Source organism: Rhodococcus sp. ARC_M5 (assembly GCF_022810405.1).
Taxonomy (GTDB): domain Bacteria; phylum Actinomycetota; class Actinomycetes; order Mycobacteriales; family Mycobacteriaceae; genus Rhodococcoides; species Rhodococcoides navarretei.
In genome coordinates this window covers 338,172-394,704 of the sequence record NZ_JALGQE010000002.1, presented here as the reverse complement: position 1 = coordinate 394,704, position 56,533 = coordinate 338,172, and the positions used below count along the sequence as shown (strand labels likewise).

The 56,533-nt window shown below is 65.9% G+C and carries 58 protein-coding genes (2 of these 58 only partly in view); 39 read left to right on the top strand and 19 right to left on the bottom strand.

The features are described 5' to 3' along the window. A protein-coding gene (locus tag MTX34_RS05345; RefSeq protein ID WP_243608691.1) for a DUF6480 family protein crosses the window boundary here: on the top strand, positions 1-121 show its 3' portion. The gene continues 104 nt to the left of window position 1, outside the view; the window shows 121 of its 225 coding nt (coding positions 105-225); its start codon lies beyond the left edge, outside the window; its stop codon occupies positions 119-121. 21 nt (positions 122-142) lie between these two features. Here the strand turns inward: MTX34_RS05345 and MTX34_RS05340 are convergent, their stop codons facing one another. After that, positions 143-640 (bottom strand): 2-oxo-4-hydroxy-4-carboxy-5-ureidoimidazoline decarboxylase, encoded by a 498-nt coding sequence (locus MTX34_RS05340; RefSeq protein ID WP_243608690.1) that lies wholly within the window; start codon positions 638-640, stop codon positions 143-145. A gap of 119 nt (positions 641-759) precedes the next feature. On the opposite strand from MTX34_RS05340, the gene MTX34_RS05335 reads away from it, so the two are divergent. From MTX34_RS05335 to MTX34_RS05325, 3 genes are all read left to right on the top strand, one after another. Then, positions 760-1,587: a crotonase/enoyl-CoA hydratase family protein gene (locus MTX34_RS05335; RefSeq protein WP_243594675.1), complete on the top strand. Its 828-nt coding sequence runs from the start codon at positions 760-762 to the stop codon at positions 1,585-1,587. Between the two features lies 1 nt (position 1,588). Next, a complete protein-coding gene (locus tag MTX34_RS05330) occupies positions 1,589-2,053 on the top strand; it encodes a MarR family transcriptional regulator (protein WP_243608689.1) in 465 nt (154 codons plus the stop codon). Positions 2,054-2,149: 96 nt separating this feature from the next. Further along, positions 2,150-3,226, top strand: coding sequence for a diguanylate cyclase (locus MTX34_RS05325; protein WP_243608688.1), 1,077 nt, complete (start codon positions 2,150-2,152; stop codon positions 3,224-3,226). Positions 3,227-3,272: 46 nt separating this feature from the next. Here the strand turns inward: MTX34_RS05325 and MTX34_RS05320 are convergent, their stop codons facing one another. Further along, a complete protein-coding gene (locus tag MTX34_RS05320) occupies positions 3,273-3,722 on the bottom strand; it encodes a PAS domain-containing protein (protein WP_243594672.1) in 450 nt (149 codons plus the stop codon). A gap of 63 nt (positions 3,723-3,785) precedes the next feature. Then, on the bottom strand, positions 3,786-4,277 hold the full coding sequence (locus tag MTX34_RS05315) for an inorganic diphosphatase (RefSeq protein WP_068053642.1): 492 nt from the start codon (positions 4,275-4,277) through the stop codon (positions 3,786-3,788). A gap of 142 nt (positions 4,278-4,419) precedes the next feature. Here MTX34_RS05315 and dacB point away from each other — a divergent pair, with 142 nt between their 5' ends. The 19 genes from dacB (at position 4,420) to MTX34_RS05220 (ending at position 24,888) form a co-directional block, all read left to right on the top strand. Then, complete coding sequence (dacB, locus tag MTX34_RS05310; protein WP_243608687.1) at positions 4,420-5,823, top strand: D-alanyl-D-alanine carboxypeptidase/D-alanyl-D-alanine-endopeptidase; 1,404 nt, start codon at positions 4,420-4,422, stop codon at positions 5,821-5,823. Then, complete coding sequence (locus MTX34_RS05305) at positions 5,814-6,902, top strand: zinc-dependent metalloprotease (RefSeq protein ID WP_243608686.1); 1,089 nt, start codon at positions 5,814-5,816, stop codon at positions 6,900-6,902. The genes dacB and MTX34_RS05305 overlap by 10 nt, the downstream gene beginning before the upstream one ends. A 23-nt stretch (positions 6,903-6,925) precedes the next feature. After that, positions 6,926-7,900 carry a tRNA lysidine(34) synthetase TilS gene (gene tilS / locus MTX34_RS05300; RefSeq protein ID WP_243608685.1) on the top strand — a complete coding sequence of 325 codons (975 nt, stop codon included), beginning with the start codon at positions 6,926-6,928 and terminating at the stop codon, positions 7,898-7,900. Positions 7,901-7,911: 11 nt separating this feature from the next. Continuing rightward, entirely contained in the window at positions 7,912-8,463 is a 552-nt protein-coding gene (hpt, locus tag MTX34_RS05295; protein WP_094641392.1) for a hypoxanthine phosphoribosyltransferase, read from the top strand. Between the two features lie 299 nt (positions 8,464-8,762). Next, positions 8,763-11,630, top strand: a complete 2,868-nt coding sequence (gene ftsH, locus MTX34_RS05290) for an ATP-dependent zinc metalloprotease FtsH (protein ID WP_243608684.1) — start codon at positions 8,763-8,765, stop codon at positions 11,628-11,630. Positions 11,631-11,860: 230 nt separating this feature from the next. Continuing rightward, positions 11,861-12,448, top strand: coding sequence for a GTP cyclohydrolase I FolE (gene folE, locus MTX34_RS05285; RefSeq protein WP_243594704.1), 588 nt, complete (start codon positions 11,861-11,863; stop codon positions 12,446-12,448). Between the two features lie 58 nt (positions 12,449-12,506). Then, positions 12,507-13,316: a dihydropteroate synthase gene (folP, locus tag MTX34_RS05280; protein ID WP_243594668.1), complete on the top strand. Its 810-nt coding sequence runs from the start codon at positions 12,507-12,509 to the stop codon at positions 13,314-13,316. Next, the gene (gene folB / locus MTX34_RS05275) at positions 13,313-13,717 is read left to right on the top strand and encodes a dihydroneopterin aldolase (protein ID WP_243608683.1); all 405 of its coding nucleotides are present in this window, start codon (positions 13,313-13,315) and stop codon (positions 13,715-13,717) included. The genes folP and folB overlap by 4 nt, the downstream gene beginning before the upstream one ends. Next, positions 13,714-14,256 (top strand): 2-amino-4-hydroxy-6-hydroxymethyldihydropteridine diphosphokinase, encoded by a 543-nt coding sequence (folK, locus tag MTX34_RS05270; RefSeq protein WP_243608682.1) that lies wholly within the window; start codon positions 13,714-13,716, stop codon positions 14,254-14,256. The genes folB and folK overlap by 4 nt, the downstream gene beginning before the upstream one ends. Next, positions 14,253-14,723, top strand: a complete 471-nt coding sequence (locus MTX34_RS05265) for a DUF3180 domain-containing protein (protein ID WP_243608681.1) — start codon at positions 14,253-14,255, stop codon at positions 14,721-14,723. Before folK ends, MTX34_RS05265 begins: the two co-directional genes overlap by 4 nt. A gap of 90 nt (positions 14,724-14,813) precedes the next feature. After that, positions 14,814-16,178 carry a DUF6779 domain-containing protein gene (locus MTX34_RS05260; RefSeq protein WP_243608680.1) on the top strand — a complete coding sequence of 455 codons (1,365 nt, stop codon included), beginning with the start codon at positions 14,814-14,816 and terminating at the stop codon, positions 16,176-16,178. Between the two features lie 114 nt (positions 16,179-16,292). Next, a complete protein-coding gene (locus MTX34_RS05255) occupies positions 16,293-17,207 on the top strand; it encodes a Rossmann-like and DUF2520 domain-containing protein (RefSeq protein ID WP_243594663.1) in 915 nt (304 codons plus the stop codon). Further along, positions 17,204-18,166, top strand: a complete 963-nt coding sequence (gene panC, locus MTX34_RS05250; RefSeq protein WP_243608679.1) for a pantoate--beta-alanine ligase — start codon at positions 17,204-17,206, stop codon at positions 18,164-18,166. Before MTX34_RS05255 ends, panC begins: the two co-directional genes overlap by 4 nt. Further along, entirely contained in the window at positions 18,151-18,582 is a 432-nt protein-coding gene (panD, locus tag MTX34_RS05245; RefSeq protein WP_032380718.1) for an aspartate 1-decarboxylase, read from the top strand. Before panC ends, panD begins: the two co-directional genes overlap by 16 nt. Before the next feature lie 4 nt (positions 18,583-18,586). Next, positions 18,587-19,387 (top strand): type III pantothenate kinase, encoded by an 801-nt coding sequence (locus MTX34_RS05240; protein WP_094613722.1) that lies wholly within the window; start codon positions 18,587-18,589, stop codon positions 19,385-19,387. A gap of 137 nt (positions 19,388-19,524) precedes the next feature. Further along, positions 19,525-20,094: a cysteine dioxygenase family protein gene (locus tag MTX34_RS05235; RefSeq protein ID WP_243608678.1), complete on the top strand. Its 570-nt coding sequence runs from the start codon at positions 19,525-19,527 to the stop codon at positions 20,092-20,094. Next, positions 20,091-20,513, top strand: coding sequence for a rhodanese-like domain-containing protein (locus MTX34_RS05230; RefSeq protein WP_243608677.1), 423 nt, complete (start codon positions 20,091-20,093; stop codon positions 20,511-20,513). The genes MTX34_RS05235 and MTX34_RS05230 overlap by 4 nt, the downstream gene beginning before the upstream one ends. A 36-nt stretch (positions 20,514-20,549) precedes the next feature. After that, entirely contained in the window at positions 20,550-22,073 is a 1,524-nt protein-coding gene (gene lysS / locus MTX34_RS05225; protein WP_243608676.1) for a lysine--tRNA ligase, read from the top strand. 274 nt (positions 22,074-22,347) lie between these two features. Further along, a complete protein-coding gene (locus tag MTX34_RS05220) occupies positions 22,348-24,888 on the top strand; it encodes an ATP-dependent Clp protease ATP-binding subunit (protein WP_094640916.1) in 2,541 nt (846 codons plus the stop codon). Positions 24,889-25,079: 191 nt separating this feature from the next. Here MTX34_RS05220 and MTX34_RS05215 read toward each other — a convergent pair whose 3' ends face one another. Next, positions 25,080-26,405: a serine hydrolase gene (locus MTX34_RS05215; protein WP_243608675.1), complete on the bottom strand. Its 1,326-nt coding sequence runs from the start codon at positions 26,403-26,405 to the stop codon at positions 25,080-25,082. A 65-nt stretch (positions 26,406-26,470) separates the two neighbouring features. After that, positions 26,471-27,649 carry a lipase family protein gene (locus MTX34_RS05210; RefSeq protein WP_243608674.1) on the bottom strand — a complete coding sequence of 393 codons (1,179 nt, stop codon included), beginning with the start codon at positions 27,647-27,649 and terminating at the stop codon, positions 26,471-26,473. Positions 27,650-27,760: 111 nt separating this feature from the next. Between MTX34_RS05210 and MTX34_RS05205 the strand changes: the two genes are divergently transcribed. After that, a complete protein-coding gene (locus MTX34_RS05205; RefSeq protein ID WP_032401489.1) occupies positions 27,761-28,198 on the top strand; it encodes an OsmC family protein in 438 nt (145 codons plus the stop codon). A gap of 173 nt (positions 28,199-28,371) precedes the next feature. Beyond that, a complete protein-coding gene (locus MTX34_RS05200) occupies positions 28,372-30,684 on the top strand; it encodes a bifunctional diguanylate cyclase/phosphodiesterase (protein ID WP_243608673.1) in 2,313 nt (770 codons plus the stop codon). 16 nt (positions 30,685-30,700) lie between these two features. Here MTX34_RS05200 and MTX34_RS05195 read toward each other — a convergent pair whose 3' ends face one another. Continuing rightward, a complete protein-coding gene (locus MTX34_RS05195) occupies positions 30,701-31,012 on the bottom strand; it encodes an antibiotic biosynthesis monooxygenase (RefSeq protein WP_243594653.1) in 312 nt (103 codons plus the stop codon). A gap of 36 nt (positions 31,013-31,048) precedes the next feature. Here MTX34_RS05195 and MTX34_RS05190 point away from each other — a divergent pair, with 36 nt between their 5' ends. Together MTX34_RS05190 and MTX34_RS05185 are read left to right on the top strand one after the other, a co-directional pair. Then, entirely contained in the window at positions 31,049-31,786 is a 738-nt protein-coding gene (locus MTX34_RS05190; protein WP_243608726.1) for an alpha/beta fold hydrolase, read from the top strand. A gap of 5 nt (positions 31,787-31,791) precedes the next feature. Then, complete coding sequence (locus MTX34_RS05185; RefSeq protein ID WP_243608672.1) at positions 31,792-32,601, top strand: alpha/beta fold hydrolase; 810 nt, start codon at positions 31,792-31,794, stop codon at positions 32,599-32,601. On the opposite strand, the gene MTX34_RS05180 is transcribed toward MTX34_RS05185, so the two are convergent. Then, on the bottom strand, positions 32,595-33,956 hold the full coding sequence (locus tag MTX34_RS05180; RefSeq protein WP_243608671.1) for an MFS transporter: 1,362 nt from the start codon (positions 33,954-33,956) through the stop codon (positions 32,595-32,597). The two genes, MTX34_RS05185 and MTX34_RS05180, sit on opposite strands and share 7 nt — an antisense overlap. 79 nt (positions 33,957-34,035) lie before the next feature. On the opposite strand from MTX34_RS05180, the gene MTX34_RS05175 reads away from it, so the two are divergent. Continuing rightward, entirely contained in the window at positions 34,036-34,638 is a 603-nt protein-coding gene (locus MTX34_RS05175; protein ID WP_243608670.1) for a TetR/AcrR family transcriptional regulator, read from the top strand. On the opposite strand, the gene MTX34_RS05170 is transcribed toward MTX34_RS05175, so the two are convergent. After that, entirely contained in the window at positions 34,635-35,519 is an 885-nt protein-coding gene (locus MTX34_RS05170; protein WP_243608669.1) for an A/G-specific adenine glycosylase, read from the bottom strand. The two genes, MTX34_RS05175 and MTX34_RS05170, sit on opposite strands and share 4 nt — an antisense overlap. A gap of 90 nt (positions 35,520-35,609) precedes the next feature. Here MTX34_RS05170 and MTX34_RS05165 point away from each other — a divergent pair, with 90 nt between their 5' ends. The 3 genes from MTX34_RS05165 to MTX34_RS05155 all read left to right on the top strand — a co-directional run bounded on the left by MTX34_RS05165 (position 35,610) and on the right by MTX34_RS05155 (position 37,952). After that, entirely contained in the window at positions 35,610-36,236 is a 627-nt protein-coding gene (locus tag MTX34_RS05165; RefSeq protein WP_243594650.1) for a carbonic anhydrase, read from the top strand. Positions 36,237-36,326: 90 nt separating this feature from the next. Next, positions 36,327-37,061: a hypothetical protein gene (locus tag MTX34_RS05160; protein ID WP_243608668.1), complete on the top strand. Its 735-nt coding sequence runs from the start codon at positions 36,327-36,329 to the stop codon at positions 37,059-37,061. A gap of 15 nt (positions 37,062-37,076) precedes the next feature. Then, on the top strand, positions 37,077-37,952 hold the full coding sequence (locus MTX34_RS05155; protein WP_243608667.1) for a hypothetical protein: 876 nt from the start codon (positions 37,077-37,079) through the stop codon (positions 37,950-37,952). On the opposite strand, the gene disA is transcribed toward MTX34_RS05155, so the two are convergent. The 3 genes from disA to MTX34_RS05140 all read right to left on the bottom strand — a co-directional run bounded on the left by disA (position 37,949) and on the right by MTX34_RS05140 (position 41,201). Beyond that, a complete protein-coding gene (disA, locus tag MTX34_RS05150) occupies positions 37,949-39,034 on the bottom strand; it encodes a DNA integrity scanning diadenylate cyclase DisA (RefSeq protein WP_243594647.1) in 1,086 nt (361 codons plus the stop codon). The two genes, MTX34_RS05155 and disA, sit on opposite strands and share 4 nt — an antisense overlap. A gap of 117 nt (positions 39,035-39,151) precedes the next feature. After that, on the bottom strand, positions 39,152-40,549 hold the full coding sequence (radA, locus tag MTX34_RS05145; protein ID WP_243608666.1) for a DNA repair protein RadA: 1,398 nt from the start codon (positions 40,547-40,549) through the stop codon (positions 39,152-39,154). Between the two features lie 43 nt (positions 40,550-40,592). Continuing rightward, the gene (locus MTX34_RS05140; protein WP_243608665.1) at positions 40,593-41,201 is read right to left on the bottom strand and encodes a hypothetical protein; all 609 of its coding nucleotides are present in this window, start codon (positions 41,199-41,201) and stop codon (positions 40,593-40,595) included. Positions 41,202-41,489: 288 nt separating this feature from the next. Between MTX34_RS05140 and MTX34_RS05135 the strand changes: the two genes are divergently transcribed. The 5 genes from MTX34_RS05135 to rlmB are packed head-to-tail and all read left to right on the top strand — an operon-like array spanning position 41,490 to position 45,542. Continuing rightward, on the top strand, positions 41,490-41,978 hold the full coding sequence (locus tag MTX34_RS05135) for a CarD family transcriptional regulator (protein WP_027494344.1): 489 nt from the start codon (positions 41,490-41,492) through the stop codon (positions 41,976-41,978). 1 nt (position 41,979) lies between these two features. Next, complete coding sequence (gene ispD / locus MTX34_RS05130) at positions 41,980-42,645, top strand: 2-C-methyl-D-erythritol 4-phosphate cytidylyltransferase (RefSeq protein ID WP_243594644.1); 666 nt, start codon at positions 41,980-41,982, stop codon at positions 42,643-42,645. Positions 42,646-42,655: 10 nt separating this feature from the next. Then, positions 42,656-43,120 carry a 2-C-methyl-D-erythritol 2,4-cyclodiphosphate synthase gene (ispF, locus tag MTX34_RS05125; RefSeq protein WP_243594643.1) on the top strand — a complete coding sequence of 155 codons (465 nt, stop codon included), beginning with the start codon at positions 42,656-42,658 and terminating at the stop codon, positions 43,118-43,120. Positions 43,121-43,143: 23 nt separating this feature from the next. Next, complete coding sequence (cysS, locus tag MTX34_RS05120) at positions 43,144-44,559, top strand: cysteine--tRNA ligase (protein WP_243594642.1); 1,416 nt, start codon at positions 43,144-43,146, stop codon at positions 44,557-44,559. Then, positions 44,559-45,542: a 23S rRNA (guanosine(2251)-2'-O)-methyltransferase RlmB gene (rlmB, locus tag MTX34_RS05115; RefSeq protein ID WP_243594641.1), complete on the top strand. Its 984-nt coding sequence runs from the start codon at positions 44,559-44,561 to the stop codon at positions 45,540-45,542. The genes cysS and rlmB overlap by 1 nt, the downstream gene beginning before the upstream one ends. A gap of 102 nt (positions 45,543-45,644) precedes the next feature. Here the strand turns inward: rlmB and MTX34_RS05110 are convergent, their stop codons facing one another. Genes MTX34_RS05110 through MTX34_RS05085 form a run of 6 tightly spaced genes read right to left on the bottom strand, consistent with a single transcriptional unit; the run spans position 45,645 to position 50,623 of the window. After that, positions 45,645-46,499: a biotin-dependent carboxyltransferase family protein gene (locus tag MTX34_RS05110; RefSeq protein WP_243608664.1), complete on the bottom strand. Its 855-nt coding sequence runs from the start codon at positions 46,497-46,499 to the stop codon at positions 45,645-45,647. Continuing rightward, positions 46,496-47,098: a 5-oxoprolinase subunit PxpB gene (pxpB, locus tag MTX34_RS05105; protein ID WP_243608663.1), complete on the bottom strand. Its 603-nt coding sequence runs from the start codon at positions 47,096-47,098 to the stop codon at positions 46,496-46,498. The genes MTX34_RS05110 and pxpB overlap by 4 nt, the downstream gene beginning before the upstream one ends. Next, positions 47,098-47,862, bottom strand: coding sequence for a LamB/YcsF family protein (locus tag MTX34_RS05100; protein WP_243608662.1), 765 nt, complete (start codon positions 47,860-47,862; stop codon positions 47,098-47,100). Before MTX34_RS05100 ends, pxpB begins: the two co-directional genes overlap by 1 nt. A 1-nt stretch (position 47,863) precedes the next feature. Further along, positions 47,864-48,742: a metal ABC transporter permease gene (locus MTX34_RS05095; protein ID WP_037195063.1), complete on the bottom strand. Its 879-nt coding sequence runs from the start codon at positions 48,740-48,742 to the stop codon at positions 47,864-47,866. After that, entirely contained in the window at positions 48,739-49,572 is an 834-nt protein-coding gene (locus MTX34_RS05090; RefSeq protein WP_243594636.1) for a metal ABC transporter ATP-binding protein, read from the bottom strand. Before MTX34_RS05090 ends, MTX34_RS05095 begins: the two co-directional genes overlap by 4 nt. A 31-nt stretch (positions 49,573-49,603) precedes the next feature. Next, positions 49,604-50,623, bottom strand: a complete 1,020-nt coding sequence (locus tag MTX34_RS05085) for a metal ABC transporter solute-binding protein, Zn/Mn family (RefSeq protein ID WP_243594635.1) — start codon at positions 50,621-50,623, stop codon at positions 49,604-49,606. 142 nt (positions 50,624-50,765) lie between these two features. Here MTX34_RS05085 and MTX34_RS05080 point away from each other — a divergent pair, with 142 nt between their 5' ends. Beyond that, the gene (locus MTX34_RS05080) at positions 50,766-51,872 is read left to right on the top strand and encodes a LacI family DNA-binding transcriptional regulator (RefSeq protein WP_243594634.1); all 1,107 of its coding nucleotides are present in this window, start codon (positions 50,766-50,768) and stop codon (positions 51,870-51,872) included. A gap of 197 nt (positions 51,873-52,069) precedes the next feature. On the opposite strand, the gene otsB is transcribed toward MTX34_RS05080, so the two are convergent. Both otsB and MTX34_RS05070 read right to left on the bottom strand, forming a co-directional pair. Then, on the bottom strand, positions 52,070-54,622 hold the full coding sequence (gene otsB / locus MTX34_RS05075; RefSeq protein ID WP_243608661.1) for a trehalose-phosphatase: 2,553 nt from the start codon (positions 54,620-54,622) through the stop codon (positions 52,070-52,072). A gap of 59 nt (positions 54,623-54,681) precedes the next feature. Then, positions 54,682-55,425 (bottom strand): FadR/GntR family transcriptional regulator, encoded by a 744-nt coding sequence (locus MTX34_RS05070; protein WP_243594632.1) that lies wholly within the window; start codon positions 55,423-55,425, stop codon positions 54,682-54,684. Between the two features lie 80 nt (positions 55,426-55,505). Here MTX34_RS05070 and MTX34_RS05065 point away from each other — a divergent pair, with 80 nt between their 5' ends. Together MTX34_RS05065 and MTX34_RS05060 are read left to right on the top strand one after the other, a co-directional pair. Next, a complete protein-coding gene (locus MTX34_RS05065; RefSeq protein ID WP_243594631.1) occupies positions 55,506-56,066 on the top strand; it encodes a gluconokinase in 561 nt (186 codons plus the stop codon). Positions 56,067-56,309: 243 nt separating this feature from the next. Then, positions 56,310-56,533: the 5' portion of a WhiB family transcriptional regulator gene (locus MTX34_RS05060; protein ID WP_243594630.1), read on the top strand. It continues 79 nt past the right edge of the window; the window shows 224 of its 303 coding nt (coding positions 1-224); the start codon lies at positions 56,310-56,312; its stop codon lies beyond the right edge, outside the window.

The following is a 56,533-nucleotide window of genomic DNA, read 5'->3' as shown; positions in this document are numbered from 1 at the left end:
GAATCACGAACCGCCGCAGCGAGGCCGAGCGATGCCGATCATCGTCATCTCCATCGTGGCATTGCTGGCGATTCTGATCGCCGGTGGATTGATCGGTCGGGCAGTCGGCCTGTTCGGCTGACCTCGGACCGAGCGGAAACACTCAGTACGGCGGCCAACCACCCTCGGGGCCGAGTAGACGATCCAAACGACCGTGATTGATCTTCGCCAGCTCGGCACGCATGACCGTGCGCTCGGTCCGGTCGTCGTTGTCGAGTCGGTGGCCCAGATCGACCAGGATGTCGCGCGGCTCGAACCCCTCGGGGGCGAACAGTCGACTCGATACGTACGCGTAGCCGAATCGCCCTTCGTACGCCCTCGCGGCCGTCCCCAATGCGCCGCGAGTGTCCCTGTCCATCGCTGCACACACCTTGCTCGGCTCCGGCAGCGTCGCGGCCACCGAGTCCACGACGCTGTCCGAGAGTTCGGCCAATTGCGAGTCTGCAGCGGCGAAAAGGTCTGTGCGCGAGGAATAGCGTCGGCCGTCCGCCACCCGTGACGCCCACGCCACCGAGCAGCAACACTCGTACAGCGCGTGCACCGCTTTGCGACGCGGCAGATCGTTGAACGTCTCCAGGCCGAGTCCCTGATGCATCAGCATGAGTCGATGATGGGCACGATCGGGCACGAGCACCAGAGCTGAGCAGGTACTTAGCGCAGACGTTACGCGCCGTAACATGCGGTGCGGGATTGCGCGAAGCTCCCGCTAGGCTCGCAGGCATGACCGAACGAACCTGGAACGCGTTCTCCGTTGAGATCGCGGACCACATCGCACACGTGACACTTCTCGGGCCCAACAAGGGCAATGCCATGGGCCCGGACTTCTGGAGCGAGAGCCCCGAGCTGTTCGCTCGGCTCGACGCCGATCCCGAGGTTCGCGCGGTCGTGCTCGCGGGCTCGGGCCGAAACTTCACCTACGGACTCGACCTCGCCGCGATGGCGGGCACGTTCGGTCCGCTCATGGCGGACAAGGCACTCGCCGGTCCGCGAACGTCGTTCCACGACACCATCAAGACCATGCAGAAGGCGATCAACGCGGTTGCGGATTGCCGCAAACCCGTCGTAGCGGCGATTCAGGGCTGGTGCATCGGCGGTGGCGTCGACCTCATCACCGCCGCGGACGTGCGCTACGCGAGCGCCGACGCGAAGTTCAGCGTGCGCGAGGTGCGGGTCGCGATCGTGGCCGACATGGGATCTCTGGCCCGACTGCCTGCCATCATCGGGGACGGCCACATGCGTGAGCTCGCGCTGACGGGCAAGGACATCGACGCCGCCCGCGCCGAGAAGATCGGACTGGTCAACGACGTCTTCGAGGACCACGACGCCACCCTGGCCGCTGCTCGCGAATGCGCCGCCGCCATCGCCGCCAATCCGCCCCTGGTGGTGCAGGGAATCAAGACGGTGCTGGACCATTCCCGATCTTCGAGCGTCGACGATTCGCTGCGCTATGTCGCGGCCTGGAACGCCGCCTTCCTCGCCTCGCACGACCTCACAGAGGCGATCACCGCCGTATTCGAGAAGCGTCCGGCTCAGTTCTCCGGTAGCTGACGTGGTCGAGTTCGCCGAGGAACTGGGCACACAGCTGGTTCGACTGCAGCGCTTGCGCGAGCGAAACATCGCGGCCATCTCGTCGTCGGGCGGCGTGGACGGTGCCGCGTACGTGTGCTTGTTCCGGCTGCTGCGGGACGGACCGATGCGGTCGAGTGAACTTGCCGCCATGGTGAATTCCGATCCGTCGACGGTGAGCAGGCAGGTGGCTCAGCTGGTCGAACGAGGACACGTCGAGCGCAGACCCGACACACGAGACGGTCGCGCGTTCGTCCTTGCCGTGACTGCGTCGGGTCAGGAAGCGGCGGCCGCGATCCAGCAACGTCGAACCGACAATCTCGGACGAGTCATCGAGGCGTGGCCGCGAGAGGACCGGGCTTCGCTGATCGCGCTGCTCGATCGGTTCTTGACCGATTACGAAACGATCAGGCCGGACCTGCCCGAGCGGCGCGGCGGTAACGTCTGATGCGCGAGTGAGCGATCGCACAATCTGACAAGCTGGACGACCGGCCGCGCCATCCGGCCCGCATGCTCGCCCGAAAGCCAGGACGGAGGGAATGCCGTGCCAGTCGATCGCGATCGAACCTCGCACACGTGGGTGAACGGACCGCGAACCGGCTCGGTGCGGCTCGAACGCCGCGTCGCCCTCGGAATCGCCGCCTTCGTACCCTCGTTCGGTCTGATCGGGGCCGTCGCGATGTTCTCGGCAGACGGACCCGAAGGCGCGATCGCCAAGATCGCCTGTCTACTGGTGCTGATATCCACCGTCCCGGTGGGAGCGTGGTGGTTTCGTCGTGCGGCGGACTCGTCGCACATGCCCGGGTGGTTCGTCGTGTACGCCGATGTGGGCGTTGCAGCGATGCTGCTCACTTTCGCCGGACGCGACCTCGCTCTGAACGGGGCGATTCTGTTCACGGTGATCGGGATCTACATCGTCTACTTCTCCAGAAGGCGAGTGCTCGAATTCCACATACTGTTCGTCAACGCGGTGGTCGTCGTACTGGCAGCGCTGTTGTTCGCCGCGGACACGCACGATGTGGCGTCGACCGTCACCAGGACCCTGGCCACTCTCCTGGTGGTCAACTCGGTGCTCGCGTTCCGAGCGGTGATTCAGCGCCAACTCGATCTCGCCAACACCGATTCCCTGACCGGCCTGCTCAACAGGCGCGGCTTGGAGTTGCGGCTACAACGCATGATGAACTCGCTGGACGCGGAACACTCGGTCGCGCTCATGGTTCTCGATCTCGACCAGTTCAAACGAGTCAACGACACCTACGGCCATGCGGTCGGGGACCGCGTGCTGCGCCGCACCGCGCGCAGGCTGACATCGGTGACGGGTGCCCGCCCGTGCGTCGCGCGCACCGGCGGTGAGGAGTTCACGATCGCGCTACCGGTCGGCGATGCCGCCGTGCACCGGATTGCCGAAGAGATCCTCGACTCCATTCACGACCCGGACGACGACGTACCGGTGACGGTGAGCGTCGGTGTCGCGCTGTTGGACGGCAGTCGGTGGTTCACCGCCGCCGAATCCGGAAACGGCGGCAACCTGGTGCACAACGTGCTGCTCGAAGCCGACACAGCGATGTACGAGTCGAAGCACGCGGGCGGAAACAGAGCAACGGTGTACACCGGCATGTGATTGCCGGCGTACACCGTTGGTCGTTCGGGGAGGACGAGCTACTGCGTCAGCGCAGAGCGCTCTTGGGGTCGTTCCACAGCTGATCGGTGAAATCCTCCAACGCGACCAGGACGATGGTGTCCTCGGTGCGGCGCAGGATCGACTTGCTGGCACGCACCTGCACGATATCGCCGGTCTTGTCGGTCATCCGCCACAGAGAATCTGCGCGGGTGGCCACCGTCGTGAGGAACATGTCTGCGACGTTGACGCCCTCGGGTGCCCGGTCGGGAAAGATGTCGTGCAGATGGAAGTCCTCACGCTCGGTGCGGTCGAGACCGAACAGATCGTCGAAGGCCTCGTTCGCGAACACGATGGCACCGGACGGATCGACAGCGAGGATCGGCACCGGAATCCGGTCGAGGACGACCGTCACCGGCAGATCGGGAAACTGCGTCGGATCCGAGATCGGTCGCGAATCGAGATTGCGCCGATCACCGTTGGAAGTGCTGTCGGTCATACGTCTCCCCAAACTATGTTTCGTCGGCGCTCGGCCGAGACGAGGTGTGTGATGCCGAAACGATCAGTGACCCGGATTGTCCGCCAAGCGCTTGAATGATGCAGCGATTTCGGCCTCTGCCTCTGCGCGCCCCACCCAGTCTGCCCCGGTGACGTGCTTGTTGGGTTCGAGATCCTTGTAATGAACGAAGAAATGCTTGATCGCGTCGAGCTCGAAGGTCGAGACGTCGCTCAGATCCTGGATGTGATCCCAGCGCGTGTCGCCCGCCGGAACGCACAGCACCTTGTCGTCGCCGCCTGCCTCGTCGACCATCTTGAACATCGCCACGGGTCGAGCCTCGACGATGACGCCGGGGAACACCGACTCGGGCAGCAGAACCAGTGCGTCGAGCGGATCGCCGTCCTCACCGAGGGTGTTCTCGATGAAGCCGTAATCGGCGGGATACGCCATCGCTGTGTAGAGGTAGCGGTCGAGGCGAACACGTCCGGTGACGTGGTCGACCTCGTACTTGTTGCGCTGCCCCTTGGGGATCTCGATGGTGACGTCGAACGGCACGTGCAGTCCTCACTGTCCTCGTCGAGCCGGACCGGCTCGACTCATTGCGAATGTGTCGATGGTGGCGGCGCAAGGCTACCGGACCCGAGGATACTGTTGACTGAACGACGATGGGTACGACCACGGCAGATACGGAGTAACAGTGGCGGGGCTGACACGGCGGTTCCTCGGCCCCACAGCGAGCCGACGGCGCAGGAAGAAGCGGGTGATCCTGACACTGTGCGCTCTGTTCGTGGTGATCCTCGCAGTCACGACGGCCGCGCTCGTGCTGCCGTCGGTGTCCGACGGTGCCGAGACCGCGATCGAGCCCCCGCCCGAGACGGTGCTGCCCGACCCGTCGATCACCCCCTTTCCGGAATCGGCACCGATGCCGAGCTCGGCGGGTCTGGCAGCCGCATTGGCCCAGGTGGTCGACGATCCCGACCTCGGCTCGTTCACCGGAACCGTCGCCGACGCGCAGACCGGCCAGGTGATCTGGTCCAAGAATCCCGATGCGCCGATGACGCCCGCATCGACCACCAAGCTGCTCACCGCGGCCGCGGCAATGCTCGCGCTCCCGGCGGATCACCGCGTCACCACCCGGGTGGTCCAGGGCAACACCGAGGGCGACATCGTGCTGATCGCGGGCGGCGACCCCACACTCACTGCGCTGCCGGTCGGAACCGACGGGTTCTACCCAGGAGCGGCGCGCATCGACGACCTGGTCGAGCAGATTCGCCGCAGCGGAACGGTGGTGCGCAGCATCGGCGTCGACACCTCGCTCTATTCCGGTGACACGATGGCGCAGGGCTGGTTTCCCGCCGATATCGCTGCCGGTTCCATCACCCCGATCGAACCGATCATGCTCGACGGCGGGAGGTCCGACCCACTCGTCGACGAGTCTCCGCGCAGCACCACCCCGGCACTCGACGCAGGCCGTGCACTGGCCGCAGGACTGGGCGTCGACCCGGCAGCGGTGACGCCGGGCACGGCGGCCGAAGGGGCCGATCAGCTTGCCTCCGTCGAATCTGCACCCCTGCGAAATCGCTTGCAGCAGATGGTCTATCGCTCCGACAACGTCCTCGCCGAGGCCATCGGACGCGAACTCTCGCTCGAGATGAACACGGCCGCGAGCTTTTCCGGTGCCGTGGCGTCGATCGGGCAGACCCTGTACTCCGCTGGCTTCGACATGGCGGGCCTGACGCTGTACGACGCCAGCGGACTGTCGGTGGACGGCAGGATTCCGGCCAGACTGCTCGATCAGGTCCTGACGTCCGCGGCCGGAAACGAGCAGCCGACGCTGCGCGCGATGCTCGACTATCTACCCGTTGCCGGTGCCACCGGAACGCTGTCGGATCGGTACGCCTCCGGGAACCGGACCGGAGCGGGCTGGGTGCGGGCGAAAACCGGAACCCTCTCTGCAGCAAGTGCTCTGGCCGGATATGTCGTCGACATCGACGGCCGAGTCCTGACCTTCGCGCTGATGTCGAACGACCGACCGCCCGGCGTCAGTCGCCCCGCCCTCGATGCCGTGGCATCGACCCTGAGATTGTGTGGATGCCAGTGAAGTCAGCAGCGGCGAGTGCCGACGAGAACGAGGACACCTCCGGTTTCGCCGGTGCGGTCGACTGGTCCGTGGCCGCCAGAACCGGAGCCAAGCTGGTCCGCCCGGGTCCGGCCACCTCGCGCTACACCGCCGAGGCGGCCGTGGAAGAGCTTGCCGCCGCATCGATTCGGGCCGAGGGGCCGGTTCGCGAGACCACCGGTCTGGCCGACGGACTCCCCGTGCCCGACGCCCACGTGGTCGATCGGGCAGGCTGGATCGCCGCGGCCGCGTCGTCGATGAAGCACCTGACCGGAGACGACGACGGCACGCCGCCGTCGGGTCTGCTCGGCGGGAAACCGGCCGGACTGCAGGCAGGGGCGATGCTGGCATTTCTGTCCAGTGCCATTCTCGGACAGTACGACCCGTTCACCGGCGAGAACGGCACGCTGCTTCTGGTCGCGCCCAACGTGATTGCCGTCGAGCGGGCGCTTCGTGTCTCGCCGAGTGACTTTCGGCTGTGGGTGTGCCTGCACGAGGTGACGCACCGAGTGCAGTTCTCCTCCGCGCCGTGGCTCGGCGGCTACATGCGCGAGAACGTGGGCGTGCTCTCCGACGGCACGGACGAGCCACTCTCCGATGTTGCGAACCGCCTCAGCGGCGCGCTCAAGGCCCGCAAGAATCCGAGCGGGTCGTCCAAGTCCGAGGACGCGGGCATCGTCGGACTGCTGCGCGCCACCCAGCCGCAGCCGCAGCGCGACGCCATCGACCGGCTGCTGGTGCTGGGCACGTTGCTCGAGGGCCACGCCGACCACGTGATGGACGCCGTCGGACCGGCCGTCGTGCCGACCGTGGCGCAGATTCGCGGCGCGTTCGATCAGCGCCGTCAGCGCAAGGTCAACCCGCTCCAGCGTGTGATCCGAGCGCTGCTCGGGATGGACGCGAAGATGGCGCAGTACGTGCGCGGGAAGGCCTTCGTCGACCACGTCGTCGCCGCAGTGGGAATGGAACGCTTCAACACCGTGTGGACCGGCCCCGACACGCTGCCACTGCTGTCGGAAATCGAGGACCCGGACGCCTGGATCGCGCGAGTTCTGGGCTAGTGCCGAGACTGTTGCCCGAAGGAGTGGAGCCTGCGGAACGACCAAGACTGCCGGAAGGCCCGGCGCTGCTGGAGATCAGGCAGGCGGTGCGTGGGTGGCTCGCTGCCCATCCCGGGCCGGTGGCTGTTGCGCTGTCCGGTGGAGCGGATTCGTTGGCCTTGACGGCCGCGACCGTGGCCGAGGCTCGGGACGTGCAGGCGTTGATCGTCGATCACGGTCTGCAGGCCGGCTCGGCCGAGGTCGCCGCAACTGCCGCCGAGCGGGCCCGCGATCTCGGCGTGGGTGATGCGCAGGTGCTGAACGTGCACGTCACCGGTTCGGGTGGGATGGAAGCAGCCGCTCGCCGGGCGAGGTACGACGCGCTGAACCTGGCCCGCGGCGACGCGTCGGTGCTGGTGGCGCACACCCTCGACGATCAGGCCGAGACCGTCCTGCTCGGGTTGGGCCGCGGATCGGGACCGCGATCGATAGCGGGCATGGCGGCATTCGATGCACCGTGGGGTCGACCGCTGCTCGGAGTGAGGCGCAGTGTGACCAGGGCTGCCTGCGTCGAGCTGGGGATCGAGCCGTTCGAGGACCCGCACAACACCGACACCGATTTCACTCGCGTGCGGTTGCGTTACGAGGTGCTGCCCCTGTTGGAGGATGTGCTCGGCGGTGGCGTCGCCGCTGCACTGGCCAGGACGGCCGAACAGCTGCGCGAGGACGGCCGGGTGCTCGACGCGATGGCCGAATCCGTCGTCGGGGTAGGTGCACCGGAACTGGAGGTGTCCGCGATCGACTCGCTCGACTCCGCGATTCGACGGCGAGTGCTGCGCCGATGGTTGCTCGGCCGGGGTGTGACGTCGCTGACCGACCGGCAGCTCCGAGCCGTCGATGCCCTCGTCGGACGGTGGACGGGTCAGGGCGGAGTCGCGCTGCCAGGCGGAACGCCCGACGCCAGGTTGGTGTGCTCGCGTCGGCATGGCAGGCTGAGCGTCGGCCTGGAGAACGAATGAAGGGAAACCCCGTGTACGAGGGCGACATCGAATCGGTTCTCATTTCCGAGGAACAGATCAAAGCGCGCACTGCGGAACTCGCAGAAGAGATCGCCCAGCGCTACCCCGAAGGGGCACCGGAAGGTGACCTGCTCCTGGTCGGCGTCCTCAAGGGCGCGATCATGTTCATGACCGACTTCGCCCGGGCACTGCCCATCCCGGCGCAGCTCGAGTTCATGGCGGTCAGCTCGTACGGTTCGTCCACCTCGTCCTCGGGCGTGGTCCGGATCCTCAAGGACCTCGACCGCGACATCACCGGACGCCACGTGCTGATCGTCGAGGACATCATCGACTCCGGTCTGACGCTGAGCTGGCTCAAGCGCAACCTCGCGACTCGGTCACCTGCCTCGTTGTCGGTGGTGACGTTGCTGCGCAAGCCCGACGCCATCAAGGTCGACGTTGAGGTCGCCAACGTGGGCTTCGACATCCCCAACGAATTCGTCGTCGGCTACGGCCTCGACTACAACGAGCGCTACCGGGATCTTCCCTACATCGGTCTGCTGGACCCCAAGGTCTACAGCTGAGCTGGGAAGTTCGGTTCACCTGCTTCACCCGCTTCGCGTGAATGGACCATTGCCGCGCCGAGACGCGTGCAATGGTCCATCGATGGGGATAGTGTGCGGCGATATACGGGGAACTGCTGGGGGAGTGCGGTCGTTGGAGGGGAAGAAGCGTCGACGCCGACAGGTGCGTGGACGCACAGCGCCAGGTAAGAGCGAGTCCTATGTCCTGGTCTCGCGGTAGCCTGGAGCATCCGGCGGGCAGGGAGCAGCCAGCGCGCGGGAGCGGACTGAAAGGACACGGCCGACTCGGCTGAAGCTGTATGAATCGGAAGACAGTAATACGAAATCTGGCCATCGTTTTCGGCATTCTGTTGGTGATCTATGCCTTCAGTTACTTCGGTAACGACACGCGGGACTGGAAGACGGTCGACACTTCGGTGGCGATCGCCCAGCTCGACGACCGGAACGTGGCATCCGCGCAGATCGACGACCGCGAACAACAGATCCGGCTCACGCTCAAAGAGGCCAACGAGGCCTCGGGCAACGAAACTCAGATCATCTCGAAGTACCCGGACTCGGCGTCCGAGCAGATCTTCGACAAGGTCGACTCGCAGGGCCTCGACAGCTACAACACCACGGTCACCCAGGAGAGCTGGTTCAGCTCGTTCCTGCTGCTGATCCTGCCGATGGTGCTGATCCTCGGCGTGATCATCTTCGTGATGAGCCGCATGCAGGGCGGTGGACGCGGTGGGGTCATGGGCTTCGGCAAGTCCAAGGCCAAGCAGTTGACGAAGGACATGCCCAAGACCACCTTCGCCGACGTCGCGGGTGCCGACGAGGCCGTCGAAGAGCTGTACGAGATCAAGGACTTCCTGCAGAATCCGTCTCGCTACCAGGCGCTCGGTGCCAAGATTCCGCGCGGCGTGCTGCTCTACGGTCCTCCCGGAACCGGCAAGACGCTGCTCGCGCGCGCCGTCGCGGGCGAGGCCGGAGTGCCGTTCTTCACCATCTCGGGCTCGGACTTCGTCGAGATGTTCGTCGGCGTCGGTGCGTCCCGCGTGCGTGACCTCTTCGAGCAGGCCAAGCAGAACAGCCCGTGCATCATTTTCGTCGACGAGATCGACGCCGTCGGCCGTCAGCGCGGCGCAGGCATGGGCGGCGGTCACGACGAGCGTGAGCAGACTCTCAACCAGCTGCTCGTCGAGATGGACGGCTTCGGCGAACGCACCGGCGTCATCCTCATCGCCGCCACCAACCGACCCGACATCCTCGACCCCGCCCTACTGCGTCCGGGTCGCTTCGACCGGCAGATCCCCGTCGGTGCCCCCGACCTGGCCGGCCGTCGCGCCATCCTCAAGGTGCACTCGGCCGGCAAGCCGGTCGCCCAGGACGCCGACCTCGAAGGTCTCGCCAAGCGAACCGTCGGGATGTCCGGTGCAGACCTGGCCAACGTCATCAACGAGGCGGCTTTGCTCACGGCTCGCGAGAACGGCACCGTCATCACCGAGGCATCCCTGGAGGAGTCGGTGGACCGCGTGGTCGGTGGCCCGCGCCGCAAGAGCCGCATCATCAGCGAGCACGAGCGCAAGATCACCGCGTACCACGAGGGTGGTCACACTCTCGCGGCGTGGGCGATGCCGGACATCGAGCCCGTCTACAAGGTCACCATCCTTGCTCGCGGTCGCACCGGCGGACATGCCATGACCGTTCCGGAGGACGACAAGGGTCTGATGACGCGGTCCGAGATGATCGCTCGGCTCGTCATGGCCATGGGTGGTCGCGCGGCCGAGGAGCTCGTCTTCCACGAGCCGACCACCGGTGCGTCCTCGGACATCGACCAGGCCACCAAGGTCGCGCGCGCGATGGTCACCGAGTACGGCATGAGCAGCAAGCTCGGAGCCGTCCGATACGGACAGGAACAGGGCGACCCGTTCCTCGGCCGTTCGATGGGCCAGCAGTCCGACTTCTCGCACGAGGTCGCCCGCGAGATCGACGAGGAGGTGCGCAAGCTCATCGAAGCTGCACACACCGAGGCGTGGGCCATCCTCAACGAGTACCGCGACCTGCTCGACACCCTGGCCTCGGAGCTGCTCGAACGCGAGACGCTCACCCGCAAGGACCTCGAGAAGATCTTCCACAGCGTCACCAAGCGCCCGCGCATCACCTTGTTCAACGATTTCGGTGACCGCAAGCCCTCGGACAAGCCGCCGGTCAAGACTCCTCGTGAACTCGCTGCCGAGCGCGGCGAGCCGTGGCCTCCGGTGCCGCCGGCCCCGAAACAGCTTCCGCCGCAACAGGTTCCGCAGCCCAGCTACGCCGGTTCGCCGCAGCTGAGCAAGGGTGGTTACCCGAACGGCAGCAACGGATACAACGGCAGCCCCACCAACGGTGCCCCGAACAACGGTGGGCCGGTAGACGGCTCGCCCGGCACCGGGGACGTCAATGCGCCGAATACCGGCAGTGGTCGACGCAGTGCACCGGCAACCGGTGACTACAACGGCGGCTACAACGGTGGCGGTTACAACGGCGGTTACGGCGGCCCAGCCAACGGAGGCGCTCCCAACGGAGGCGGCTACTCCGAGGGCTATCGCCGACAGGACCCTCGCCCCAGCGGCCCCGGCCAGGGCTCGCGTCCCGATTACGGTGCCCCGGCCGGATGGTCGGCTCCGGGTTGGCCGCCGCGCGACCAGCCGTCGGTTCCCCGTTACCAGGGACCGTCCACACCGCCGGATCGGAATCAGCCGACTCGCGAGCAGCCCGACGCGGATCGACCGGACCCGAATCGCTACGACCCGTCTCAGGTCCAGCCGCCGACGTACCGCCAGCATCCGACGTATCAGCAGCCGCCGCAGTATCAGCCGCCTGCTGGTGGGCCGCCGAATCAATCGCAGGCGTATCAGCCGCCGCAGTATCAGCCGGATCCGTTCCGGCCGGACACCCGGGATCAGGGCCGAACCTCTCGGCACGAGCCCCCGTACGGCCAGAACCAGGACGAGGCAGCACCGGAACAGTCGTCGGCTCCTACCTGGGAGGTACCGACCCCGTCGCAGAGCTATCCGCTCCCCGGGGACGATCGCCCCGAGAGCACCCCGCCCGAGGACTCGCGGACAGACGAGCGAGCCGAGGACGACGGCGACGAGGGTCCGCGGACGCAACGCTGGGAAGGGCCGGGCGGTTCCTACCGCTAGGCAGATCATTAGGCTTGCTGGGTCGACCTACTCGGTCGGCCCAGTACGCCGTTCGAACCGTGCTGCAGGTCGGCGTAACTGTTGTCCTAGAACAGGTGCTGGTCGACCCAGCTGTCACATTCGCGGAACCCAACCGGAGGTACGTTCACGTGTCAGTCAACCGGACCGACGAGTCGTCAAGCGACTCGGCAGAAGTCCCAGCAGTCGCCCCGGCAACCGTCGAGCAGACCGTGGCCTACGCCACCGGCGCTGTGTTCGACCAACCGCGCGCCGAGGCTGCCGTTCGTGAGCTGTTGATCGCCGTCGGTGAGGATCCCGACCGTCCCGGTCTGTTGGACACCCCGGCTCGCGTCGCGCGCTCGTACCGCGAGATCTTCGCCGGGCTCTACACCGACCCGGACACGGCGCTGAACACGACGTTCGACGAGGGGCACCAGGAGTTGGTTCTCGTCCGCGACATCCCCATGTACTCCACGTGCGAGCATCACCTGGTCTCGTTCCACGGAGTTGCACACGTCGGCTACATCCCGGGGAAGAGCGGCAAGGTGACCGGCCTGTCGAAACTGGCGCGCGTGGTGGACATGTATGCCAAACGCCCCCAGGTTCAGGAGCGCTTGACCAGCCAGATCGCCGACGCGTTGATGCGCAAACTCGACCCACGCGGTGCGATCGTCGTGATCGAGGCCGAGCACCTGTGCATGGCCATGCGCGGGATTCGCAAGCCGGGTGCCAGCACCACCACCTCGGCGGTGCGGGGTCTGTTGCAGTCCAGCGCGGCATCGCGTTCGGAAGCTCTGGACCTGATTCTGCGGAAATGACGCAACCGGTCGATTGCCGATGAGCCGAGCGCGAAGTATCCCCTCTGCCCCTGTCGTCATGGGCGTTCTCAACGTCACTGCCGACTCGTTCTCCGACGGTGGTCGGTACCTCGACGTCGACGCCGCCGTCGAGCACGGACTGGCGATGCGTCGTCGCGGAGTCGACATCGTCGATGTCGGTGGTGAGTCGACGCGTCCGGGGGCAGATCGGATCGATCCTGTCCTCGAAGTACAACGCGTCGTGCCGGTCATCGCCGCACTGGCCGCCGAAGGGGTGGTCACCAGCGTCGATACGATGCGCGCCTCGGTCGCCGAGGCCGCGATCGAGGCCGGTGTCGCGATCGTCAACGATGTCTCGGGCGGTCGGGCCGATACGGCCATGGCAGGCGTGGTCGCGGACGGTGGCCTGCCCTGGATACTGATGCATTGGCGGGCCGCAGGCTCCGAGTACCGCCATGCCGGGCCGGCCGATGCGTACGACGACGTGGTTGCCGACGTCCGGAGCGAACTGCTCGAACAGGTGGATCACGCAGTGGCTGCGGGAGTGGACACGGCGATGCTCGTGCTCGACCCCGGCCTCGGATTCGCCAAGAATGCCGAACACAACTGGCAACTGCTGCGCGGCCTTCCCGATCTGGTGTCGGCCGGATTCCCGGTGCTCGTCGGTGCCTCCCGTAAACGCTTCCTCGGAACTCTGTTGGCCGACCACGACGGTTCTCCGCGGCCACCGGACGGGCGCGAGATCGCCACCGCGGTGGTCTCGGCGCTCGCCGTCGCCGGGGGCGCGTGGGGTGTGCGGGTACACGACGCCCAGGCATCACTCGATGCGGTTGCCGTCGTACGGGCATGGCAGGGTGACCGGGCATGAGCGAGATCAGCAGCCGCGCCGGTGCCGGAACACGCCGTGGCGACCGCATCGAACTGCGGGGCCTGACGGTGCGCGGTAATCACGGCGTTTTCGAGTTCGAGAAGCGAGACGGCCAGGACTTCGTCGTCGACATCACCGTCTGGATGGATCTGCAACCCGCAGCCGAAACCGACGATCTCACCCGCACCCTGCACTACGGCGAACTGGCCGAGCGGGCCGCGGCAGTGATCTCGGGCCCGTCCAGGGACCTGATCGAAACGGTCTCGGCCGAGATCGCCGAGGTCGTACTGGCATACGACTCCCGGGTCGAGGCGGTGGAAGTGGTGCTGCACAAGCCGTCGGCACCCATCCCGCTCACGTTCGCCGACGTCGCTGTGGTGGCCTACCGGGAGCGATCGTGACCCGTGCCGTGCTGTCCATCGGCAGCAATGTCGGTGATTCGCTGGGTCACTTACGCTCTGTCACAGCCGAATTGGGTTCTCGAACGGTGGCCTGCTCGCCCGTCTATCGGTCCGCTCCCTGGGGCGGCGTCGAGCAGCAGGACTTCCTGAACGCCGTGGTGGTGGCCGAGGACGACGCGTTCGACGCCTGGGATTGGTTGCGCTTCGGTCAGCGACTCGAAGAGGCAGCCGACCGCGTTCGGGTGCAGCGGTGGGGTCCGCGAAGCCTCGACGTCGACGTGGTGGTGTGCGAGAACCTGATCAGTGACGATCCACGGCTGATCCTTCCGCATCCGCGCGCGCACGAGCGAGCATTCGTTCTGCGGCCGTGGCTCGACGTCGAACCCGACGCCACCCTGCGCGTCGGTGACGACGACGTACCGGTGAGCGAGTTGCTGGCGCGCCTGAGTCCGGAGGAGCGTGCGGGAGTTGTTCAGCAGGAGTGGAGCCTGCAGGAACGACCAGAAAAGCAAGAGGGTGTCGGTGATCGGTTGTGGTGACCAATCCCACGAAGGTCTGGGATGTTCTGGGTCTTTTCCTGGTTGCTTCGATCGGCACCTGGCTACTGGTTCGGGTCTTCTACGGCTCGTTCCCGCCGATTCCGGTGTACGCCGGGGCGTCGTTGTATCTGGTGGCCGTGGTGGAAGTGGTCACTGCGGTGATCGTTCGTAATCGAATCGCCGAGCATCGGGTCGGCGGTGGTCTGCACGATCTGCACCCGTTGACGGTGTTCAGGGCACTGGTGCTGGCGAAGGCATCGGTGCTGGTGGGAACCGCTGTCGTCGGGGTGTGCGTCGGGTTTCTGGTGTACGTGATGCCCCGTGCGGCGACGGTTCGGGCAGCGTCTTCGGATCGCGCCGGCGTCATCGTCGCGCTGGTGGCGGGGCTGGCCGTCGTCGCTGCCGCGGTGTGGCTCGAACAGTGCTGCCGCACCCCGAAAGACCGTGACGACGAGCGTTCTCGGTAACGCTGGAAACATTTGATTGTTACCTCGGTTGTGTAAGTGATCGGTCGAGGATGACTATTTGCGAACGATTTGCCGGTTACCCTTGTGAACATGACAGATCAGACTCGCGCAAAGAAGGGACGCCGTAAGAGGCGTAGTGCGAGCCAGCTGTTCCTCGCGGCGCTCGTCGTGTTCGGCATCATCGCCAGCGTGCTGTTGCTCTTCACCGAGAGCGTGCAGTGGATGAGGGTCGGTGTTCTCTCGGCGCTGTGGGCTGCGGTGATCGGTGCGTTTGCGATGACCAAGTATCGACGCGAGGCGGCCGCCGATCAGACCAAGGCCAAGGACCTGCAGACGGTCTACGAGCTGCAATTGGCGCGCGAGATCTCGGCGCGGCGCGAATACGAGATGAGCGTCGAAGCTCGGGTTCGCGGGGAATCGCAGCTCGAGATCGACGAGGTCGCGGCGCTGCGCAACGAACTCGCTGCCCTTCGTCAGAATCTGCAGGTGCTCTTCGACGGCAATCTGCCGACCGAACGTGTCGCCCTGCGCGCCGAGGCGATGAGGATGCAGGAACTCGGCGGTCGCGGATACGACAGCTATCAACCTGCGCCGTCCGGCCTGTACGTCCGCGGTGGCGGGAACGGCAACGGGGCGATGGCTACGGGAAATGGTCTGAACGGCGTCGGAACTCCCTACGACGAGCCGGTCACGGCCGAGACCTCGGTGGTGTACCCGGAGGATCCGGACGAGATGCCGGAGGCCACGACAACCGCCGGGGCTCCGACGGCTGCCGAGTCGGATCAGGATCCGTACGCCGAGAGTTCGTACGAGCCGTCGAGCTACGACTCGGCCGCGTCCGACGAGGGCGTCGATTCGTACGAGCGGCCCGCAGCGCAGGCGCGCCCCTACGGTGCCCCGCGACCGGCCGCACGCGTGACTCCGCCCAGCTCGCCCTTCACCGCCTACAACTTCGAGCAGGCGCGTCGGCCGGTTGCCGACTCGGAACCGGCTGCGGAGTACGCCCCGCAGGTCTCGGCCGAAACCCCCGAGACCGAGCGAGTGGCGGCCGATTCGGTCGGTTCGTACTCGGCCGAGTCCTACGCCGAGCCGGCCGAGGCCTCGCCCGAGCAGTACACAACCGAGCCCGCCGCGGATCACGGGTCCGAGCCCGGGGACGACACCGACTCGGACCGAGACGAAGACACCTACTCGGAGTCCCGCTCCTCGTTACGAGATTCGGCCGACGCGTTCTTCGGGGGCACCGGGGACCACGAGACACCGGCCGAGGACACGTCCGTCTCGCCTCGACGCAGTCGTAGGCGCGCGGAGTCGGCCGGCGACGAGGATGCGCCGGGCGCACACTCGAACGGTCGCAGCGTTGCCGAGATCATGGCCGGTCTGCAGGGCGGAGACGGCCCCGATGCATCGATGACCGATCCGGGTACTCGCCGTCGCCGCCGCCGCGCAGACTGAGAACCACATCACACCGGTACCCCATGGCACACGTGGGGTCGTGGTCGCTAGTGTTCCCTGCAGGACGTCTGGTACCCGCCGAGCGGGACTGGAACGAACGAGAGGAAGTTTTCGGTGACCTCATCAGGGTTCACTGGTGGTCTGTCTCCGGCTCGATTGACCGTGGGTGTCGTCTCGGCCGGACGAGTGGGGACCGCATTCGGTGAGGCGCTCGAACGCGTCGGGCATGTCGTTGTCGGTGCCGCCGCCGTATCGGACGCATCCGTCGCACGAGTACGTGATCGACTGCCCGAGTCTCAGGTTCTGCCCGTCGACGAGGTTGCTCGTCGCGCGGAGCTGCTGATTCTGGCCGTACCGGACAGTGAGCTGGCGTCGATCGTCGCGGGGCTCGCGTCCACCGGGGCGGTGGCGCCGGGAAAGCTGGTGCTGCACACCTCCGGCGCAAACGGGATTTCGGTGCTCGAGCCCTTGGCCGCTCTCGGTGCCGTGCCGTTGGCGATACACCCGGCGATGACGTTCAGCGGCGGAGTGGAGGACACCGACCGGATGACGGCGGCGTGCTTCGGCATCACCGCGGGTGACGAAATCGGTTACGCGGTGGCGCAGGCTCTCGTGCTCGAGATCGGCGGCGAGCCGGTGCACGTGCCCGAGAACAATCGAGCGCTCTACCACGCCGCTCTCGCGCACGGCAGCAATCACCTCGTCACTTTGGTGGTCGACGCGGTCGAAGCACTCCGAGTTGCATTGGCCGGTCCGGGTTTTCCCGGTTCGGACTCCGAACGTGGTGTGCCCGAGCGTGTTCTGGCTCCACTGCTCGAAGCGGCGTTGGACAATGCGCTGCGCAACGGGCAGTCTGCCCTCACCGGACCGGTGGCGCGCGGTGACACCGCTGCCGTCGGCAAGCATCTCGACGTGCTCGAGTCCGTGGATTCGCGGATCGCCGCCGGGTACCGGGCGCTGTCGTTGCGATCGGCGCAGCGCATCGGGGCCAAGGCAGACCTGATCGAACTTCTGGAAGGGAATCGATGACCCTCGCGGGCAGCTATACCAAGGGGCAGTTGACGGTTCACCACGATCCCGCGGTGATCACGTCGGTGTCGAAGGCACTGCGAGGCGTCGGCAAGCAGGTCGCTCTGGTGCCGACCATGGGCGCACTGCACGCCGGGCACCTGCAGCTGGTGCGCCAGGCCAAGCTCACCGGTGCCGTGGTGATCGTGTCGATCTTCGTCAATCCGCTGCAGTTCGGCGTGGGGGAGGACCTCGACGCCTATCCTCGGACCCTCGACGCCGATGTCGCGCTGCTGCGTGAGGAGGGAGTCGAGCTGGTCTTCGCACCGTCCGCGTCGGATATGTACCCGTCGGGCCCGCGCACCACGGTCCATCCCGGACCGATCGGCGCAGAACTCGAAGGTGCAAGCAGGCCAACTCATTTTGCAGGGATGCTCACCGTCGTGGCCAAGCTGCTGCAGATCGCCGCGCCGCATCGGGCGTACTTCGGGGAGAAGGACTACCAGCAACTGACGCTGATTCGTCAGATGGTGCGAGACCTGAACTTCGATGTCGCTGTCATCGGGGTTCCGACGGTCCGCGAGCAGGACGGTCTGGCCCTGTCCTCACGCAACAGGTATCTCGATGCCGAGCAGCGCGACGCTGCGATGGCGTTGTCGGCTGCCCTCGTTGCCGGGGCGCACGCAGCTGCCGGGGGCGTCGACGCCATTCTGGCAACCGCGCGCGCCGTGCTCGACGAGGCACCGCTGGTGCAGGTCGACTACCTCGAGGTACGCGACCCGCACCTCGGCCCGGCTCCCGAACGCGGAGACGGCAGACTTCTCGTGGCCGCCAAGGTGGGCACCACGAGATTGATCGACAACGTCGGTGTCGCCGTCGGCACCGGTTTCCTCGAGGCAGGAGTGGAGCCTGCGGAACGACCAGAAGAAATTACCCCGACGATCCGAAGAGCTGAGGGCACAACATGTTTCGAACGATGATGAAGTCCAAGATCCATCGCGCCACCGTCACGCACGCAGACCTGCATTACGTCGGCTCGGTGACCGTCGATCAGGATCTGATGGAGGCCGCCGACCTGCTCGAGGGCGAGCAGGTCACCATCGTCGACATCGACAACGGAGCGCGGCTCGAAACCTACGTGATCACCGGCGAACGCGGCAGTGGTGTCATCGGAATCAATGGTGCTGCAGCGCATCTGGTGAACCCGGGCGACCTGGTCATCCTGATCGCTTACGGGGTGATGAACGAGCAGGAGGTTGCCGACTACGCGCCGCGAGTGGTGTTCGTCGACGAGAAGAACCGGCCCGTCGAACTCGGCAGCGATCCGGCTCATGCGCCTGCGGGCTCCGGTCTGATCACGCCGCGCGATCTGCGGGCCGATTCCGTGCTGGTCTGATTCGATGCTCCTCGCGATCGATGTGCGCAACACCAGCACCGTGGTCGGGCTGTTCACCGGCACCGGTGACCACTCGAAGCTGCTCCGGGACTGGAGAATTCGAACAGACCCCCATGTGACGGCCGACGAGCTGGCCCTCATGTTGCGCGGTCTGCTGGGTGAGGACGCCGAACGGATCACCGGGGTGACTGCGCTGTCGACCGTGCCGTCGGTACTGCGGGAGATGCGGACCATGCTTGCGCGCTACTGGGATCACGTGGTGCACGTGATGGTCGAACCCGGTGTGCGGACCGGAGTGCCGTTGCTGGTCGACAACCCCAAAGAGGTCGGTGCCGACCGCATCGTCAATACCCTTGCTGCACATGACCTGTACGGCACAGCGTGCATCGTGGTGGATTTCGGAACGACCACCTGTGTCGACGTGGTCTCGGCCAAGGGGGAATTTCTCGGCGGTGCCATCGCTCCAGGTCTCGAGATGTCTGCGTCGGCCATGTCGACGCGCACTGCCACGCTGCGCGAGGTGGAGATGATCCGGCCTCGCTCGGTTCTGGGCAAGAACACCGTCGAGTGCATCCAGTCGGGCACCATCTTCGGGTTCGCGGGTCTGGTGGACGGTCTGGTCGGGCGAATTCGACGAGAGGTTCCCGAGGTGACCGGCGCGGACGTCGCGATCATCGGGACCGGTGACATCGCGGCGCTGATCCTGCCCGAGTCGACGACCATCGAGCACCACGAACCCGACCTGACGCTTGAGGGGCTGCGTCTGGTCTACGAACGCAACATGGCAAAGCGGCGGCCACGCTGAGTGTTTCGGTGAAGCGGGGTAGCGCCTCGGGCGTTCGTGTGTCAGAATCGTCGGCGTGATGACGTGCATGGCCACTCAGGAGTGTTGTCGAGGCTGAACCCTGCCTCGTTCGTAACACACCCCTGGAGTAGAGCTTCATGCTTTCCACACCTGTATTTTCTGCACCCTCCCGACCCACATTGTCCTCGCGGTCGGTCTCGACATTGCCGACTCGGCTGCGTCCTCCCGACCTGCTGCGGATCACCGACCAGGGCGCATCCGACGTCCTCGAGGGTCGCTTCGATCACCTGCTTCCGGGTGGCGGTCGCTGGCCGACCGACGAGCGCTGGGCCGCCCGCCTGCATTCCGACGACGATCTCGACGTCTGGTTGATCAGCTGGGTCCCCGATCGTTCCACCGAACTACACGATCACGCGGGATCTCTCGGTGCGCTGACCGTGCTCAGTGGCTCGCTGCTCGAATATCGTTGGGCTGGAACAGGACTGAAGCAGCGTCGTCTCGACGCCGGTGATCAGGCGTCGTTCCCGCTCGGGTGGGTGCACGACGTGATGCACGATCCGGCGTCGAACACGACCGGCCCCACCCTCAGCGTGCACGCCTACTCGCCACCGCTCACGGCGATGTCCTACTACGACGTGACCGAACGGTCCACGCTGCGTCGCACCCGTAGCGAGCTCACCGACGAACCCGAAAAGGCCACCGCATGACCATCGTCGAAATGCTCGAATCCGCACGCGAGACCATCGATCGCACGACCGTCTTCGAACTGCGCGACGCCGTCGACCGCGGAGCCGTCGTCGTCGACATCCGCCCTCAGGCGCAGCGCGCCGTGGAGGGAACGCTGCCGGGCGCGCTGGCCATCGAACGCAACGTCCTCGAATGGCGTCTGGACCCGACGAGTGATGCGCGCCTGGCGATCGCCGTCGACCACGACGTCGAGTGGATCGTGATCTGCTCCGAGGGCTACACGTCCTCGCTCGCGGCCGCGTCGCTCAAGCTGCTGGGTCTGCACAGGTCCACCGACCTGGTCGGCGGCTATCAGGCGCTGAAGTCGGCTGGGCTGCTCGGGGTGTTGACGCAGGCCAAGCACTGCGTTCGCGAGGCAGAGGCCGTCGCAGCGCACTGATCGTCCTCACCGCGTTGCGCTGTAAAGTGTGTGCGCGTGAGTGATACAGCTTCTACCCAGTCGGCCGACGACACACCGGAGCAGCTACGGATTCGTCGTGCCAAGCGCGCCGCGTTGCTCGAGCGCGGGGTCGAGGCGTATCCGGTGTCGGTTCCGCGCACCCATTCCCTGCTCGAGATTCGTACCGAGTTCCCCGAGCTCGAACCCGATACGACCACCGGCCTGACGGTCGGAGTCGTCGGTCGTGTCATCTTCGTTCGCAACACCGGGAAGCTGTGCTTCGCCACGCTGCAGGAGGGTGACGGCACCCAACTCCAAGCCATGATCAGCTTGGCAGGCGTCGGCGAGGACGCTCTCGCGGAGTGGAAGTCCGATGTCGACCTCGGTGACTTCGTGTTCGTGCACGGTGAGGTCATCAGCTCCCGACGCGGCGAGCTCAGCGTCATGGCCGACGCGTGGCAGATCGCATCGAAGTCGTTGCGGCCGTTGCCCGTCGCGCACAAGGAACTGAACGAAGAGACGCGGATCCGGCAGCGCTACCTGGATCTGATCACCAACCCGGCCTCGCGTGAGACTGCCCGCAAGCGCATCGCCGTCGTCCGAGAACTACGCAATGCACTCGAGCGTCGCGGGTTCCTCGAAGTCGAGACCCCGATGCTGCAGACGCTGCACGGCGGCGCGGCAGCCCGGCCGTTCGTCACGCACTCCAATGCCATGGACACCGACTTGTTCCTGCGTATCGCGCCGGAGCTGTTCCTCAAGCGCTGCGTCGTCGGCGGTATCGAGAAGGTGTTCGAGATCAACCGCAATTTCCGCAACGAGGGTGCCGACTCCTCGCACTCGCCGGAGTTCGCGATGCTCGAGACGTACGAGGCCTACGGCACGTACGACGATTCGGCGAAGATGACGCGTGAGCTGGTCCAGGAAGTGGCCATGGCAGCGCTCGGATCCACGGTCGTCACACTGCCCGACGGCACGACCTACGATCTCGGCGGCGAGTGGACGACGCTCGAGATGTACCCGTCGCTGTCGGAGTCGCTGGGATTCGACGTCACCCCCGACACGACCGTCGACGAGTTGCTCGCCATCGCCGACAAGGTGGGCGTCGAGGTGCCACGCAAGGACGGCGTCCCGATCTACGGCCACGGCAAGCTCGTCGAGGAGCTGTGGGAACACCAGGTGGGCGACGCGTTGACCGAACCGACGTTCGTCCGCGACTTCCCGGTCGAGACGTCCCCGCTGACGCGTCAGCACCGCAGCAAGCCAGGCGTCACCGAGAAGTGGGACCTGTACGTCCGTGGGTTCGAGCTGGCCACCGGCTACTCCGAGTTGGTCGATCCGATCATCCAGCGTGAGCGTTTCGAGGACCAGGCGCGCCAAGCCGCCGCGGGCGACGACGAGGCCATGGTGCTCGACGAGGACTTCCTCGCCGCGATGGAACAGGGCATGCCGCCGACCACCGGAACCGGCATGGGCATCGACCGTCTGTTGATGGCGCTGACCGGGTTGGGGATCCGCGAAACGATCCTGTTTCCCATCGTCAAGCCGTCTCAGGCCTGATTCGACGGTAAAGAGTTGTTCGCCAGCAGCGGACAGTGAATGGGAAACGTTTTGCATAGTGCCTGCGTTATGAACAGTAAGCAGGCACAGCAGTCCGGATCCGCGGGCGGTTGCGCAGCATTTCAGGGGTGGAGGGTCGGCGTTCGTCACGTCGGCCAACTACAGTGAGAATCAGTCTTACCTTCAAATGCACAAGCGACCTCAGCGTATGGACACTGCGGCGCTAGAAGAACTGGTGGGCGAGCTACCACCCACCAAGAAGTGAGGGAGAGCGATGTTCGAGAGGTTCACCGATCGCGCGAGGCGTGTTGTCGTCCTGGCTCAAGAAGAAGCCCGGATGCTCAACCACAACTACATCGGCACGGAGCACATTCTGCTCGGCCTCATCCACGAGGGCGAAGGCGTCGCAGCGAAGTCTCTCGAGTCGCTGGGCATCTCCCTCGAAGGAGTACGCAGCCAGGTCGAGGAGATCATCGGCCAGGGCCAGCAGGCTCCGTCCGGTCATATCCCGTTCACCCCGCGCGCCAAGAAAGTACTCGAGCTCAGCCTGCGTGAAGCACTGCAGCTCGGCCACAACTACATCGGCACGGAGCACATTCTGCTGGGACTGATCCGCGAAGGCGAAGGCGTCGCAGCTCAGGTCCTGGTCAAGCTCGGAGCCGACCTCAACCGCGTGCGCCAGCAGGTCATCCAGCTGCTGTCGGGCTACCAGGGCAAGGAGCCGTCCGAGAGCGGCAGCGGCCGCGGCGAGGCGGGCACCCCGTCGACGTCACTGGTTCTCGACCAGTTCGGACGCAACCTGACCCAGGCCGCGCTCGAAGGAAAGCTCGACCCGGTCATCGGTCGCGCGAAGGAAATCGAGCGCGTGATGCAGGTGCTGTCGCGTCGTACCAAGAACAACCCCGTCCTCATCGGTGAGCCCGGTGTCGGTAAGACCGCAGTCGTCGAAGGCCTGGCTCAAGCCATCGTCAACGGCGAGGTCCCCGAGACGCTCAAGGACAAGCAGCTCTACACCCTCGACCTCGGCTCGCTCGTGGCCGGCAGCCGTTACCGCGGTGACTTCGAGGAGCGCCTGAAGAAGGTGCTCAAGGAGATCAACACCCGCGGCGACATCATCCTGTTCATCGACGAGCTGCACACGCTCGTCGGCGCAGGTGCCGCCGAAGGTGCCATCGACGCAGCGTCGATCCTCAAGCCGAAGCTGGCTCGTGGCGAACTGCAGACCATCGGTGCCACCACCCTCGACGAGTACCGCAAGTACATCGAGAAGGACGCCGCACTCGAGCGTCGTTTCCAGCCCGTCCAGGTCGGCGAGCCGACCGTCGAGCACACCATCGAGATCCTCAAGGGTCTGCGCGATCGCTACGAGGCTCACCACCGCGTCTCGATCACCGACGGTGCACTCGTCGCGGCAGCCACCCTGGCCGACCGGTACATCAACGATCGGTTCTTGCCCGACAAGGCAATCGACCTCATCGACGAGGCGGGCGCGCGGATGCGCATCCGCCGGATGACCGCGCCGCCAGACCTGCGTGAGTTCGACGACAAGATCGCCGACGCGCGCCGGGAGAAGGAATCGGCCATCGACGCACAGGACTTCGAGAAGGCTGCGAACCTGCGCGACAAGGAGAAGACCCTCGTCGGTCAGCGCGCCGAGCGGGAGAAGCAGTGGCGCTCCGGTGACCTCGACGTCATCGCCGAGGTGGACGACGAGCAGATCGCCGAGGTTCTGGGCAACTGGACTGGCATCCCCGTCTTCAAGCTCACCGAGGAAGAGACCACGCGTCTGCTCCGCATGGAAGACGAGCTGCACAAGCGGATCATCGGCCAGGTCGAGGCAGTCAAGGCAGTCTCCAAGGCGATCCGTCGTACCCGTGCCGGTCTGAAGGACCCGAAGCGTCCGTCGGGCTCGTTCATCTTCGCCGGCCCGTCCGGTGTCGGTAAGACCGAGCTGTCGAAGGCTCTCGCGAACTTCCTGTTCGGCGAGGACGACGCACTGATCCAGATCGACATGGGCGAGTTCCACGACCGCTTCACCGCGTCGCGCCTGTTCGGTGCTCCTCCCGGATACGTCGGCTACGAAGAGGGTGGCCAGCTCACCGAGAAGGTCCGCCGCAAGCCGTTCTCCGTCGTGCTGTTCGACGAGATCGAGAAGGCCCACTCGGAGATCTACAACACGCTGCTCCAGGTCCTGGAAGACGGTCGTCTGACCGACGGACAGGGACGCACGGTCGACTTCAAGAACACCGTGCTGATCTTCACCTCGAACCTCGGTACCGCAGACATCTCGAAGGCCGTCGGTCTCGGCTTCTCCTCGGGTGAAGGCACCGGCTCGAACTACGAGCGGATGAAGCTCAAGGTCAACGACGAGCTGAAGAAGCATTTCCGCCCCGAGTTCCTGAACCGCATCGACGACATCGTCGTGTTCCACCAGCTCACCCGAGACGAGATCATCCAGATGGTCGATCTCATGCTCAACCGAGTCGAAGGTGCGCTCAAGAACAAGGACATGGCGATCGAGGTCACCGAGAAGGCCAAGTCGTTGCTGGCCAAGCGTGGATTCGACCCCGTACTGGGTGCACGGCCACTGCGTCGCACCATTCAGCGCGAGATCGAGGACGCCCTGTCGGAGAAGATTCTCTTCGGCGAGATCGAAGCCGGCCAGATCATCCTGGTCGACGTCGAGAACTGGGACGGCGAAGGCGCAGGCGAGGACGCGAAGTTCACGTTCCGCGGCGAGAAGAAGGCCATCATCGTCCCCGACGAGGTTCCGGTCGATCTGGCCAAGGCCACCGGAGACAGCGACAGCGAGTAAGTTTCACAGCTCCACACAACGGGCGATCCTCTTCGGAGGGTCGCCCGTTGTCGTATGTCCGCCCACGCCGTTCGCCTCCCGTCCGCCCACCCGCCCGTCCGTTCGCGTCAATGGACCACTGCACTCTTCAGACGTATGCAACGGTCCATTCACGCGCGCAGAGGTCGGGCGTGAATGAACCCTTGTACCGGTCAGACGTGTGCAGTGGTCCATTGACGCAGGACCCGAGGGACGAGGGCAACGGCGATGACGGCAAGTTCGGCCAGCAGGATCCAGAACAGCAGAGTCACATCGGGAGCCCAGCGGGCCAGGGTCGAGATCGGTGCCCCAGTGAGCATCGGCATTCCGAAGTACAGCACTCCTCCGGCGATGGCTGCCATCAGGATGTGCACAGTTGTCCATCGGCTCGGGGGAGTCTTGATGCGAAACAGGATTCGGCCCGCGCACAGTGCCAGCAACACCGCGAGTGTGCTCAACGCGATCACAGCGATCTCGTAGAGCCCGAAGCCTGCGGCACGAGGCTCGTCGACACCGAGTCGGGCCAGAACGAGCGAGCGGGCTGCCGAGGCGAGCTTGTCGGCCTCGAGTTCTCCGTATCTGTTGGTCGCGAGCACCACTGCCAGATGGCGCTCCGGGACGAGCGCGACGTGGGTGAAATAGCCCGGGACCGCGCCCGAATGCCATCGCATCTCGGTACCGTCGGGCAGCGTTTCGACGTACCACCCGCGCCCGTACGCTGTGCCCGAGCCCGTGGGCACCGTCTCGGGACTGTTCGACGCCGGAGCAGTCAGTTGCCTGGATGCATAGCGTGCGAGTTCGTCGATGGAACCACTCAGATAGCCGTAACCCATTCCAGCGGAGTCGATTCCGGTATCGATACTGCGGGGGAAGGTGAAGAACGGTACGTGGCCGGGTGCGACCGCGCCGACGGTGTGCACTCCGGTCTCACGGGCCACGACGTCGGCGAATCGCTCTACGGTCACCTTCTCCACGATCGCCTGCAGCAGTAGATAATTCAGGCTCGAGTAGCGAAAGGTGCCGCGGTCGGCGGTGGTGACGTCCAGGGTGGGTACGACATCGAGCGCTCGCTCCGTACGCCCCCACACGTCCAGTTCGGTGACGTCGTGGGGGAGCTCGCTGGTGTGGTGGATCAGGTCGTCGATCGTGACGTCGCCCGAAAGGATCGAATCACCCTCCGGTAGAACGGTGTTCACAGTTGCTTCGATGTCCAGGACCTGACGTTCGGCGAGCGAGTACACCGTCGCCGCCGTCACCGACTTCGACACCGACCCCCACACGAACGGCGTCGCGTCGTCGATCGGTGCGCCGTCGCCGTCGACTCCGTAGTCGACGTTCTCGATGACCTCCCGTTCGGAGACGACCCGGAACGCCACCCCCGGTAGCCCCAGCTCGTCGGCCACAACCCCGATGTCCGACGCCGGGCCGGGGTCCGGTGGGATGGGGGAGCCCGCGGTCAGGACTGCCGCCACGGTGAGGAGGGCGTGCACGATGCGCATGGATGCAGTGAACCAACCTCATCGAGGTCGACGCCTCGGTGAACACCCTGATTTCACGCCTGAGATCAGGGTGTGTGAATCAGCCCGGCGATCCAGGGCATGACATCGGAATACGCAGCCAGGGCTCCCGGGAGGTGGTTCGCGCCCTTGTAGGGGATTGCCGGGAACTCGTACTCGCGGTAGGTGACGTCGGCACCCAGGTCTTCCCAGCGCCGAAGCAGAGTTCGACTCTGCTCGATGGGTACGGTGTCGTCCTCGACTGCCTGCGACAGGTACACCGGCATGGCCGGGGCGACGCGGCCGACAGTGTTCGCTGCGGTCACCTCGGCGAAAGCCGGGCTGCTCAGCTGGTCGATGAGTGGCCGGCCGTCCTCGGTCAGTTCGCTGGTGTGCACGATCTCGGTGGCCGCGGGGTCGGTGGTGCACCAGTTCTGCGCGGCATCGAGTGCGGCGTTGCCGTCGGCGTCGAAGAGGCTGCGGATGCTCTCCGCTCGTTCCGGGTAGGCGTTGATCATGCCGTCGACGGCAAAGAGCACGGCGCTGCCGAGAGTCGTGTTGTCCAGGGTGTCGATGTTGAGCGTCGGATCTGCCGGCGGTGCACCGACATACGCCCCGACGATATCGAGGTCCGGCGCGTACGTGGCGGCCAACTCCGCAGCGGCTCCCGAGGCGAATCCGCCTTCGGAGTAGCCGAACAGCACCACCGGGGTGTCGGTGTCGGCGTGTGCCACTCGGGCGGCGTCGAGCAGAGCGCGGCCCGAGGCGATGCGGTTCAGATACGTGTGTCCGCCGGGGGTGCCCAGCCCCTGGTAGTCCGTCGCGACGACGCGGTAGCCGGCCAGCAGCAGCGGCAGGATGGCGGGCGACGACCCGACGGTGCCGAGAACTGCGGATCCGGCGCAGCGGTCGGCCATACCGGACGTGCCGGGTGCGTAGGCGATCACCGGTCGGGGGCCGGGTCCCGACCATGGAGCGGTGGGGGTCATCGAGTAGCCGGAGACGACCATGGGGTCGTCGTGGGTATCGGTGGATCGATAGAGGATGCGTTCGATGTCGAAACCCAGTCCGAATCCTTTGGGCGAATTCATCGGCGTCGTCCTCACCACCTCGCCAGGAGCTGCTGTGGCGATGGTCGGGACCGGTGCGTCGTAGAAGTCCCGCAGTGAATCGGCGGTCGCCACCGGCGTCGACACCGCCAGCATCACCGCCGTTGCGATCGCCACTGCCCCTACTGAGCCCTTCATCTGTCGCATCCTTCGTGTCGAGATTCCCGCACTCGATGGCCCGGCTGTGCCGCCGACGTTAGCCTGAGTATCGGTCCTGCACAGGGTCGACAACGAAAGGATTGACGTTCGATGCCAACTCGTACCTCACGCACAGCTTGGAACGGCACCCTCGAGCAGGGTTCCGGCCAGGTCGAGCTGTCCAGTTCCGGCGCAGCGACTTTCGACGTGTCGTTTCCCAAGCGCGCCGCCGAGAACGCCGACGGCACCACCAGCCCCGAGGAACTGATCGCAGCTGCTCACTCGAGCTGCTACGCGATGCAGCTGTCGGCCCTGATCGCCGAGGCGGGCGGCACCCCGCAGAGCCTGGAGGTCACGGCCGACGTTTCGCTCGGTCCCGACCAGCCGGGGTTCAAGCTGACGGGCATCAAGCTGACCGTTCGCGGCGAGGTCGACGGTCTCGACGCGGACGGATTCGCGAAGGCCGCTCAGGCGGCAAAAGAAACCTGCCCTGTCAGCAAGGCGTTGACCGGCGTCGACATCACCTTGGATGCGTCTTTGGAGGGCTGAACAGACGCGGGGCCCGATGTGAGACTGGCGAACAATCGTCAGGTTTGAAATAGTTCATCACTTGACCCATCTTCGGATGATTCGGTGACGAATTCAGGTCACACGTCGGGTTCGATTGGCTGTTGCGTACGTTCGGGGTACGCACCGACCGGCCTAGGAAGGAACGGTTCACCATGTTGTGGACGCGCTTCCTGGGTCTCGGTGCGATTGCAGTGGTGGCTTACTCGATCGCCCCGCACGGACTACCCCAGAATGCGATCTATGCAATCGTGCTCTCGGCCACAGTGGCAGCGTTCGTGTATCGCTACGTCCGCGAACCTGGTGCGGACAAGCGGACGTGGAAGTACCTGGCCGTCGGCGTCGGCAGTTGGGGCGTCGGCGACGCGCTGATAGCCGTGACGAAAGTCGACGGTGCTCGTATGCCGACGTTGTCGGCCGCGGACGCGTTCTACTTGCTGGGCTACGCGATCATCGCAGTCGGGTTCGCCCGGGCCGCCGACGAGAACGGCCTGGTGTTCGGGCTGGAAGAGCTGTACGAATGCTTGATCGTCGCCGTCGGCTTCGGTCTCGTCACCTGGGTGTTCGTCGTTTCCGACGGCTCGGCACGGTCGTTGTCCGAGGCCGTCTCCCTGTGGCCGGCAACGGCATACCTCACCGTCGACGCGTTCCTGTTGACCCTCGTCGTCAGTTTGTACCTCGTCACGCGGTCGGTCACCGTTCCCTTCCTGGCCGCAGCAGCGGGAGTTGTACTACTCGTTGCCGCCGACTGCGCGTCCTACGCCGCCGCGATCGATATCGAGATCTATCGATCGACGTTTCCGAACGCGATGTGGCTGGCCGCTTACGTCTGCTTCGGCGTCATCGCCCTGCACGACGAGCAGAAATCGGTCAGGCGGGCCGCCCGGCCCGGTCCGCTCAGGTTCGGCAAGGGGCGGTTTTCCACTCTCTCGGTTGCGGTAGCCGTGACACCGACGGTGATGACCGTGCAGCTGGCTCGCGGCGTTCCGGTCGCGCAATGGGGTTGGGTCATCGTAGGGTCCTCGGCGCTGGTCATCGTGCTTGTCGGGTGCTTGATGGCGCGCTTCGTGCGGACTCTGCGGTTTCAGGCCGCGATCCTCGAGGACGTTGCACGGACCGATGCGGTGACCGGACTCGCCAGTCGGCGTCTACTTCGCGAGCGATTGGACTCGATGCTTGCCACTCGCGGTGATTCGGATGTATTCACGCTGGTGGTCGACATCGACCGCTTCGCTCAGATCAACGAGACGTTCGGTTACAGCGTGGGTGACAGTGTGCTGCGTGAGATCGGCCATCGACTCGTCGCATCGGTTCGATCGGACGATCTGGTGGGACGCCTCGGCGGCGATCAGTTCGTCGTGGCGATGTGTCGTCGCCCAGGCCTCATCGACGCGAACGAGACCGCCGCACAGCTGCAGTTCGCCGTCAGTCGCAAGATGTTCGTCCACGACATCAATGTGGCCCTCGACGCGACGGTCGGAATTGCGGCCATCGACGAGTCGTCGGCACGTGCGCGCCGAGAGGTCTGCCCTTCGGCAATGCCGGTCGACGGTAACGCGATGATGCAGCAGGCTCATGTGGCGCTGACCGCGGCCAAGGCGGGGCAGACCCGAGTCGGTAGATACGAACCAGACATGGATCGTGACCGACACGATCAGATGCGGTTGCTGGGCGAGCTCGACACCGCGATTCGGGATCACCAGCTCCGGGTGTTCTTCCAGCCCTGCCTGGATCTCGAGTCGGGCAGCGTCGATCGCGTCGAAGCCCTACTTCGGTGGCTGCACCCGCGTGAGGGCTTGATCGGACCGTCGATGTTCCTGCCCGACGCCGAGCGCACCGGAATGTTGCCCGCCATCACTGCGCTCGTGCTCGACGAGGCGCTGGCGCAATGCAGCACGATGCGGCGCGACGGCATCAATCTGTCTGTCTCGGTGAATCTTTCGGTCCGAAATCTGCTCGACGCTACGCTCGCCGAACAGGTTTCCGCCGCGCTGGCGAAGTACGCGGTGCCTGCGCACGCCCTGGAGTTCGAGGTCACCGAGACCACCGCTATGACCGACCCGGTGCGCTCGGTGAATGCCTTGGCGTCCCTGCGACGCCTGGGAGTCACCATCGCCATCGACGATTACGGAACCGGTTACAGCTCACTGGCGTATCTGCAGACTCTGCCGGTGCAGACGCTCAAGATCGACCGCTCGTTCGTGTCGAAGATGAACTCCGACGAGACCGACGCATCGATCGTGCGCTCGACCATCGACCTGGCTCGAAGCCTCGGGGTGCGGGTGATGGCCGAAGGGGTCGAGGATGCAGGCACGCTGGACGCACTCCGAGAGTTGGGCTGCGACGGTGTCCAGGGCTACTACCTCGGCAGACCGATGCCCGCAGAGTTCTTGGCCGAGGCCGTGGCGAAACTGGACTCGGAGATGCCGACGAGGTTCGAGTGGGAACTCGCCCGTCAACACATCTGAACGGACGCGTCCGCTCTCACGAAGCGGCAGGTACGTCCAACACGACCTCGAATTCGAGCAGCGATGCTCCCGACGACACCGGCTTGCTCTCCCCTGAACCCGCGTGTGCCTGGCGAGACGGCCCACCGGACCACGCCTGGAACGACTCCTCGTCCTCCCACTGGGTGACGACGAAGTAGCGGGATTCGCCCTTGACCGGCCGGAGCAGCTGGAACCCGAGGAAGCCCGGGGAGCCGTCGACCGAGCCGGCGCGCGCGGCGAAGCGCTTTTCGAGTTCGGGGCCTGCGCCCTCGGGTACGTCGATCGCGTTGATCTTCACAATGGCCATGCCCGCGAGATTACTCCGCCGTTATGCTCGGCGATGATGCTCTACGACGAGGGTGGATCCGGCCGTTCGATGCTGCTGCTGCACGGGCTGATGGGCAGTGCTGCCACCTGGAGCAGGCAGGTTCCGTGGCTCAGACAGTTCGGGCACGTCCACACCTACGATGCGCCGGGGCACCGTCGCCCCCCACCGGCCGAGCTCACCACCGAGTTCTTCGTGGCCGATCTGCTCGAGCAGTTGGAGACACTGGGGCCCAGTGTGCTGATCGGCCATTCGATGGGAGCGTTGCACGGTTGGTGTGCCGCCGCGCAACGACCCGACCTGGTGACCGCGCTGGTGGTCGAGGACATCGCTCCTGACTTCAGGGGCCGCACCGCAGACGACTGGGCTGCGATGATCCGGGCGTGGCCGCAGCCCTTTCCCGACGCCGACGCGGTACGTGAATTCTTCGGAGATGTTGCGGGACAGTACTTTCTGGACTCCTTCGACCGAGGCGACGGCGGATGGCGACTGCACGGCGACGTCGACACTTTCGAGTCGATTTCGCAGGAGTGGGGGACGCGGCACTTCTGGGACCAGTGGGATGCCGTCGATGCTCCGGTCTTGCTGATCGAGGGTGAACACACCATCACCCCGGCGGGTCAGATGACGCAAATGCACTCGCGCAAGCCCGGATCGGTGTACGTGCGGATCGAGAAGGCGGCGCACCTGATTCACGACGAGGCTCCCGAGCAGTATCGGATGGCGGTCGAGGAGTTCCTGCGCACACTAAGATGATCCGAATGCCGCTCGCGAAGCTCAACGGAATCGACCTCAACTACGACGTGACCGGCGACGGCCCACTCGTGGTGTTGGTGATGGGGACCGGTAGTCCGGGGCGAGTCTGGCGAACCCATCAGGTTCCGGTGCTGGTGAAGCAGGGGTACCGGGTCGTCACCTTCGACAATCGCGGTATCGCGCCGTCGTCCGAGTGTGCGGGCGGGATGACGCTGGACGACCTGGTTGCCGACACCGCTGCCCTCATCGAACACCTCGGCGGCGGTGCAGCACGCGTCGTCGGCACCTCGATGGGTGCCCGCGTCACCCAGGAATTGGCTTTGGCCAGGCCGGATCTGGTCTCGCATGCAGTGATGATGGCCACCTTCGGCAAGACCACCACCTTTCGTGCGCAGATGTCGAAGGGCGAGAAGGATCTCCACGACGCCGGGATCGAATTACCCGCGTCGTACCGCGCGGCAATGACTGCGATGCAGAACTTTTCACCGAAGACCCTGGCCGACGACGGTGCGATCGGTGATTGGCTGGCGATCCTCGAATATTCGGGTGGTAAGAAGACTGCGGGCATGCGAGCGCAGATCGGACTCGAAATGCGCGCCGGGACAGACCGATTGGCGGCGTATCGGCGGATTGCAGCCAAGTCGCTCGTCATCGGATTCGCCGACGACCGAATGATCCCCGTGCAGCAGTGCCGCGACGTCGCCGACGCGATACCGGGTGCGCGCTACGTCGAGATCGCCGACACCGGTCACTTCGGTTACCTCGAACGCCCCGATGCCGTCAATGCGACTCTGGTCGAGTTTCTCGCTCAGTAGCGAACTCTCGGCGTCGGGGTGCGGAGGAAAATCACGCAGCACACCGCTGTCACCGCCATTGCCGCTGCCATGGCCGAATAGGCGAAGCGAAAGTCCGTCAGCCCGGCGGCAATGGTGAGCAGCGCCAACCCCATCGCGCCACCGAACTGCTTGGCCGTGTTCATCAATCCCGACGCGGCCCCGGCGTCCGAGCGTTCGACCCCGCTGGTCACCGCAGTGGCCAGCGGTGTGTTGAGCAGCCCGCCGCCGATTCCGATCAGAATCGACGGCACCCCCACCGAAGCGACGTACCCGGGTGCGCCTGAGGCCGTCGCGAGGACAAGTAGTCCGGCAGCGGCCAGGGTCGCGCCGGCAGCGGCGACAAGGTGCGCGGGGATTCTGCGCATCAGAGGTGGAGTGATCGCCACGCCGGTCACGACGAGAGCCACGGTGAGCGGCAGAAAACCTATCGCTGCCTGGAGCGGAGACCGTTGCAGCAGCTGCTGCATCTGGTAGGTCAGGTACAGCCAGATCGGAATCTGGAACACCGCACCGGTGAGCAGAGTCAGCAGGTTTCCCACGACCACGCTCCGTATCGCGAACAATCGCAACGGGATCAGCGGTGCGCGTGATCGACGATGTCGAAGCACGAACCCGATCGATCCGGCCGAGGCGAGAAACATCATCGTCACCGACAGCGCACGTGAGCCACCCGCTCCGAGTTGCGTGACCGCCACGGTCGACGCGCCGAGGGCCAGCGCCCCGGAGAGCGCACCGATCGCGTCGAGCCCGGTCTGTGGCGACGGAGTTTCGGCGCGCCCAACGCCGAGGTACCGCCGAGCGGCCACCAGCAGCGCGAGGCCGATGGGCAGGTTGATCAGCAGAACTGCACGCCACGAGACGTATTCGGTCAATGCGCCGCCCAGTATGTTGCCGACTCCACCTCCGGCGACACTGATCGCCGTCCATACCGCAACTGCGCGTGTTCGCATGGGCCCTTCGGGGAAGGTGACGGTGAGCACAGTGAATGTTGCCGGGGACACGATTGCCGCGGCGAGACCCTGGACGATGCGCGCGGATACCAATATCGGACCGGTAGTCGCGAATCCGCCGGCCACGCTGGCGGCGACGAACAGGCAGACGCCGAAGAGAAATACCTTCCGGATGCCTCGGGTGTCTGCCGCACGCGCTCCGACGAGCAGGGCTGCCGCGAACGCGACGGTGTATCCGCTGGCCACCCATTGCACGTCCGAGTCTTCGAAGCTCAGTGTGGTAGCGATCTTCGGCAGCGCGATGTTCACGACCGATGCGTCGAGCACCACCAGGAGCTGCGCCAGGCAGGCCACCGTCAGTACGCCCCACGAACGATCTCGCACGATGCCCGCCCTCTGGTTGGTACAGCTGTATAACTCTTCCTTGGTACAGTTGTATCAAACGATGGAGGGTGGGCGGAAGATGGTCGGCGAGGATCGACGAGAGCAGATCCTCTCGGCCGCAGAACGGGTGGCGACCGTCGATGGACTCGAGGCGCTGACCATGCGTAGCGCGGCCGCGGCAGCAGAGGTGTCGCTGCGATTGGTTCAGTACTACTTTCACTCCAAGGCAGGGCTGCTCGACGCCGTTCTGACGCGCTTCTCCGAGCGCGGTTACGCGGACTCTCGATCCCGGATCGAGGCGATCGCCGGCGCTTCGGCGGCACGCCGACTGCAGATGTTCGCCCGTTCGGTGTTGCCCATCGACGACGAGGGCAGGCGATTTCATCGACTCGGGGTGTCGTTCGCATCCCTGGCGTTGCGAGAACCCGACGTGGCCCAGTCCGCGTATCGAGCCAATCTTCTTGTGCTGGAGTCGGTTCTGGCCCACATGATCGCCGACGCCTGCGCGGAGAGCGGCTCGGACCGAATCGACGCCGTTGCGGAGGCTCGGCTGCTCATGGCCACGCTGCACGGCCTGGGGACGATGATGATGGTTGCGCATATCAACGAGATCGATGCAACCGATGTGGTGGACCGATTGCTCAGTGGCAGAACGTGGTTCGATGCCACGGGCCGAAACTAACCGTCCGAACCCTCGCCCGCGAGTGCGAACAATCCGGACTCGGTTTGTTCGATCAATCCGTCGGTGAGCAAGGAATCGAGAGCTCGGTCGCGTTGAGTCGGGTCGGTGGGCCAGACGATGTCGAGTTGGGCCCGCTCGACCGGGCCGGTGCTCTCCCGCAGGACCGACATGAGCTTGCCCCGCACCTGCCGATCCGTGCCGGCGAACTTCTGGACCTTCTTGGCGGGGCCGGTGTGCGCGGGCCTCCCGGCTTCGATCCAGGCGCACTCGGGAAGTGGGCACAGCAGACACGCCGGATTCTTGGCGGTGCAGATGAGCGCACCGAGCTCCATCAACGCCGCCGAATACCGGGCCGCGCGGGGTACGTTCTCCGGCAGCAATTGCTCCACGTCGGCCAAATCTCGTGTGGTCGAGGGATTTCCGGGCTCGGCGTTGCCGTGCATCGCACGCGCGACGACGCGTCGAACATTGGTGTCCACCACTGGAACTCGCTGACCGTAGGCGAAAGTCGCCACCGCTCTTGCTGTGTAGGCACCGATGCCCGGCAGGCTCAACAGCGTCTCGACGTCGCGGGGCACCTCGTCGCCGTACTCCTCGGCGAGCACCCGAGAACACTCGTGCAACCGCAATGCCCGACGCGGATAGCCCAATTTGCCCCACGCACGAAGCACCTCGGCCTGCGAGGACGCGGCCATCGCCGAGGGCACCGGCCACCGCTGCACCCACTGCTCCCAGATGGGTGCCACCCGCACCACCGGAGTCTGCTGCAGCATGATCTCGCTCATCAGAATCTGCCAGGCGCTGACGCCCGGACGACGCCACGGCAGGTCACGTCCGTCGGTGTCGAACCACCCGAGCAGAGCCTCGGCATCGATCGGCAACTGTGCGCCCTTCTTCTCGTGTCTGTGATCGGTACCAACAGTAGTGAACCCAACTCGCCGTACGCCCGCTGCGCGTGCACAATGAAACCCATGCCTGCTTCGAATCCGATCGCTGCCTGGAAGTCACTCAAGGAAGGCAACCAACGGTTCGTCTCCGGAGAGGTCCTGCACCCGTCGCAGGGCATCGAGGATCGTGCTCGGCTCGAGAGTGCGCAGCATCCCGGTGCCATCCTCTTCGGCTGCGCCGACTCGCGTGTTGCCGCAGAAATCATCTTCGATCAGGGCCTCGGCGACATGTTCGTCGTTCGCACCGCCGGTCATGTCGTGGACTCCGCAGTCCTGGGTTCCATCGAGTACGGCGTCGCGGTTCTGAAGGCGCCGCTGATCGTGGTGCTCGGCCACGACCACTGTGGCGCAGTCCAGGCGACCGTCGACGCCCTCGAAAGTGGAGACGTCCCCGGTGGCTACATCCGCGACGTCGTCGAGCGCGTCACGCCGTCGGTGCTCTCGGCCCGACGTGACGGTCACGAGGCCGTCGACGAGTTCGAGGCACGGCACGTCCAAGAGACCGGCAATCTGCTGATGCAGCGTTCCCGCATCGTCGCCGAGAAGGTCGAGGCCGGGGAACTCGCGATCGTCGGCCTCACCTACCAGCTCTCGAAGGGGCACGCGCAGTTGCGTGAGGTCATCGGCGACATCGGCGAACAGCCCGCCTGACTCGTTCCCGAGCCCGCGCGAGCGAGGCGTTCGCGCGACACGCCGCGTGGGCTCAGGGATAGGTTGCCTCGGGCCGCATACGGTTGATTCGTGTTGGAACCGACCGGGCCTTTGCCTCCCGAAATCTACTGGCGACGCCGCGCGCTCGCCATCGGTGCGGCCGTTGTCGTCCTCGGATTGATCGTATGGTTCATCGCCTCGCTCAGCGGCGGTTCCGACGACACCGAGGCCGCTCCCGCCGGGGTCGTGGCGGCTCCGGCTACAACCTCGGCTCTGCCGTCGCCGAGCTCGTCCGCCACCGAAGGTGGCTCGGGTGGCTCGGGTGGTTCCGGTGGCTCAGGTGGTTCCGGCGGCTCGGGTGGCGGAACGGACTCCGCTGCCGGTGGTGGCGCAGCTGCGACCACCAGCGGTGCCCCGGCCCCCGTCATTGCCAATCAGTGCCCGGACCAGTCACTCGCGATCAAGGTGACGCCGGAGCAGGCCACCTACCGTCTGGGCGAAGAGCCCGTGTTCACCGTGGTCATCACCAACATCGGCTCCACCGAATGCCAGCGTGACGTCGGTGCCGGGTTGCAGCAGGCACTCGTCTACACCCTCGACAATCAGCGCATCTGGTCCAACATCGACTGCTTCCCCAACGCCGCATCGGATCTGCGCACCTTCAAGCCCGGCGAACAGGCCGGCTTCACCGTCAAGTGGTCCGGCACCAATTCGGTTCCCGGATGCGGCGAAGAGCGCATCCCGGTCGGTGTCGGTGCTTACCAGGCGATCGCCCAGCTCGGTGAACTCAAGAGCGCGCCGGAGCCGTTCAACATCACCGGCTGAGTACGGTCGAATGTCATGACCACTTCGACAGCTCTCGCCCGCTCCGCCTACAAGACGTTCGAACCCTTTCACGTCACCGCGTACTTCAACCCCGAACTGGGTGCGGCATACGAGGACACCGGCCTCGACGGTCACGCCTGGTACGTCGGGGCTCGGGCGGCCCCGATGGGACCGTGCGCGCCGAGTGTCGTCGCTGCTGCGTTCTACAACTTCAATCCGGTCCTGATCGAGCGTGCGTGGCCTGCCGCGGTTGCTGTCGGCCTGGAGACGGTGTCCGATCGCCGATGGACCTTGCTCGACTCCGTTCTCGGAACGGCTCTCGGCTCCTTGGCGGCCGACCCTGCTCTGGCCACGTTGGCGGGCCGTCTGGGCGACATCGGCGACACCGCCTCGTTCGCGGGACGACCGCTCGCGGCCGCATGGCACTCCGCCGCTCGACCCGAGACGCCGCATCTCGCCCTGTGGCACTCGATCACCGTCCTTCGCGAATGGCGCGGCGACGGACACCTCGCCGCTTTGATCGACGCAGAACTCGACCCGACGGAAGCCGCCGTCTTCCACGAGGCCGACCGCACGACCCCGCAGCCCGGCCGTCGGGCGCTCGGCAAGCGCATCACGCAGCTGACCAGGCAGTGGTCCGAGAGCGAATGGGGTTCTGCTGCAGAACGACTCGCAACGCGCGGACTGCTCACCATCTCGGCCGAGGGCGAGACGTTGACCGACAGCGGCGTCGAGCTCGATCAGCACATCGAGGATCGCACCGACATCATGGCGTCGGCCGTGTGGAAGAACGTTTCGGACGCCGAGCAGTTGATCACCAGTGCCCGGCCGTACGTGAAGGCCGTCATCGACGCCGGCTTCCTGCCGGGGACGAAGAAGAAGGCGTCCTAGTCGTACGGCCCCGAGATCGAGGCCTCGGCCAGTCTGGACAGGCCTTCGCGGATGTGGCGGGCCCACAGGCCACCGATGCCGTCGACCGACTGCAGGTCGGCGGCGGTGGCCGCGAGCAGACCCTGCAGTGTGCCGAATGCGCCGACGAGTCGATGAATCTGGCTGAACTGCAACCTCGGGACTCGGGTGAGTACCCGATACCCGCGGGGGCTCATCGGGGTGTCGAGGGCTTCGATGGTCGCGGGATAGCCGAAGGCTCGGGCCAGCGTCGTCAGATCCAGCAGATCGACGTCGGTCAGTTTGTCGAGCGCGGCGAGTGCCTTCTCGACCCCGGTGGTGCTCGACGGTTCGTTGCCGGCGAGGTAGTCACGGACGATCAGTTGGCGATCGACGTCGTTGTCGCCCAACAGCTCCTCGAGTTGAAGTGCGAGCTGACGGCCGTCGGTACCGAGTTCGAGGACGTTCTGTTCGATTTCCACCGACACTCGGCGCACCATCTCGAGCCGCTGCGCGACGGTCAGGGCGTCACGCAGGGTCACGAAGTCCTCGATCTCGACCACCGAGAGTTGGCGCGTGTTGTCGTCGAGCCGGGCTTTGTAGCGTTCGAGCGTGGCGACGGCCTGATTGGCGCGCGAGAGGATGGTGGCCGAGCCTTCGACGACGTGCCTGATCCCGCCGATGTAGACGCTGACGATGCTCATCGACTGGCTCACCGAGACGACGGGATAGCCGGTCTGCATGGCGGTTCGCTCGGCGGCGCGGTGCCGGGTGCCGGATTCGACGGTGGGAATCTCGTGGTCGGGCACGAGCTGTACATTGGCGCGAACGATGCGCATGCCGTCGGTCGAAAGCACTACTGCGCCATCCATTTTCGACAACTCGCGCAGCCTGGTCGGCGCGAATTCCACGTCGAGCTCGAAGCCGCCGTCGCAGATCGCCTCGACTTCCGCGTCGTAGCCGAGGACGATCAGACCGCCGGTTCGGCCGCGGAGAATGCGCTCCAGACCGTCGCGCAGAGCGGTTCCCGGTGCGAGCCGGGCGATGGTCTCGCGCAACGCCGGGGACGGCGTGGTGCCCTCCATGGCCAACCCCCTCGTGTCATGGCAGCGGCATGGGCTCGTGCTGCGAATACTTCCGGTGCGAACAAAGAGTACTGCGCTGCTGTGTGCGCGCAGTCAGACGAAGAATACTGCCCGGTGTCATACGGGCCGCATACGCGTGTAGGTCAACGCTTCCCCGACGTTGGTGACGGTCTTGACCTTGATCCCGTCCGGTAGGGGGCCGGCGTCCTCGGGGACGATGGCGTAGTTGAAGCCCAACCGCGCGGCCTCGGCGAGACGGCGACCGAGCCCGCCCACGCGGCGCACCTCGCCGGCCAGACCCACCTCGCCCAGAATCACCATGCCTGCGGGCAGCGGTTGATCCCGGACCGCCGATGCGACCGCCGCAGCAAGAGCGAGGTCGGCGGACGGTTCGCTGGTGCGCATCCCACCGACCGTCGCCGCGTAGACCTCCGCCTTGGACACCTTCACCCCGCACCGTCGTTCGAGGACGGCCAGGATCATCGCCACCCGGGCGTGATCGAGCCCGCTGACCGCGCGCCGGGGTGACGGCATCGCGGTGTCGACGATCAGTGCCTGCAACTCGGCCAGCAGCGGCCGCTTGCCGTCCATGGTGACGGTGACCGCCGTTCCGGGGACGGCATCGTTTCGGTGGTGCAGAAACAATCCGGATGGATCGCTGATACCGACGATCCCGGTCTCCCGCAACTCGAAACAGCCGACCTCGTCGGATGCACCGAACCGATTCTTGACGCCTCGGATCATCCGCAGGGTGGAGTGCTTGTCACCTTCGAAGTTGAGCACCACGTCGACGAGATGCTCCAGCGACCGTGGACCTGCCACTGCACCGTCCTTGGTGACGTGCCCGACCAGCAGTACTGCCACCCCGGTGGTCTTGGCCAGTGTGGTCAGCGCGCTCGTGATCGCGCGAACCTGGGTGACCCCGCCGATGACGCCGTCGACGTCCGCGGCGAGCATGGTCTGCACCGAATCGACGATCAGCAGGCTCGGCTTGACCTGTTCCACATGGCCGAACACCGTGGCGAGGTCGGACTCGGCGGCGAGAAAGACGCGCTCGTGCACCGCGCCGGTGCGGTCGGCACGCAACCGCACCTGCCCCGCCGACTCCTCGCCCGTGACGTAGAGCGCGCGACGATCCGGTGCCGAGCGGGCCCACCGATGCACCACCTCGAGCAGCAGCGTCGACTTGCCGACGCCGGGTTCGCCGGCGAGCAGGACGACCGAGCCGGGGACGAGACCGCCACCGAGAACACGATCGAACTCGTCGATGCCGGTGGTGTTGGCCTGCGAGGTGGCGCTGCTGATGGTCGTGAGAGCCGCGGCGGGCGTCGTGGGAATCATGGCCCCGCCGCCCGAACGCAGTGCCGATGCGCCTGCGCGGGTGGCAAGGGGAGCGGCTGTGGCCTGAACCTCGTCCATCGAGCCCCAGTTACCGCATTCGGGACAGCGGCCCACCCATTTGGAGACGGAATGATGACACGCTGAGCAGCGATAGCTCGACTTCAGTTTGACCACTATCGGAGCCTAACGATCGGCACCGACAGGGTGGGGCCGGCGGCTACTCGCCTTCGCTGTGCTCGGATACTGCGTCTTCGGAGCGCTCGAGCTCGTAACCGGCATCGACCGGAACATTCACGACGACCTCACCCGCGTTGGCGAACTCGAACGTGACCGGCAGGGTGAGGCCGGGGCGGACGTTCTCGGAGATGTCGGCCATCTCGACCTTGATCAGCTGGATCGGCAGCAGCGGATCGTCGAGCTGAACGTCGGCGGGCGAACCTGCGCCGAGCGCGGTCAGCGGAGCGATCTCGGTGCTGCCGGGCTCCGTCTCCTCCACGATGGTGACCTGGGCCTCCGGGGAGGAAATGCCGGTCAGCTCGTCGGCAACGGCCGGGCTGGAATTGATGGCGGTGAAGCCCAGCTCGACGGTGCCGCCGGGTTCGATGCTGTATTCCTCGGAGGTGGGATACACCACGTGCACGTTGCGAAGCTGGATGTCTCCGACGTCGACGGAGTTGCCGTTGACCGCGGCGACCTGAGTGGCCGTCTGGGAGATCTGACCTGCGCCGCACGCGGTGAGGGCGAATGCGCCACCGGCGAGAAGAGCGAGGGCGGCGGCCGTCCTGCGATGGCGGCCAAGCGGTGTCGCAGCGTCGATTGCAGTCACTTCGGTCGTCCTCCATGTGGTGCCGGGCCGGCTCGGTCCATCTCGTCCACTAGGCAGAGTAGTAGTTCTCGTCCATCGACCGCTCGTGGGGTCCGCCGGCGGCCCGATGACGCCAGGTGAGGGTGCCTGTCAGGACGTAAGCATGAGGAACGACCCGGGTGAAAATGTGGTCCCGGATACACGCCGATCCGTCTGTGTCAACCCCTGATTCGGTGCCGCTATGCCCCTGACCTGCACCGTTGATATGAGCCGTGGTATTCTTGATAAATCGAAAGGGGCACTTGTCACATGATTTTCAAGGTCGGAGACACCGTCGTTTACCCCCATCACGGAGCGGCGCTGATCGAAGCGATAGAGACACGCACCATCAAGGGTGAACCGAGAGAGTATCTGGTTCTCAAGGTCGCGCAAGGCGACCTCACCGTTCGAGTTCCCGCGGACAATGCAGAGTACGTAGGCGTTCGCGACGTCGTCGGGCAAGAAGGCCTCGACAAAGTCTTTCAGGTGCTCCGTGCGCCGCACACCGAAGAGCCCACCAACTGGTCGCGCCGCTACAAGGCCAACCTGGAGAAGCTCGCGTCCGGTGATGTGAACAAGGTTGCCGAGGTCGTCCGCGATCTCTGGCGACGTGAGCAGGACCGTGGACTGTCGGCAGGCGAGAAGCGCATGCTCGCCAAGGCGCGGCAGATTCTGGTAGGCGAGCTCGCACTCGCCGAAGGAACCGATCAGGCCAAGGCAGACACCATGCTCGACGAAGTTCTCGCAACAGCTTCCTAGAGTGAACGGTACTGCCGGCGACGTGGTCGCCCTGGTACCCGCTGCAGGCAAAGGCCTTCGGCTCGGATACGACGAGCCGAAGGCATTCGTCTGTCTGGGTACCGACTCTCTCCTGACGCGGTCCGTCGACGGTCTCCGGGCCTCGGGTGCCGTCGATCGCATCGTCGTCATCGTGCCCGCCGAGCTGCTCGACGCGGCCCGTGGTCATGTGAGCGACGACGTCACCGTGGTGGCCGGTGGGCTCGAGCGCACCGATTCGGTGCGCGCCGGTCTCGCCGCCGTCGGTGACGCCGCCGTCGTGCTCGTCCACGACGCCGCCCGCGCCCTCACCCCGCCGACGCTGATCGCCCGCGTCGTGGCCGAAGTGCGTGCCGGACGCTCCGCCGTCATCCCGGTGCTCCCGGTCGTCGACACCATCAAGGAAGTCGACATCATGGGCGCAGTGGTCGGTACCCCGGACCGTGCGAGTCTGCGCTCGGTGCAGACCCCGCAGGGCTTCGACGCCCACGTGCTGCGCCGTGCATACGATGCGGCCACGGACAGCTCGACCGACGACGCGGGTCTGGTCGAGCGCATCGGCGAGACGGTGCACACCATCGTCGGCGACGCCCTCGCATTCAAGATCACCACGCCACACGATCTACTACTGGCACAGGCCCTGCTGTGAGAGGCGCGCTATGAGAGTCGGCATCGGCACCGACGTCCATCCCATCGCCCCTGGTCGGCCTTGTTGGCTGGCCGGTTTGCTGTTTGCGGACGCGGACGGACTCGACGGGCATTCCGACGGTGACGTCGCCTCGCACGCCCTGTGCGACGCGCTGCTGTCCGCGGCCGGACTGGGCGATCTCGGATCGGTGTTCGGGACCGGTCGTCCGGAATGGGACGGGGTCAGCGGAGCTGCCATGTTGACCGAGGTCAAGCGTCTGCTCGACGCGGACGGTTTCGCGATCGGGAACGCCGCGGTGCAGATCATCGGCAACAGGCCCAAGATCGGTCCACGCCGCGTCGAGGCCCAGGAAGTTCTGTCGCGGGTGCTCGGCGCGCCGGTATCAGTGTCTGCGACCACCACCGACGGGCTCGGGCTGACCGGTCGGGGTGAAGGAATCGCGGCCATCGCGACCGCACTTGTCATGACGAGGTAAAACCACCGGTAGCATTGCTGGTCGTGACCCTTCACCTACACGACACCGAGACGAGGGCCCTGCGGGAATTCACCCCCTTGGTCCCTGGCCATGCATCGGTGTACCTGTGTGGGGCGACGGTGCAGGGCGAACCTCATATCGGCCACGTGCGCAGCGGCGTCGCCTTCGACGTACTGCGCCGTTGGTTGCTGGCGCACGATTACGACGTCGCCTTCGTTCGCAACGTCACGGACATCGACGACAAGATCCTCAACAAGGCGCGTGACGCCGGCCGTCCGTGGTGGGAGTGGGCTGCGACCTACGAGCGCTCCTTCACCTGGGCGTACGACCGCCTCGGGGTGCTCCCGCCGTCCGCGGAGCCGCGGGCGACAGGGCACATCACCCAGATGGTCCAGATGATCGAGCGTCTGATCGAACGAGGCCACGCCTACGCCGATGCGGGCGGGGACGTCTACTTCGACGTGCAGAGCTTCCCGAGTTACGGCGCACTGTCCGGGCACAAGCTCGACGACGTGCACCAGGGCGAGAGTGTCGCCGAGGGCAAGCGTGACCCGCGCGACTTCACGCTGTGGAAGGGCGCGAAGCCCGACGAGCCGTCGTGGCCGACGCCGTGGGGCCCCGGCCGTCCGGGTTGGCACCTCGAGTGCTCGGCGATGGCGGAGAACTACCTCGGTTCGGATTTCGACATCCACTGCGGCGGTTTGGATCTGGTGTTCCCGCATCACGAGAACGAGCGCGCGCAGTCCATGGCGGCCGGAGACGGCTTCTCGCGGTACTGGCTGCACAACGGGTGGGTGACGATGGGCGGCGAGAAGATGTCGAAGTCTCTCGGCAATGTCCTGTCGGTACCCAATGTGCTCAAAAAGGTTCGGCCGCAGGAACTTCGGTTCTACCTCGGTGGCGCGCACTATCGGTCGATGCTCGAGTACTCCGATACTGCGCTCGAGACCGCGGCCGTGACGTATCGGGGAATCGAAGGATTCGTGCGCCGGGCCGTCGAACGCGCCGGTGACGTACCGATCGGCAAGTGGACCGCCGGATTCGCCGAGGCTCTCGACGATGACCTCGGAGTTCCCAAAGCGCTGGCCGAGATCCACGCCACCGTCACCCTCGGCAACACCGCCCTCGAGTCCGGTGACCTACCGGCAGCGGTGGAGCATGCGGGCAGTGTGCGGGCGATGCTCGACATCCTCGGTGTCGACCCCCTCGATCCGCACTGGTCGAGCGACAGTGGTTCGGACGCAGCAGCTCTCGGTGCCCTCGGCGTTCTGGTCGGGGCCGAGTTGGAGCGTCGAGCAACGGCGAAGGCGACCAAGGACTGGGCCGCCGCAGACGAGATACGGACGAGACTGGCCGAGGCCGGAGTCGACGTGACAGATACACCCAACGGGCCCGAATGGTCGCTGGGTACGAGTAAGACCGACGAAGCAGGTTTGTGATGGCAGGGAATTCGAGTAGGCGCGGCGCGATCCGCAAGGACGGCACCAAGAAGGGGCAGGTCGCCGGATCCGGTGGCAAGCGTCGGAAGGGCCTCGAGGGCCGTGGCGCGACGCCTCCCGCCTCCGAGCGCACCAAGCATCCCGCCGCGCGTCGGGCCAAGCTCGCCGAGAAGTCCGCACAGAATCGCGGCGGCCCCACGGGTGGCCGCGCGGGTGGACGACCGGCCGGGCGCAAGGCCGAAGACGGTCCCGAGGTGGTGCTCGGTCGCAACCCGGTCGTCGAGTGCCTGCGTGCAGGCGTTCCGGCCACCGCGCTGTGGGTCGCGGTCGGTACCGACAGCGACGATCGACTCAAGGAAGCCGTGCAGCGTGCAGGCGATGCGCGGATCTCCATCCTCGAAGTGCCTCGCTCGGATCTGGACAAGCTCAGCGCCAACGGACTGCACCAGGGCCTTGCCCTGCAGGTGCCGCCGTACCGTTACGCGCATCCCGACGATCTGATCTCGAACGCGCGCACGCATCAGGAGCCGGCTCTGCTCGTGGCGCTCGACAACATCACCGACCCACGCAACCTCGGTGCCGTCGTACGTTCGGTGGCTGCCTTCGGTGGCCATGGCGTCGTGATCCCGCAGCGTCGTAGTGCGAGTGTGTCCGCGGTGGCATGGCGCACCAGTGCCGGTGCTGCCGCCCGCCTGCCCATCGCGCGCGCAGTGAATCTGACTCGCACACTGAAGGATTGGCAGTCCAAGGGTGTCACGGTGGTCGGCCTCGACGCGGGCGGCGACACCGATCTCGACACCTTCGACGGTCAGGGTCCGGTCGTGATCGTGGTCGGCTCCGAGGGCAAGGGGCTGTCGCGTCTGGTCAGCGAGACGTGCGATCACATCCTGTCGATCCCGATGGCCGGGCCGGTGGAATCCCTCAACGCATCCGTCGCGGCAGGCGTTGTGCTGGCCGACATCGCGCGGCAGCGCCGAGGCTGACGCCCGAACCTCACACCCTTTCTGTGAGCCGCACACCCCTGCTATCGCTTGAACGGGTGGGCGAGGTCGAGAAAAAGGGTGTGAGGTTGTGTGGGGTGGGAATCAACCGATAGCGCGGAAACGTATCTGCGTTCCCGGCGTCAACTGCGCGGCGGCGGACACGTCATCCGCGGTGACAACGGCGATCACCGGATAACCACCCGTGACGGGATGGTCGGCGAGAAACAGTACCGGCTGGCCGGACGGCGGAACCTGTAGCGAACCGAGAACCATTCCTTCGCTGGACAATTCGTCGTCGATTGCGCGGGTCAAGGGTTCGGCACCGTCCAGCCTGATCCCGACGCGATCCGAATCCTGCGTGACTGTCCACGGCTGCTCGAGCAGTAGCGATCGTGCGCGTTCGGTGAACCAGTTCTCGCGCGGGCCGAACGTGATGCGCAGTGTGTCCCTAAGCGATCGTGGTGGCGCGAAATCGGCTGCGGGCCATGCAGCACTGTTGTTGCCGACGGTGAGCACGGAGCCGGGGGAGAGCGCCGCCGGTCCGAGACCGGACAGCGTGTCCGTCGAGCGACTGCCGAGGACGGCGGGCGCGTCGATCCCACCCCGTACGGCGAGGTAGCTGCGCAGACCCCAGGTCGGCGCGGACAATTCCAGTTCCTGCCCGGCGCGTAGCGTCAGCGTCGAATGCAGTCCCTGCTCCGTGCCATCGATGCGGCAGGTCACGTGCGCCCCGGTGACTGCGACGACGGCGTCGAACTCGGCGCGTAGCGTCAGGCCACCGAAGGTCACTTCGAGTGTCGCGGCGTCGGAGTTGTTGCCCACCAGTCTGTTCGCGACATCGTGTGAGTGCCGGTCCGCGGCACCCGAGTGTCCGACGCCCAACGACGCATACCCCGGACGACCGCGATCCTGGACGGTGCACAGCGGCCCCGGCTGCAGGATGGTGAGTGCTTTCATGCGCGCTCGAATCGAACGGCGGTGCCGGGCCGTAGCAGTGCGGGTGGATCGCGGTCGAGATCCCACAATTGCGCGTCGGTGCGCCCGATGAGCTGCCAGCCGCCAGGGGAGGAGCGTGGGTAGATGCCCGAGAACTCGCCAGCCAACCCCACCGAACCGGCCGGAACGCTGGTGCGCGGCGAGGTACGCCGCGGCACGTGCAGGCGGTCGTCGGTGCCGACGAGGTAGCCGAAGCCGGGGGCGAAGCCGCCGAATGCGACGGTCCACGCCTGGTCGGTATGTGCGGCAACCACTTCGGTGGTGGACAGGCCGGTCAGGCGGGCTACCTCGTCGAGGTCTTCGCCGTCGTAGACCACCGAGATCGTGACGGTGTCGGACCGGTGGTCGGTCGTGGTGACTGCGGGTTCGGTGGCCGAGATCCAGTCCAGTACCCGCTGCCGTGACCCGTCGAACATCACCAGGACCGTGCGCGCGGCGGGAATCAGATCGAAGACGCCGGCCGGTGTGTTCAGTGAAAGCGCGCGGTAGTACGCCATCGTCTCGTCCAGCCCGGCGAACTCGACCAGAACTGCATTCTCGCCCGCCGGAAGAATGTGCATCAGACGAAGGCTGTCACGTCGATACCGTTGGTGCGCAGCAGCTTCGACACGGCGCTGGCCATCACGACTGCGCCGGGGGAGTCACCGTGGAGGCAGATCGACTCGGCCGCAACGTCGATGCGCGAGCCGTCGACCGCCAGGGCGGTGCCGTCGGTGATCATGGTCAGTACGCGCTCGGCGACGGCGTCGGGATCGGACAGCACGGCACCCGGCTCCGAGCGAGGGACCAGCGTTCCCTGTGGGGTGTACCCACGGTCGGCGAAAGCCTCGGTGACAGTGCGAAGCCCGGCACGGTCCGCTTCCTCGAGGAACACCGAACCGGGGAGTCCGAGAACCGGCAGCGTGGGGTCGTAGGCGAGAACGGCGTCGACCACGGCCCTGGCCTGCTCGCGGTGGTGCACGATCGCGTTGTACAGCGCCCCATGGGGTTTGACGTAGGCAATCGCAGAGCCGGCCACCTGAGCGAGCGCGTCGAGCGCGCCCATCTGGTAGATCACATCGGCGGTGAGGTCGGTGGAGGAGACGTCGAGGAAGCGTCGGCCGAATCCAGCAAGGTCGTGATACCCCACCTGCGCACCGATCCGCACGGCTGCGTTCGCGGCCGAGCGGCACGTACGGAGCAGAGTGGTGGGATCACCGGCATGGAAGCCGCACGCAACGTTGGCGCTCGAGACGAGGGCGAGCATGGCGTCGTCGTCCCCGAGAGTCCACGCGCCGTAGCTTTCGCCGAGATCGGCGTTGAGGTCGATGGACACCCTCGACATCCTAGGCGGCGACGAGCCGTCCGGAGTTCGCCTTGCGGGTTGCCCCGATGCCGCGGCAGACGAGATAGATGACGAAGGAGATGGTGGTGACGAACGTCGAGACCGGGAGGCCAGGAGCGAGGGAGAGCAGGATGCCTCCGACGGCGGCGATTTCGGCGAACAGGATGGACAGCAACGTCGCCTTGAGCGGGCTTGCGGTGACCCGCGCGGCGGCAGCGGCCGGGGTGATGAGCAGCGAGAGCACCAGCAGGGCTCCGACGATCTGCACGCCGAGCGCGCACGCGACACCGACGAGTACGGCGAACACGACCGAGAGTGCACGCACGGGGACGCCGCGGGCCAACGCCACCTCGGGGTCGGTGCTGGCGAACAGCAGCGGTCGGTAGACCACGGTGAGCACGATCAGTACCAACACGGCGCACACCAGCAGCAGCTGGATTCCGCTTTGCCCGACGCCGACGATCTGACCGATGAGCAGCGAGAAGCTGGTGCCGGTTCGGCCGGGGTAGAGCCAGATGAACAGCACCGACAGGCCGAGGCCGAAGGACATGATGACGCCGATGACGGAGTCACGGTCGCGGGCCTTGCTTCCGAGCAGCGCGAACATCACCGCCGCAACGACGGATCCGACGATGGCACCGAGGCCTACGGTGATGCCGACGAGCAGTGCTGCGGACGCGCCGGTAAGTGAGAGTTCACTCGATCCGTGCACGGCGAACGCCCACTGGCGGCTGACGATCAGCGGGCCGAGTGCGCCGGCGAGCAATCCGAGGATCGCGGCGGCGAGCAGGGCCTGCTGGACGAAATCGTAGGTCAGCAGGTTGGCGGTGGTGTCGAAGTCGAGCATCTTCGAGAATGCGTCGAGAACCTTCTCGTTCATGCCTTGTCTTCTCTGTCGTGCGGTACGGGTGGGTGGTGTGCACCGGCCGAGCCGAGCGCGTCGATGGAGTCGCCGGTTCCGACGACGATGAGCCGTCCGCGCACTTTCAGTACCTCGACCTCGGTGCCGTAGAGCTCGGAGAGGACCTCGGTGGTCATGACGTCAGCGGGAGTGCCGATGCGGAACCGGCCGTCGACGATGTAGACGATGCGATCGACGAGCGGGAGGATCGGGTTGATCTCGTGCGTCACGAACAGCACTGCCGTCCCGTGCTCCCGCCGTCGGCGATCGATCAGGCTCGAGACCAGGGACTGGTTGGCAAGATCGAGGCTGAGCAGGGGCTCGTCGCACAGAAGAACCGACGGATCGCCGACGAGTGCCTGGGCGATGCGCAGCCGCTGCTGCTCACCGCCGGACATCGAGCCCACGGGCGCGCCCGCGAAGGAATTGGCGTCGACCTGATCGATCGCGCGCTGCACCGTTTCCTTGCGCTGCCGGATGCCACGTAGGCCCATGCCCCATCGATGGCCGTCCCAGCCCAGTCCGACGAGATCGCGTCCACGCAGGGGCAGATCGTCGTCGATGTTGCGTTGCTGGGGCACGTAGCCGACGCCCGACTGGCCGCGACGGACGGGATTGCCGTCGATCGCGGCCGTGCCGGACGTGAGGTGATTCTGGCCGAGCAACACCTTGAGCAGAGACGTCTTGCCCGACCCGTTGGGGCCGAGAACGGCGACGAATTCGCCCTTCTCGACTGTCAGGTCCAAGTTCTGCCACAGCGTGCGCTCACCGAACGCCAGTCCGGCGTCGCGCAGTTCTACAGCAGGCATGTACTACAGCTTTCCATCACCGCGGATCGGGTCAGGAGGCGGTGGTGAGAGCGGCCTGCAGATCGGTCGCAGCCTTGGTCTGCCACTCGATGTACGTCATGCCTGCGGGGAGCGTTTCGGTGACCTCGACGACGGGAATGCCCGCGGCCTCGCTGGTGGAGCGGATGTCCTGGGTGACCGCATCCTCGGTCTGAATGTTGTAGACCAGCGCGCGAACGGACTTGGAAGTGAACAGATCGCGGGTCGCGGCGATCGACGCGGGCGACGGGTCGTTGCCCTCCTCGATCGCGTCCTTGAAGTCCTCGGGAGTGCGGTCGTCGAGTTCGGACTCCTCGATGAGGTAGTGCGCGATCGGCTCCGTCTGTGCCACCGGTGCATCGGGGAAGTCCGCGGCGATCTTCGCCGTCACGTCGGTGATGCCGTGCACCTGCTCGTGGAAGGTCTCGGCGTTGGCGGTGTACTGCGCGGCGTTGTCGGGGTCGAGCTGACCGAGCTTGTCGGCGATCTCCTCGGCCGTGTGCGCTGCCACCTCGGCGTTGTACCAGACGTGCTCGTTGACCTCGCCGTGCGAATGGCCGTCACCGTCCGTTGCTTCTGCTTCCGGCGTCGCTTCGTCGGAGGTGGGCTCGGAATCATGATCGTGGCTCTCGTCGAGCAGGGCGTAGGCGTCGACCGACGGTACGTCCTGGCCCTCGGAGCCGAGGATGTCCTCGATGAACTGGTCGTAGCCGCCACCGTTGAAGACCACGAGCGACGCCTCGGCGACGGCAGCCGCGTCGGCCGGGCTCGCCTCGTAGGAGTGCGGGTCGGCGGAGGGATCGGAGATGATCGACGTCACTGTTGCCAGGTCGCCTGCAACCGCCTCGGCGACGCTTCCCCAGACATTCGTGGAGGCGACGATCGTGATCGGTCCGTCGACGGCGGTGGCCGGTGCGGACTCGGTGCTCGCGGATTCGGTGGAGCTGCACGCGCTGAGCGTGAGAGCTGCGGCGCAGGTCAGGCCCAGTGCAGCCGTGAGCTTGGTCCGGGACGCGCGATGGATGGACGACATCGATGTACTCCTGTGAGCGGAACTTGACGCTAATGGAAACCGTTACCGTTGTACTCTAGCGTGCAGCGGGGTCGCGGATCGAATCGGACGAAACGCGACCTCGACTTTCTCTGCGGTGCGTAGTGGGACTAACGTCCCGGTTATGGCCAGGTCAAGCGAACCGCGACGTCAGGCGACGTTGGCGTCGATCGCAGCCGAGCTCAAGGTATCGCGCACCACCGTCTCGAACGCCTACAACCGACCCGATCAGCTCTCCCCGGAACTCCGTGAACGCGTCCTCCAGGCCGCCAAGCGCCGCGGATACGCCGGCCCCGATCCGGTTGCCCGATCACTGCGCACCCGCAAGGCCGGGGCGATCGGATTGCTTCTCACCGAAGCTCTGAGCTACTCCTTCCGCGACCCCGCCGCGATGAGCTTTCTCGCCGGACTCGCCGAGTCCTGCGAAGCCGCGGGGCAGGGCCTACTGCTCATCCCCGCCGGAGCCGAACGCGACGACGTCCAAGCCGCCGCCGTCGTCCAACAAGCCGGAGTCGACGGATTCGTCGTCTACTCCGTCGCCGACGACGACCCGTACCTCGCTGCGGTGCGTGAACGTCACCTTCCGATCGTCGTCTGCGATCAACCACGCAACATTCCCGAGGCTGCTCTCGTCGCCATCGACGATCGCGGCGCGATGAAAATGCTTGCCGCACATCTTATCTCGCAGGGGCACGAACACCTTGCCGTGCTGTGCATGCGCCTCGGACGTGACCGGCGCGATGGCGTCGTACCCCCGGGGCGGCTGGCGGACAGTCACTTCCACGTCCAACGCGAACGTATCGCCGGAGTCCAAGCGGCCATGATCGACGCGGGGCTCGACCCCGACATCCTCACCGTCGTGGAACGCTTCGACCACACCGTTCGCTCCGGGCACTCCGCCGCCGCCCAGGCACTCCAGGCCAACCGCGAAACCACCGCGCTGCTCTGCACCACCGACGTCATCGCCCTCGGCGCACTCAACTTCGCCCGAGTCTCCGGAATCGATGTGCCGAGCCAACTCTCGGTCACCGGATTCGACGGCATCTCCGACGCCATTCGCGAGAACCTCACCACCGTGCGCCAGGACGCCGAGGAAAAAGGTCGTCGAGCAGGCAAACTGGTGCTCTCGTCCTCGCACTCGGGAATCGTCGCCGCCGAAACCCTGCCGACCGAACTCTTCCGCGGCCGAACCGCAGGACCGCCGCCGAAACAGCCGCCCGCTATCGCCTGACCTTTGCCGTCGCCCGCTCGCCCGCAGGTTCACCCCCGTCCGCGTCAATGGACCATTGCACGGTTCAGACGTATGCAAGGTGACACTCACGCAGCAGACCCCGGTGGGTCAATGGACCACTGCACGGGGCAGACGTGTGCAGTGGTCCATTGACGCCGAGCGGGGGTGGCGGGGCAGGGGTGGGGTGCGAGCGGGGGTCAGGCAGGCTGGGCGCTGAGCAATCTCGCGCAACGCAGTAGACCGAGGTGACTGTAGGCCTGCGGATGGTTGCCGAGCGAGCGTTCGGCGATGGGGTCGTATTCCTCACTGAGCAGTCCGGTGGGGCCTGCGGCACTGACGAGTTGAGCGAACAGTGCTTCGGCTTCTGCGCGCTGCCCCACCAACAGGTATGCCTCGACGAGCCAGGCGGCGCAGAGGTGGAAGCCGCCTTCGCCGCCGGGGAGACCGTCGTCGTGGCGGTAGCGGTACACGGTCGATCCGCTGCGCAGTTCGGCCTCGGTGGCGGTGACGGTGGCCGCGAAACGTGGGTCTGTCGGCTCGATCAGTCCGGAGAGGCCGATGAACAGCGTCGCGGCGTCGAGATCCGTGCCGTCGTACGCGGCGGTGAAGGACTGCACTTCCTCGTTCCATCCGTTGGCGAGTACTTCCTCGCGGATGGTCTCGCGTAAAGATGCCCAGCCGGGTTCTGTTGTGCGACCGAAGGATTCGGCCAGTCGAATGGCGCGATCGACGGTGATCCAGCCCATCACCTTGGAGTAGACGTGGTGACGGGGATTGTCGCGGATTTCCCAGATGCCGTGGTCGGGCTCGAACCAGCGACGCTCGACGGCTTCGACCATGGCGCGGACGAGTTCCCAATCGTCGTCGGAGAGGCCGTGGTCCGATCCTGCGGCCTTGCGGGCATGGGCGAGAGCGGACACCAGTTCGACGATGGGACCGAAGACATCGAGCTGAACCTGTTGATTGGCAGCATTTCCCACGCGCACCGGACGCGAGCCGGCGTAGCCGGGCAGTTCGTCGATGACGGCCTCGGGCGGAAGTCCGAGACCCCAGATTGTGTAGAGCGGGTGCAGACGCTCGGGGCCCGATACCGATTCCAGTACACCGTGAATCCACGACAGGTAGTTCTCGGCCTCGGCAGTCGATCCGACGTCGACGAGTGCGGCTGCGGTGAGTGCGGCGTCGCGCAGCCAGCAGTAGCGGTAATCCCAGTTACGCACTCCGCCGATGTCTTCGGGCAGGGAGGTGGTTGCTGCGGCCATGATCGAACCGGATTCGGCGTGTACGAGCCCACGCAGGGTCAGGGCCGAGCGCTTCATCAGATCGCGCTTGAGCGGAGGCAGGTCCAGGCCGTCGGCCCAGTCCTTCCAGTACGCCTCCGAGGCGCGGCGACGCTCCACCTCCTCCCATGGGTGTTCGGTCAGATCGTCTGTGCCGAGGCGTAATTCGAGCACGATCGGCCCATCGGACGGATCGATCTCGGCGTGTGCGGTCTGCTGAGACCCGTCGGAGACGATGTTCCAGGTGACGCCGGGGCTGCGCAGCACCATCGGATCTGCGGTACCGAGAACGCGCAGGCCGTCGGCGTCGGGTTCCAGTGAGGCCCAGGCCTTTCCGAATTCCGGACGCGGCGCGAAGGTCACCACGGCGGTGGCTTTGCCGGTGATGACGCGCGTCAACGCGGTCTGGCCCTGGCCGATGTCGTGCGGCAGATAGTCGGTGACCTGAAGGCTGGCCCACTTGGTCTGCACCGTCATCGTGCCGTCCACGTACTGCTGGCTCAGTGGCAACGACGCTCGGGTGGGTCCGACGCTGAAGTGGCCCGCCTGATCGCCGCCGAGCAGGTGCGCGAACACGGCTGCGGAATCGGGTTCGGGGTGGCAGAGCCACGTGACGTCGGCGTCGGGGGTCAGCAGCGCAACGGCATTGGGGCTGGCCAGCATCGTCAGTCGCTCGATGCGCGGGGCGTCGGCTCCCGAAAGCCACTGCCGACGCTCTTCCAGCAGGAACGCCAGTGCGAGTGCGACCTGCTCGGTGCTGTCGATGCGGAACTCCGCGAGGGTGTCGCCCGGTCCGATCTTGACGCCGATGTCCGGACCGTGCAGGCGCCCGAAGGCCTTCTCGTCGGTGACGTCGTCGCCGAAAAAGACTGCGGCAGTAGCTGCTTCCTGGTGGCGAAGAATGTCGAGGGCAACGCCCTTGTCGGTCACGATGACGGCCAACTCGATCACCGACTTGCCTTCGGTGACCTGCACACCGTCCCGGGCCGCAGCGCCGGATCGCACGGCGGCGAGCGCTTCGTCACCGGCAGCGGTCTCGGCGTTGCGCACGTGCAGCGCGACGCTGGCCGGCTTGGTTTCGACACTCACGCCGGGATGGGCGTCGGCGATGGCCTGCAGTTCTCCGGTGATGAGAGTGAGGAGCTTCTTGGCGTCCTCGTCGATGGCGTTGATGAATCCGGCGTCGAACTCACTGCCGTGGCTGCCCACCAGCTGCACCTCGGACGGCAGCCGAGAGAGTATCGCGAGATCCCTGAGTGCACGTCCGGAGATGACGGCAGCGTTGGTACCGGCCAGTGAGGCCAGCCCGCGCATGGCGCTGACGGACTCGGGGTGGGGGAAGGCCTTCTGCGGGTCGGAGACGATCGGTGCCATGGTGCCGTCGTAATCGGATGCGACGAGCAGGCGCGGAGTCCGAGCTACTCCAACGAGCGCGCGGCGAAGTTCGAGCGGCAATTCGAGAGCAGTCACCCGTCGAATCTAGGCGATGAACCCCGCCTCGGTGTAGCTGGCTTTGTGCGCTCGGTGTATCACTGCTGGTCGGGCACCAGACCGGGCGACGGCGTCACACCCGAGGCCGCCGACATCGACGCGGCGGATTTGGTGACGATGGCCAACATGGCTCGCTGGGCGGCCTCGGCGTCGCCGGATTGGATGGACGACGCGACGACGCCGTGCAGACGGATGGCCTCCGGGTCGGCCTGTCTCGACATCAGGGCGTGGCGGGTTCGGCCGGCGAGAACCTCGACCACGATGTCGGACATGGACCGCAACATCGGATTGCCCGACGCGGCGAGCAAGGTGCGATGGAAATTGCAGTCGTGGGCGAGGTAGGCGTCGGAGTCGGCTGCTCTCGACGTCGACGACATTCCGATGACGGCGGCCGTCAACGCACCGCATTGCTCCGGTGTTGCTCGATGCGCGGCGAGTTTGGCCGCCAACGGCTCGATGCCCGAACGTAGTTCGCTGAGCAGCAGTAGTTGTTCGGCGCGCGCAGGCCCTGCGAGTTGCCAGCGGATGACCACCGGATCGAGGGAGTTCCAGTTCTGCGAGCCCTGCACGGTGATTCCCACGCGCCGACGCACGGTGAGCAACCCCAGCGATTCCAGGACACGAACCACTTCTCGCACGACGGTTCGCGACACGGTGAATCGCACGGCGACGTCGTCGGCCGAGATTCGGGTTCCGCTCGGAATCGCGCCGCTGACGATGTCGCGCCCGAGTTCGTCGAGCACCGAATCGTGCAGTTGGCGGAAGTCGTTGGTCTCGCTCATGTCCGATCGATCGTCCCACGGGTTGCCCGGTTTCTCGCGTCTGTCCGATCCAGGCGGGCGCAATGGAGCAGTATCGAGGGATGGCATCACAGACGACAGGCAGAGCGCATCATCCGGTTCTCGTGGTGATGGGAGTGTCCGGATCGGGCAAGTCGACGGTGGCGGGAATTCTCGCCGGCGCGTTGAAATGGGACCTGCAGGAGGGCGACGACCTGCATCCGGAGGCCAACGTGGCAAAGATGGCGGCCGGTCAGCCGCTGACCGACGAGGACAGGTGGCCGTGGCTCGACGTGATCGCGGAATGGATCACCGACCACACCACGACGGGCCGGTCGGGGATCGTGACGTGCTCGGCGCTCAAGCGGACGTATCGGGACGTGCTGGCCGCGGGGTCGAGGGAGGGGTCGGAGGTGATCTTCGTGCATCTGGCCGGAACCAAGGATCGGATCAGCGGTCGGCTCAATGCTCGGATGGACCATTTCATGCCGTCCTCGCTGCTCGACACGCAGATCTCGACCCTCGAGCCGCTGGGTGAGGACGAGAACTCCATCGTCGTCGACATCGGTCCGCCGCCGACCAAGATCGCCGAGCACATTCTGCTCGAACTCGAGAAGCGCGCGGGAATGTCGGAGAGTCACTGACTACCGGATCGTGACCGCGATGGGGGATCAATGTGACCTTCAGTCGGTCTGACTGGGGCAATGCGACATTCATTCGCCCCTGGGGCCGCAAACGGGGCGCAGGTCTGCTGACGGCTGCACTGAACGTGCATATTCCAAGCAAGCACGCTTGCTTTTAAGTACTACGAATGACCGAAAGGACTTGTAAAAGTATGACGAATGCGAGAAGGTGAGCTTGTTCACTTTTCAGTGAGGAGACAGCTCATGGTGCGAGGCGCACCCGCCAGGCCGGTTCAACTTCCCGTTCCCAACGCAGATGTCTGGGACTGGCAACTCGACGGCCTGTGTCGCGGATTGGACTCGTCCGTCTTCTTCCATCCCGAAGGTGAACGAGGTCGCGCCCGCACCTCGCGAGAGAAGTCCGCCAAGCAGGTCTGCGGCCGCTGCCCGGTACTCGAACAATGCCGCCGGCATGCACTCGAAGCGAA

Excerpts from the sequence above, each read along its gene's own strand:
- MTX34_RS05340 (WP_243608690.1), bottom strand. The coding sequence starts at position 640 with ATGCTGATGCATCAGGGACTCGGCCTGGAGACGTTCAACGATCTGCCG.
- MTX34_RS05335 (WP_243594675.1), top strand. The coding sequence starts at position 760 with ATGACCGAACGAACCTGGAACGCGTTCTCCGTTGAGATCGCGGACCAC.
- MTX34_RS05320 (WP_243594672.1), bottom strand. The coding sequence starts at position 3,722 with ATGACCGACAGCACTTCCAACGGTGATCGGCGCAATCTCGATTCGCGA.
- MTX34_RS05305 (WP_243608686.1), top strand. The coding sequence starts at position 5,814 with ATGCCAGTGAAGTCAGCAGCGGCGAGTGCCGACGAGAACGAGGACACC.
- ftsH (WP_243608684.1), top strand. The coding sequence starts at position 8,763 with ATGAATCGGAAGACAGTAATACGAAATCTGGCCATCGTTTTCGGCATT.
- folP (WP_243594668.1), top strand. The coding sequence starts at position 12,507 with ATGGGCGTTCTCAACGTCACTGCCGACTCGTTCTCCGACGGTGGTCGG.
- folB (WP_243608683.1), top strand. The coding sequence starts at position 13,313 with ATGAGCGAGATCAGCAGCCGCGCCGGTGCCGGAACACGCCGTGGCGAC.
- MTX34_RS05260 (WP_243608680.1), top strand. The coding sequence starts at position 14,814 with ATGACAGATCAGACTCGCGCAAAGAAGGGACGCCGTAAGAGGCGTAGT.
- panC (WP_243608679.1), top strand. The coding sequence starts at position 17,204 with ATGACCCTCGCGGGCAGCTATACCAAGGGGCAGTTGACGGTTCACCAC.
- panD (WP_032380718.1), top strand. The coding sequence starts at position 18,151 with ATGTTTCGAACGATGATGAAGTCCAAGATCCATCGCGCCACCGTCACG.
- MTX34_RS05240 (WP_094613722.1), top strand. The coding sequence starts at position 18,587 with ATGCTCCTCGCGATCGATGTGCGCAACACCAGCACCGTGGTCGGGCTG.
- MTX34_RS05235 (WP_243608678.1), top strand. The coding sequence starts at position 19,525 with ATGCTTTCCACACCTGTATTTTCTGCACCCTCCCGACCCACATTGTCC.
- MTX34_RS05230 (WP_243608677.1), top strand. The coding sequence starts at position 20,091 with ATGACCATCGTCGAAATGCTCGAATCCGCACGCGAGACCATCGATCGC.
- MTX34_RS05220 (WP_094640916.1), top strand. The coding sequence starts at position 22,348 with ATGTTCGAGAGGTTCACCGATCGCGCGAGGCGTGTTGTCGTCCTGGCT.
- MTX34_RS05215 (WP_243608675.1), bottom strand. The coding sequence starts at position 26,405 with ATGCGCATCGTGCACGCCCTCCTCACCGTGGCGGCAGTCCTGACCGCG.
- MTX34_RS05210 (WP_243608674.1), bottom strand. The coding sequence starts at position 27,649 with ATGAAGGGCTCAGTAGGGGCAGTGGCGATCGCAACGGCGGTGATGCTG.
- MTX34_RS05205 (WP_032401489.1), top strand. The coding sequence starts at position 27,761 with ATGCCAACTCGTACCTCACGCACAGCTTGGAACGGCACCCTCGAGCAG.
- MTX34_RS05200 (WP_243608673.1), top strand. The coding sequence starts at position 28,372 with ATGTTGTGGACGCGCTTCCTGGGTCTCGGTGCGATTGCAGTGGTGGCT.
- MTX34_RS05195 (WP_243594653.1), bottom strand. The coding sequence starts at position 31,012 with ATGGCCATTGTGAAGATCAACGCGATCGACGTACCCGAGGGCGCAGGC.
- MTX34_RS05190 (WP_243608726.1), top strand. The coding sequence starts at position 31,049 with ATGCTCTACGACGAGGGTGGATCCGGCCGTTCGATGCTGCTGCTGCAC.
- MTX34_RS05185 (WP_243608672.1), top strand. The coding sequence starts at position 31,792 with ATGCCGCTCGCGAAGCTCAACGGAATCGACCTCAACTACGACGTGACC.
- MTX34_RS05175 (WP_243608670.1), top strand. The coding sequence starts at position 34,036 with ATGGTCGGCGAGGATCGACGAGAGCAGATCCTCTCGGCCGCAGAACGG.
- MTX34_RS05165 (WP_243594650.1), top strand. The coding sequence starts at position 35,610 with ATGCCTGCTTCGAATCCGATCGCTGCCTGGAAGTCACTCAAGGAAGGC.
- MTX34_RS05155 (WP_243608667.1), top strand. The coding sequence starts at position 37,077 with ATGACCACTTCGACAGCTCTCGCCCGCTCCGCCTACAAGACGTTCGAA.
- disA (WP_243594647.1), bottom strand. The coding sequence starts at position 39,034 with ATGGAGGGCACCACGCCGTCCCCGGCGTTGCGCGAGACCATCGCCCGG.
- MTX34_RS05135 (WP_027494344.1), top strand. The coding sequence starts at position 41,490 with ATGATTTTCAAGGTCGGAGACACCGTCGTTTACCCCCATCACGGAGCG.
- ispF (WP_243594643.1), top strand. The coding sequence starts at position 42,656 with ATGAGAGTCGGCATCGGCACCGACGTCCATCCCATCGCCCCTGGTCGG.
- rlmB (WP_243594641.1), top strand. The coding sequence starts at position 44,559 with ATGGCAGGGAATTCGAGTAGGCGCGGCGCGATCCGCAAGGACGGCACC.
- MTX34_RS05110 (WP_243608664.1), bottom strand. The coding sequence starts at position 46,499 with ATGAAAGCACTCACCATCCTGCAGCCGGGGCCGCTGTGCACCGTCCAG.
- pxpB (WP_243608663.1), bottom strand. The coding sequence starts at position 47,098 with ATGCACATTCTTCCGGCGGGCGAGAATGCAGTTCTGGTCGAGTTCGCC.
- MTX34_RS05100 (WP_243608662.1), bottom strand. The coding sequence starts at position 47,862 with ATGTCGAGGGTGTCCATCGACCTCAACGCCGATCTCGGCGAAAGCTAC.
- MTX34_RS05095 (WP_037195063.1), bottom strand. The coding sequence starts at position 48,742 with ATGAACGAGAAGGTTCTCGACGCATTCTCGAAGATGCTCGACTTCGAC.
- MTX34_RS05090 (WP_243594636.1), bottom strand. The coding sequence starts at position 49,572 with ATGCCTGCTGTAGAACTGCGCGACGCCGGACTGGCGTTCGGTGAGCGC.
- MTX34_RS05085 (WP_243594635.1), bottom strand. The coding sequence starts at position 50,623 with ATGTCGTCCATCCATCGCGCGTCCCGGACCAAGCTCACGGCTGCACTG.
- MTX34_RS05080 (WP_243594634.1), top strand. The coding sequence starts at position 50,766 with ATGGCCAGGTCAAGCGAACCGCGACGTCAGGCGACGTTGGCGTCGATC.
- MTX34_RS05070 (WP_243594632.1), bottom strand. The coding sequence starts at position 55,425 with ATGAGCGAGACCAACGACTTCCGCCAACTGCACGATTCGGTGCTCGAC.
- MTX34_RS05065 (WP_243594631.1), top strand. The coding sequence starts at position 55,506 with ATGGCATCACAGACGACAGGCAGAGCGCATCATCCGGTTCTCGTGGTG.